Below are 57,671 nucleotides of genomic sequence, written 5' to 3'. Positions count from 1 at the left end.
CGTTGGCCGATGTCCAAGATGACATTCGCACGATCTTACGTGATAAAAAAATCGAGATTGCACAAATCGAAGCACTCGAGGCGGTTCAAAAACGGGTGCCCGTTTGGTCGATCTTCCCGGAAGACGTTCCAGGAGCGAAACCACTGCCGCAAGTCGCCGCGCGGTTTCCCAATCGCCAATGAGTTCGAGCGTCGAGAATCATCGAGAGCACCCCGACTCGGTTGACCGATCGCAAAATCGCACGCGTGCATGCGTTGCCGCGAGCGGTTTCGCCGTTTTGTTGTCGTTAATCACTCTCGGTGGTTGTGGGCAACTCGCGTATCGGTTGACCAGCGATGTACCGCAGCAATACGTTCCAAACCCGCTGGAATTACCGCGGACGCCTGATGATTTCCTTTGGTTGCAGGTTGTCGACACGCTCGACGATTACTTCCGGATCGCTCGCCAGCAACCCGTTGTTAATCGCCAAGGCCTCGTGCTCGAAGGAAAGATTGAAACGAGCTACAAGGTTGCCGGTTCGATCTTCCAACCATGGCGAAAAGACAGCACGACCGGATTCGAGCGGTTGCAAAGCACGTTGCAGTCGATCCGCCGCCGCGCCATCGTGACCGTACGACCGAACATGACGGGTTACTCGGTTGAAGTTATCGTTCAAAAAGACCTTGAAGACACTGACCGCACGCAATACGCAACCGAGTCGACTGCGGGAGTCAGACACGACGGATCTCGGGTCAGCCGTGGTGACGAATTTGATGACAGTCCACAAACGCTCGGCTGGATCCCACTCGGACGCGACACCGTGCTCGAACAGGCGATCCTGAAGGATCTATTCGGACGGGTCACCAAACCGGACGGACGCTGAGCCAGGCGTCTGGCGATGGGTCTGTTCGATCGAGACACTCTTGTTTTCATCTCGCGGGGTTTGATAGCGTCGCGGGCGAACCCGATCGATTCGAAGATGGCGTTGTGTGTGAAGCAATCGTCCGCGTATCGCCGGCCTTTTTCGCCTCATCGTAAATTCCCCTGAACGCTGACCATGTTGCATTCCCGCCGTCAAGACGATCGACGTCGCCGCGTGCTGATGACGTCTGCGTCCGTATCGGCAGCGAGTCCAACGAGCGGATCCCGCAGTCGGATGGAACAACTGCGTGAAGCCCGTCGCCCGACGCTCGCGTATGGTTCCCGTGTTCGGAAATGCTTGCGTGGTCGATGGTTTTCGTTAGTACCGATTCAACGAACAACGGTCGCGAAAGTATTCTCGGTGCTGTCGTTGATTGTGTTGGTGCTCATCCTGCTCAATGATGCGACGGCGAGGTTCGTGACGTTTGCCGATCGTCCATCGTTTGTGCGTGTGTTCCGGATCTCGGAATATGGAAGCATCGGACGCTACTTCATCGGCGTGATGTATCTCGCACTCGCCGGTGCGGGATGGATGGTGTATCAGCTCCGTCGGTTTCGCAACGATGACTTTGGTGGCAACTACCGTGTTTGGCAATGGATTGTCGGTTTGGCGCTATTGTCGAGCGTGGCACACGTTGTTCCCATTCTCGGGATGCTCGGCGGCACAATCGAATGGATCATGGGCAAACGGATTGCCCTCTCGGGTAAAGATTGGATCGGTTTGTTCTTGATCATCGGTGGAGCAATCCTGGCGATGCGATCCGTTGCGGAAATGCGTCGGTACCGCGCCAGCGTTAGTTTGTTGGTGGTGGGATGGCTGTGGTCGGCGATTCCGATCTCCGTTGACTGGAACATCCTCGCGACGACCACCAATCTTCGGTGGACGGTCGTCACATCATCACACTTGCTGGCGGTTTCGTTCTGGTTTGCCGCGACGGTGACCTATCTGCGATCGCTGTACTTCGAAGTGCGGGGCATTGAACCATCCGCAGGTCTTGTTCAGCGGATGACCGACGCGTTCGCTCGTCGATCCACCGCCGAATCGAACGACTCCGACACGACCGACGACACGACCGATTCGCCCGCTCGTAAAACGACAGCGAAGCCGGCAGCGGCGAAAGTTGCGGCCAAACCGGCGGCGACCAAAACACGTCCGCCGAAGCCGACTCGCGATGAATCGGACGAGTCTGATGACCAAGACGAGGCGGCCGAGAAGAAACCCAATTCAGGAAAACGACGCTGGTTCGGCTTGTTAGGCCCTGCGAAACCCAAGGCCGAGAAACGGCAAACTGACGAAGAAGATTCGGAAGATACCGACAGCGGATCGGGCAAAAGCTCAGACGACGATGGTGAGTCTCGACCGCCTGAACCGAAACGACAAATCGCCGCGAAAACCACACCCAAGCCCGCCACGCCTCCCGAATCGGACGACGACGACGCGTCCGCCGAGGATGGCGAACCGAAGAAGAAACGAAGCTGGTTCCCGAGCCTGCGACGCAAACCCAAGCCCCCAGCGGACGAAGACGAATCTGCTGCGGCCGACGAAAAACAGACCGCTGCCAAAGCAACGCCTGCCCCAGCCAAAGCCGCCGAGCCGGAACCGGAGAGCGATGCCGAATCGACGGAAGCCCCGAAGAAGCGACGCTTTGGCCTCGGGTCGATGATGCGTCGTAAACCGAAGGCGGATGCGGACCTGGATAAGGATGCCGAAGAGTCGGCAAACACAGATTCGTCGGGTGCGTCCAAGTCCCCATCGAATCAACCGACGCCGAACCGAGCGGCGGCAAACGCAAACGCGGCCGCCTCGGATGATTCCAATGAAGACGATGATGATTCAGCAGCGATGCCCGAAGACGACGTCGACTGGTCGAGCATGAACAAGGCGGAACGACGCCGAATGCGGAAACAACTCAAACGCGGCGGTCGTGCCGCGTAGGACGCTTCGATTGCCGGCCAGCCCGTTCAGGGTCGCTGAGTTCGCGAGCATTCGGGCGTTGGAAGTTTGGCGGCGTTTTCTGAAGGAATTCAGGGCCTTCGTTAGACCGATGTCCACCGACGTGCGATCACCGTCATGTCTCCACCGTCGGGCAACGGTAGCTACGAGCGGGCGGAGGGTTGTTGACGTTTGACTTTCGTTGGGCCGAAACGACCGTGCGGATTATGCCGCTTGGTCTCAATCTAATCCGACGCATCCGGGCCATTTTTCCCTGCCCCGACGATTTGCGCGACCCATACCTGTGCGTTGGGTAGAAATTTTTGGGGCGGCAATCGCTCATCATCACGGGGAAAAGAACATGCCATCGGAACGACCGACCACAGAACGCAAAGCACTCGCCGTTAATCTCGACGCACGTCGATACGGATCGTTTGCAGAAATCGGGGCCGGACAAGAGGTCGTGCGTTGGTTTTTCCGCGTCGGCGGTGCCGCGGGAACGATCGCCAAGAGTATGTCGGCATACGATATGTCGGTCAGCGACGCGATCTACGGCCAATGCGACCGTTATGTTTGTCGCCAACGTTTGCAAGACATGCTCGACCGCGAGCACGCACTGAACCTCGAACGTTTGCGTGAAAGCCGAGGGGATACGACGGCGTTTTTCGCGTTTGCCGATACCGTTTCGGCTCGTAATTTCCATGGCACGAACGAATGCCACGGATGGATGGGGATCCGTTTCCAGGCTCACCCACGTGACCAGGACAGCCAGATCATTCTGCATGTGCGAATGCTCGACACCGAGAACGCACTCCAGCAGGAAGCACTCGGCATCGTCGGCGTGAACCTTCTCTACGGTGCATTCTTTCTGAACCACGAACCCGATCAATTGATCGAATCGTTGCTCGACAACTTGAGTACTCGCCGGATCGAGATCGACATGATCGAGTTCTCGGGAATCGCGTTCCGTCACGTCGACAATCGCGTGATGAGTTTGCGGTTGGTGCAACTCGGACTCAGTAGCGCGGCGATGTTTTCGGCCGACGGTGAAGTGTTGCAACCGTCCGAAGTCCTTTATAAGAAACCGATTCTCGTCGAACGTGGCAGTTTCCGTCCGCTGACGAACGTCAACGTCGACATGCTCGAAGCCGCCAAGGCCAAATTCCAAGGCGAAGAGGATGTCGAATCGAGCGACGTGGTGACACTCGCGGAAATCACGATGCGTAACCTCAAAGCCAACGGCGACATCGACCTAAGAGACTTCCTCGAGCGGGTCGACGTTTTGGCTGCCGCCGGCATGACTGTTCTGATCTCAGATTACTTCGAATACTATCGATTGGCCGCTTACCTGGCTCGTCATACGAAGAAGAAGATCGGCATCACGATGGGTGCGGCCAGTTTGATCGAACTGTTTGACGACAAGTATTACACAACGCTCGATGGAGGAATCCTGGAGTCGTTCGGACGTTTGTTCAAGAACGACCTCAAACTCTATATCTACCCGTTGCTCAATCGTGAGACGGGTGAATTGACGAAAGTCGACAACCTGGAAATCGCGAACGAACTTCGTACCCTCTATCGGTATCTCGTCGACAAGGGATGCATCGAACAACTCGAGGATTACGATCCCGATCACCTATCGACGTTCTCTCGCGAAGTGCTTCGTCAGATCGAAAAAGGTGACCCTGAGTGGGTGGAACATGTGCCTGAAGTGGTTGCCGATCTGATTCAGCAACGCGGCTACTTCGGTTGCCGTCGTGTGTCCAAGACTTCAGAACCCTCGACCGCGAAAACGCTCAATCCGATCATCGCACCACTGACGCCGTTGATTCCTGCGGCCGGCATGATGTCGCCGGTCGTCTGATCGCAGCGGTAGATAAATCTTGAATCAAAGTTAAACAAATTCGATTACGCCGAGTTTTCATCCACTCGACGCGGGCGTGTTGGAAATTTGATTGGATTACGGGAACTTTGGCGACACCGTCGCACAACAACGTGCATAGTTTGGTCGTCAATGATTCATCGGGTTTAACGACGAGCCGATGTGGGTCAAAGATACGATCCTGCGCTGGACGATAGGTCCAATACGGACTATCCGGCGTATCGCGCTAATCCCCAATACCGATTTCCAGCAATAATGTATCCATCGGCCGATCCGAACATGAACAGCTATCAAGGCGTCGAACGACGTATCGCACCACCGCGACCAATCGACTCGCTCAGCGGACCAGCTCCTTCAGGTTTCGGCCGGCGTACCAGCGACACGTATTTGGAATCGATGATCGCGACGTCGTCACCGGCAAAGCTTCGATTGATGCTGATCGAACGCAGTGTCGAGGTGGCACGCCATCTCGCCGGCCTTTGGCGTGAAACGCCCGGTAAACGAGGCACAAACGAACATTCGCTGAAGCTGTTCGAACTGCTGAGCGAACTGCTCTCCGGCGTGACGGACGACAAGGTTGAAGTGTGCCGCACCGTTGCCGACATGTACGTTTTTCTGTGCCAGCACCTGATCGCAGCCGAGGAAAACGGCGATGCGTCGATGATCGACGAAATCCGCTTGGTACTCGAAACAGAGGCCGAAACGTGGCGAATGGTTTGTGCCCAAGAGACGGGGGCCTCTTCCCATCAAACACGCGCCGCCGATGTCCTCGCGAGGACCGCGTCACCGGGTGCACCGGCAGTCGGCGGATTGAACCTGCAGGGCTAGAGCGTTTCTGTAAATGACTTGGGTTATCAAAGGCAGCTACGTTCGCGGGAACATTATTCACCGTCGGGCAAGAGTGGCTACAACAAAAATGGAAATGCTCCTGAGCGTTTACTGAACGACGTCGCCTGGCATCCTGGGAACGTCGTTCCGGCGAATCCAGCGGCAATGAACGGGCGCGATGCTGAAACGTTGGTTGCCCCCAGATTCGCGACTTCGCATATTTCGTCTTGCGAGGTACAGCAAGAGTCCATTGTAGGACGAGCCATGCTATTGAAGGGTTACTGACTAGTACGCCAGCGGTTCACTCAGTATTCTTGGGACGCTCGACCAGATTTCAGTGCGGATGAGTTGGCAATCCGTGTGTTGTGCGAGTCATCATTTGCAGAAGGCTCTCACCTCCATGACGGAAATCACCACCCAACTCGTCGCCAGCCGCCGGGACATGCGAGATTTCCTGCAGGTTCCTTGGTCGATCTACGGCGAGGATGCTCATTGGGTGCCACCGCTTTTAGCCGAAATTCGCACGCGTCTAAACCCACGGAAGAATCCGTATTTTGAACACGCGAAGGCGGCGTTGTTTTTGGCGCGACATCAGGGGCGTGTCGTCGGCCGCATCTCCGCTCAGGTCTGCGACCTCACTCAACAACATCAGGGTGCGGGAACGGGGCATTTTGGATTCTTCGAGTGCGTGAACTGTCCGCAAACGGCAAAGACCTTGTTTGACGCTGCCTCCGCATGGCTCGCCGAGCGTGGCATGAACCGGATGGTGGGACCCTTCAATTTGTCGATCAACGAGGAAGCCGGGCTGTTGATCGATGGGTTTCATCGTCCACCGTACATCTTTATGAGCCACAACCCGGACTACTACCAGCGTCTGTTTTGCGAGGCGGGGTTGCAGAAGGAGATCGACGTTTACGCATACCACCTCGATATCTCCCAACCGTATCCCGAGCGGATTGAACGGATCTTGCGATCGGCGGCTCGCAACACGAAAATCAAACTTCGCAACGTCGACAAACGAAAACTCGAGTCCGAACTAGGTTTGCTGCTCGAACTCTTCAACGAGTCCTGGTCAGAAAACTGGGGCCATGTGCCGATGACTCAGGGGGAAGTGAACGATCTCGCGATGTTGGTCCGCCGGTTATTCAGCACCGACGCCGTGGTCCTCGCGGAAGTTGACGGCAAGGTCGCGGGCTTTATCGTCGTGATTCCGAACCTGAATGAACTCACCGCGGACCTGAACGGGAAACTGTTTCCGTTGGGATGGATGCGGATGCTCTACCGGATCAAACGGATCCCCTGTCGATCGGTGCGTGTTCCTTTAATGGGAATTTCGCGAGAGTTTCAGAACACTCGCACGGGCGCTGCGATCGCGTTTTCGATGATCGACCGTTGCCGCACCGCGAGCGTTAACAACGGCGCCCAATACTGCGAGATGTCTTGGATTCTCGAGACCAACGATGCCATGCGATCGATTCTGGACGCATCCGGTTCGACGCTCGACAAAACGTATCGACTCTATTCGCGGCCGATTTAGTCTTGCAGAATGATGGCGGTGGCGTTGCCCGGCGACGTGTGAGCGATCGCCATCACGGTCCGCTTTTCCAATTGACGGACGCGGTCACTCAGGTTCAACGGTTTGGTTTTCCCGGTCGCGTCGACACAGGAATCGGCGTGCGGGACCGGCGAGATCCTGCCGCTCTGCATCGTAACGCAGGCCGCCAAAACGCCCATCATCCCACTGGCGGCGCCGGTGTGACCGAGCAGGGTTCCCGGTAAGAGAACAGGGGCGTTCGGAGCGACAGATAGGATCGCGTCACGTTCGCACGCATCGAGCACAGGGTCGCCAACGGCGTGGCCAACGATTGCACCGATTTGGTCCGCGGTCACTCCGGCGGCATCCATCGCCCCACGCATCGCCGAAACGATTGATTCAACGCTCCCACGACCGGCATCGGGCCGCAGGTCCGCGTTTTGTTGTCCGGTTGCGAATGCGTGCGAGGGCAGGAAACGTGATGCGTAACCGGTCACATGAGCGATCGGACGCACACCTCGAGCCGCCGCCATGTCGGCGCGTTCGAGCGTCAGACCACCGGCGCCTTCACCGCGCACTAATCCGTCGGCGTCACTCGCGTGCGGACGGCTACTATGCGCGGCCGGGTTCATCGCTTTTGCCAACGGTTGGTCTTCGGTGAACAGCGCGCGAGTCGCATTCAAACGTGAACCGCTGGCACTGACCACCATGAAATCTGCGATCTCACGTTTGAGGTACCCGCAGGCTTCGATTAACGCGGCATGGCCGGACGTGTCGCCGACGGTAATTGAATTGTTGGGACCGTGAGCATTGAGCACGATGCTGAAGTGGCACGCGGGCATGTTCGGCAAATACTTCAGCAACCACAACGGCGTGATCCGTTTCATCGCCGCGTTGCCGAATTGGCTCGGGTCGAATTTCCCGTTTTCAGCGAGGCAATCATAAAAGGCGTCGGACAATTCTTCGGGGGCACCGTAGAGCAGTTCGCTGCCGAAGACGGTTCCGATCCGGTCACTCTGGATCTTTCCACCTTCGGTGTAGCACGGACGCTTGCGAGACTTCAGCGTGGAGCGAGGCCGTTGCGTTGCGGCGTCCTCGGGTGGTTGCGCGGGGAGATAGGGTTGCAGTCCCGCGTCTTCGATCGCCAATTGGGAGGCCGCGTAGGCGGTTTGAATTTCGCGGCACATGACTTTGAGTGCCTTTCGCGGCTTCACAAAGAGCTTGCCGTCGAAGTTGTCCAAACTAGCGACGACTGCCGTTTCTTCGTCGAGCGCTGCTTCGCCGTTAACGGTTCGATACCGCCGCGTAACGTGCTCGTTCTCCTCGGACGCCTCGGCACTGAGACGCTTGACTCCGCTGACGCCGCCGAGCAATGAATCCGAAAACGCTTTGCGTCCCACTCCGATCGACGAAACCATTCCAACGCCGGTGATCACGAGGTCGGAAGATTTCATTGGGCAAACGTGGGCAGTTGGGCCGAAAAGGTCGATTAGCAAACCATGAGGTTTTAACGCGGCATCGTGAGCGTCGCGATTGGAACTCTCCGATGTTTGGATGCGAAAGTATGATCGGCGAAACGGACGCTAGCCAGCCTACGGGAGGGGCTTTCCGCCAGATTCCGACGATCCACCCCCTTTTTTCGTTACTTCAGGCGGATTGACCGGCGTTCACGAACTCGATCGGGGCATCAATATCGGGGTGAAGGCTCTGGTGAACGGGGCAATGCCGTGCCGCCGATTCCAGCCGAGAACGCATCTCATCATCGAGTTGGACGGATGCGGGATAGGTCACGACGGTGGCTAAGCGGCCGATCCGACGCACCGGAGACTGGATCATTTCCTTGGTCACCTTTACCGTCGTGCCGCTCAAATCGACATTGTGGCGGGCCGACACGAGTCCGAGAATCGTCAAAACACAGGTGCCCAGCGCGGTCGCAACCAGGTCCGTCGGCGAAAACGCTTCTCCGCGGCCACCGTTGTCAGTCGGCGCGTCCGTCGAGATTTGCTGTCCGCTCGGACCGTGGGTCGCGTCGCAATGAAGCTCGCCCTGATAAACCGCACTGATTTCAACTGCCATGAAGACCTCGACCGCTACGAATTGATTTCGAAAACGGGAGGATAACCGAGACTCGCTCGCTCGAACAACTACCCCAACGACACCGGTTGTTTGCGGCGAATCGATTCATCGAGCGCGTCCAGCATCGTTTGCGTATGCAATGCTTGTTCGTGAAACGCGTTCCACGGTGCAGGTTGACCGGACGGTGCTCCTTCGCGAATCCATCGTACCAGGGTGCCAATCATGACTCGTTCTTGCAGGCAACGATGGACCGGCACGCCTCCCTCCGGTGCAGAATTTGGTTCGGCCGGTACGTTCACCTCACTCGGCGGGACGAACGAATGGACCTTTCCGGACGCTTCGTGAACCCAACTGCGTGCGGGCTTTTCAGCCCAGGGTCGCGTGAAGTCATCACAGACGATCGATGCGTCTGTGCCGGCGATCTCAAACCACTTTCGCGTGGACGTGTCGAACCCGCAAGACAGCGTCGCGGTCAACTCATCATAAAAGATCATCGTGGCCGAGACTCGAGCGACGATTTCACCTCGCATCACAGCCTGCGCATAGACTTCTTTCGGCAAAACACCGCTCGCGAATCGGATCAAGCCCGCTGAGTACCAACCGAGATCCAACAATGCACCGCCACCGAGACTTGCGTGCAATCGATGGTCGCCATCGAGGAACGGATTCGGGAAAGAGACCGAGGCACTGAGATGACGTAGCGGCCCGAGTCGAAAAGGGATGGCCTCGTCATCGGATTCGGATTCATCGTCGAACAGGTCGTCCTTCTTAGCTGCCGCTTTGGCGGAATCTTCCTGAGGTCCCGTTGTCGTGAGCCATTGTCGGAATTGGTCAGTCCGCTCATGGTGCAACCAAGCGGTCGCATCAAGGAAGCGAACATCCGCACTGTTGGCTGCCGCAATCATCTCGGAGACTTGTGCCGCCGACAACGCAACCGGTTTTTCGCACAAGACATGCTTGCCCGCCTGGCACGCGGCGAGCGTCCATTCGTGATGCAGCGACGGCGGCAACGCAATGTAAACGGCGTCAACATCATCGCGTGCGAGCAATTCCGCGTACCCTTCCACTGCGGCGGCAATGCCGTGACTGTCGGCACTCCATTTCGCACGATCGCCGCTACGCGATGCAATCGCCGAGACACTCGCCCCCGGCGTCGATTGCAGGTCGGCGATCAACCGCCGAGTAATCCGTCCGGTTCCGAGCACGCCAAATCGAACGGGAGAATGCGTCATGGAGTGAGTCAGCGGGTAGTGGGGAATTTGGTGATCGGTCACGTCTCACGTCGCGCGCGTTCGGCGTAGCACGCCGAGTGACGTAAATCCATGCCGACGCGCGATCAATTTTCTCAGTGCCCTATTCAAACTCTTCGCGTGCCCGATCACAACCGGGCGAGTACACCGCATTGAGCGCACCGCCACCGCCGTTTCACGGTGACTTCGATGCAACCACTCGACTCGATCGAGAACATTACCGATCCGACGCCGCGTCATTGCCCAACCGACCTTTTAGTTTTGCCGACCAGACGGACCGTTATCATCGGCGCAACCGTTCCCCCGCGTTACCGCTTTTCGAGAGAATTTCGTTTTCCCACTTGCACCCAACGCCTCTTCGGGGATTGCGTGCTAGCTTTCCTACGGACGAATTCTTTTTTCCCCGCTCGACCGATGGACCGATGAGTTTGACAGCGATCACTGACGATCTACGCAGCCCGCGATGTGAGCAATCACTTCGTCGCGGCATCGTCACGCGATCCGATGTTCTGACTCGGACGTTCCGCCACGTGACCGCGATCATCGCACTCATGTTGTTTTTTGTCGGCAGCGGATGCAGCCAATTGCGATTGCCCGCGATTGACCCGACGGGCAGTTGCCTGTTTTCGCCGCTGCCGACGACGACAGGACTCGCGTTGCCGTGCATGAACGGCGATTGTGCCCTCAGCAGTTCTTGCCAATGTCTGGGCTGCCTCGGTGGTCTCGGCTCATGCCTCCGCTGCCCTGGTTTCAGTTTTCCTGAACCGGCGTTCCAAGATCCCGCCGATCCGCCCGCGTGTGTGAACCCCAACGCGGTCACGGGCAGTGGTGTGGCGAGCAATGAACCGTGCGTCCCCGGCCCGGGATGCGGCGGCGATTGCCTCGTCGGACCGCCAGCTGTTCTCTACGGAACCGAAATCAATGCCACCAAAGCCTGCAAACTTCCTCCTCGTGGAAAACGCGGCTGCATTCTTTTGACACCCCAAAAGATTGTTGCCCCCGTAGGCGGCGAGGTGATGTTGTTGTCGGGCATTTGCGGCACCGATGGGTATCTGCAAGTCGGCGAACCGCTCGAGTGGATGCTCAGCCGTGATAGCGTTGGTAACATTATTGCCGTCGGAGACGATGCGCCGGGTATGTTGCATCGTTTGGCGAAAATCCCAGCCGCTGAAAAACAAGACGGCGCGTACGCACGTGGCGTGACCAGCACGAAAGCGGCGTTGATCACGCGAGGAAACACGAATCCCGCCGACGACGTCAAACTCGAAAAGGGCCAAACATGGTTAACCCTGAGCAGCCCGAGTGAGGGCACCAGCCACGTCACCGTACTGGCCCCCGACAGTGAATGCTGGGACCAACGAAAAGCGAACGCGACGATCTACTGGGTCGACGCCCGATGGCAATTCCCTGGCCCACAACGGCTCAATGCTGGTGTGGCTGCGGAACTCGTCACCCGAGTGACTCGCGCCGAAGGATCATTGCCCGCACGTGGATGGAAAGTCCGTTACGAATTGATGAACCCCGAACTCGCGACGTTTGCGGGCACCGATGGTTCGTCGGTCGTCGAGGTCAACGTCGACGATTCCGGAAACGCTCCCGCGACCCTCGTTCCGATTCCCGGAACGTCGGGCAACGCCATCATCGACGTTCGCGTGATCCGTCCCGGTGGACTGAGCGACAACATGCCCGATTTGACGCTCGGACGCGGGCAAGCGTTCGTCACGTGGTCGTCACCCCAACTGACGCTGCGAACGGGCGGCCCCGAGGTCGCCTCGTATGACGTGCCATTCGACGTGTTCGCAAACATTGCCAACCCCGGCGATCAAGATGCAACAGGCGTGGAAGTCCGCGCGGCGATCCCCGAAGGCGTCAAAGTGCTCTCATCGGACGCGTTCGCGAAGGTATTCCCAAACAGCGTCGTGTGGGAAATCGGAACGATCCCTCCGCAACAACAACTCGACATCGGGTTGAAACTCAGCGCGACGTCACCGATCTCAATTTCGTTCGAAGCTCGCGGAGACGGCGGGTTGGCCGCCGATGACAGCGTTCGCGTTGACATTTATCGCCCCTCGTTGGTGCTCCGCGTTTCACCGGAAAAACAACGTTACGAAGCAGGCGATAGCGTCGTCTATTCCATCGAAGTCGAAAATACGGGCGATCGCCCACTGCGAGACGTGGGTTTGACCGCGTTGGGCGACGAGTACATGACTCACTCGCAAGAGAACACGCGAGAAGTCGCCAACGATAAAACTGACGGTCCGTTGCAGCCAGGGCAGATCTGGCGCAGCACGGTGGCGTTCACTTCACTCGATTCCGGACTGCGTTGCGTTAACTTCACCGCGACGGCCGCAGGTGGCCAACAACAATCCCAATCGTCGTGCGTGACGGTGATCAACCGGCCTCCACCGACGCCGGCGATGTCGGTCACGGTTTCGGCGGCACGCGATCGTATCGTCGTTGGTGATCGCGTCTTCATTCGTGGCCGTGTCGAGAACACCGGCGCCATTCCCCTCAAGAATGTTCGCGTCACGATGTCGTACGATCCGCAAGTCGTCCCCGAACAAGCGACCGTGGACTTCCCACGCAACCTCGACACCGCTTACCTGATCGTTTGGACGATTCCCGAGTTACCCGCCGAAGAGACGGCAGTAATCGAAGGAGAATTCTCCGCCCAGCAAGCGAGCGCAAGCAGCCAGTTCATCTTCACGGCGGAATCCGCCGAAGGTGCACGCGGACGCGATTCGACTAGCGTGCAGATTTTCCCAAACAACACGCCCGACCGGCCGCTCACCGCACCTCCGGTCTTGCCACCCGCCCGCACCCCACCGGGCATTCCGGGTGGACCGGGCACGCCACCACCATCGAACAACAATGCGACGCCACCACCGACCAGCCCATCGGACCGAAACACCAATTCGGGAACGATCCGTCTGGACGTGTTACAGCGAGACATCTCTCCACGTGTCGGCGACGCAATCGGATACAGTTTGCGGCTGACCAACGACACGAACATGATCGACAACGGGGTCCAGATCGCATTCGACCTACCACCGGGTGTTTCGATCGAGCGATTGTCACAAACGCAAAGCCCCGAACTCAGTCGGTTTAACCGCAGTGGGAACACGATCTATTTCGAAGAAATCCGGTCGATCAAACCGGGCGAATCGATCGACTATGAACTTGTCCTGCGAAGCAACCAACCGCAAACGTTCAACCTGTTGTTCGAAGCGGTAAGCCGAAACTTCCCCGCCGGAATCGCGGCTCCGCATCCGACGGAAGTGACGCCTTAAATCAAAAGGCAAACGGCGTTCGAGAGAACACCTCCACGGGCAGCGATCGCTTCCCCGCGTTTGCAAACGCCTCATCACCATCAGACACACTTTCCCGCAACGAACTCGGGAAGACGGTGAAAGAAACCTTGCGAATCGGTGAAGACAACCGTGGTGGCTGTGTTCGCGAATCGCGAATGATTCGCGAGGCGGCGATTCGAATGCGAACGCGAATGCCGAGCGTGACTTCAGGCCCCATTCCGGCGGCTATGCTAACGAGCTTCGAGCGACAGCGTGAACGAATATACCAATGCCGTTCAATGAAGCTCGACTCGCCAGATCCGCGGACAACGAGGTCCGGCGAGATCGGCTATGTCGTTTTCGGAAACGCTCTTGCCGTTTTGTTTCCTAGAATTCGGCGTTTACCAGAACTCAGCCACCGATTGGTGACGGTGGTTACCGAAGCGATGGAAACGTTGATTAGGCAAGACTCCCGCACGCGGCAACCGGTGAGTTGCCTCAACGCCGATCTATTCCGTCGGCGGTTTTGGTGAATCGACGTGATCCATAAAGTCGAGTTGTACACGCACGATCTCTTTCGTCGACGCGAAGAACGCATCGAGGACATCGGGATCGAAGTGCGTTCCGCGCCCTTCTTCGAGAATCGAGAAACACTTCTCGCGTGGCATCGCCTTCTTATAAGGACGTTCTGCTGAGAGTGCATCGAAAACGTCGGCGACCGCCGTGATCCGTCCTTCGAGAGGAATGTCTTCGGCGGCCAATCCGAGTGGGTATCCGGTGCCGTCGAACCGTTCGTGGTGCGTTTGCGCGATACTCGCGGCGAGCCGCATCAACGCACTGCCGTTGCGAAGCATGTCGCTGCCGAACTCGACGTGTCGCCGCATCAAGCGGGCATCCTGTCCGGCGTGCGGTTGGATGATTTGATGACCGAACTTGACGTGGTTCTGGATGATTTCGAACTCTTCGGGTTCGAGCTTTCCTGGCTTGAGCAGAATCGCATCAGGGATCGCGATCTTGCCGACATCGTGCAACTGAGCGGCCATCTCGATATCGCGAACGAACCAATCCGGCAGTCCCATCGCTTTGGCGATGATCCCTGCAAAACGTCCGACGCGGATCACGTGGTTGCCAGTGTCGTTGTCGCGAAGTTCCGCCGCACGGGCGAGACAGTACACGACTTCCCGCCGCGATGCTTCGAGTTCCCGAGTGCGTTGTTCGACTTTGAGTTCGAGTTCGGTGGCGTGATTTTGCAAACGATCTTGAAACGATTTCGCTTGCAACGAGTTGCGAACACGCGGCGTCAAATCCATCGGGTCGACGGGTTTGAGCAAAAAGTCAGTCGCGCCGAGATCCAGACAGGTCAACTTGATTTGTTCGTCGGTATTCGCCGTCAGGATCAACACCGGGAGGTGACGAAACTGCGGCTCTTCACGGACTTTGCGAAGAATCTCGATTCCATCCACGCTCGGCATATTGACGTCGAGCAACAGCACGTCGGGACGTGTCGCGTTGAGAATCCGCAGTGCGGCGGTGGAGTCCGTCGTGGTTTCAAAATCTCGATACCCCGCACGTTCCAAATACTTCTTGACGATCAATACGTTGGCGATCTCATCGTCGACGATCATGATCTTTCCCGGCAGCGCACGCGACGTCGGTGCGGCAGTAGCCGGAGGCTGCTTGGCTGCGGTGCTAGCAACTACCGGAAACCCGGGTTGTGTTGCGGACGGTATCGCAGACGCGGAATCGGAGGCGGAAAGCATATCGGTCATGATGCTATCGAGGTGGAGCGTTGAATGGTTTTCTCATTTGAAGCGTACGTCAGGCTTTGTGCGCCGTATGCCGGTCGGAGAATCCCGACGGGAAAGCATTGCAGACGAGGTGCGATTATGCGGGATATCAGGCAGCAAAAACGCCCGCCGTCATCAGCAGGTTTGGTTACGACGTTTCTCACGATTGAATGACTTGGGGAACGATCATGCGTTGCCGGATTGATTCGATATTGGAGATCCAACGATCGCACTCCGAGGTATTGCCGGCACCTGCGGCGGCGAGCAGGTTGCGTGACGGTTGCGTCAAGGCCGCGTAGCCAACCGTGCCGCCTGCTCCCTTGAGCCAGTGAGCACTTTGGGCGAGTTCGTGCAGCCGCCCTTGGGCCAATTCTTCTCTCATCTGAGGCAAACGGACATCCATCCGTTCGACAAAACCACGAACGATTTCGAACAAGTCAGGATCCTCGAGCGGCAGACTGCATTCGATCGGTTCGCCGACGATTTTGTTCTCGCGTTGGGTCAGCGGTTCTCGGGATGTCTCCGGTGCAGGAATGGGCAGCGATGACGCCGGTGCAGGTGAATTCGACGCCCCGGAATTCGGGATCACCACCCGTGAGTTTAATTCGCGAATCTGTGCAAGCGCCGCCAACGCGATGTCGACTTGATGTTCCTTCGCGGCCTCTTCGAGTTGTTTCGCAGGGGAGGTAAACACACCGAGTCCAACCGTTCCGCCGGCGCCTTTGAGCCAGTGAGCCTCGCCGTGCACCGACTCAAAGTTCGCTTCGGCGATCGCGGCTTCGATCGCATCCAAGCGTGCAGGTAATCGGTCGAGAAAGTCACTCGTGATCGCGCGGAAGTCGTCATCGTCCATCGGCAACGTGGGAATAATTGCATTGGATGGATCCGTATCCGATAGTCCACGGCGATTGGATTCGTCATGCGGAAGCAAGATGCATGGCAAATCAATAGATGTCTCTTCGGTTGCCGGCGGTGGTGCCGCACCGAGATGGCTCGACACGAGTTCGAGGAGTTGATCGATATTGATCGGTTTAGTCATGAAGTCGTCACAACCGGCATCCACACATTTCTCGCGGTCGCCCCGCATCGCGTTTCCGGTCAATGCGACGATCGGTTTGTCAAAGCCCGCATCTCGCAATCGCCTCGTAGCGGTGTATCCGTCGAGCACCGGCATTTGCATGTCCATCAGGATCAACGCCGGCTTCTGGTTCGCGACGCATTCGATCGCTTCGAGACCGTTGTTCGCGGTCACCACGGTTGCCCCCGCTCGCGTCAACACGAGATCGATCAACCGCCGGTTCGCTTCCCCATCATCGACCACGAGGACGAGTTCCGGCGGCAACGATGTGAGATCGGTATTGGCGGCGTCGGAGTTACGGTTTTCCGTGCACTCTTTTAATTCCGTCGGCGACACCAGATCCTGCAGGTCAGACCGCATTAGCGGAATCTCCAACCGGAACGTACTGCCCATTCCTGGTTTGCTGAGCACGTTGAGCGTTCCGCCCATGGCTTCGGCGAGCCGACGACTAATCGACAGACCGAGCCCCGTACCGCCGAACTTACGCGTCGTCGTGGAGTCGGCCTGCACGAACGATTGGAAAATCTTGGCCTGCTGTTCGGGCGTCATTCCGATCCCGGTATCGACCACATCGACTCGCAGCACCTGGTCACTGGTCGCATCAACGAGAGCGGGATCGTTGTGTTCGGCGAACAAGTTTTCAGGATCCGCGTCACGCATTGCTGCAATGATCGACACGCTGCCTTCCTCGGTAAACTTAATCGCATTACCGACAAGGTTGGTGATCACCTGCCGCAGTCGTGTCGGGTCGCACTGAATGGTGCGAGGAATCGCGGTTTGAAACCGAACATTCAGGTCGAGCGAATTTTCGTCTGCGCGAACTTGGAGTGTGTTGGCAACATCAATCAACACCCGGTCGACGTGCGTGTCGATCGATTCCACTTGCAGGTGCCCCGCTTCGATCTTAGACAAGTCGAGAATGTCGTTGATCAGTTCGAGCAAGTGCGCTCCGCTGCGGTGGATCATGTTGAGGTGCCCGACCGCTTCGTCTGAATTGCTCACCAACCCTCGACGGAGGACGTCGGTGAAACCGAGCACTGCGTTGAGAGGCGTGCGAATCTCGTGACTCATGTTGGCCAGAAATTCGCTCTTCGCTTCGTTCGCGTTCTGCGCCGCATCTCGAGCCTGAGCCAACGCGACCTTGTTCTCTTCGATCAGCGTGATGTCATCGAACGTCACCAAGAACCCTTGCCCCGTGATCGGTGTGCAGTTTACCGAAAACGTCAACTGTCGACCGTCAACTTCGAGTTGCAGGATTCGGTCGTGCACGGAATCTTCCGTGCGTTTCGCGGTTGCCCATGGCATCTCTGGAATCGTCTTTGCCGATTCGCCATCATCATCACCAACATGGTCCGGATCCATCCAGTCGAGCGAACCGACCGGTTTGCCCACCAACACCGACGCTTCCCTGCCGATCAACTGAGTGAGCCGTTTGTTGGCGAACAAGACACGTTGATCAGCGTTGAGTAGCACGAGCCCAACCGTAAACGTATCAAGCGCCTTCTCGACATGAGTAGGAACGGCGCCCGACGGGTCGAGACTTTGCAACGTCTTACGTAGGAAGAACGAAAACTGAATGAAACAGGCGGGGATCAGGACAATCAGCAGCCAAGCCGGTGCCCAATAGTTCAGACCGAAAAGCCCACCGGTCGACTCGAACGCGATTTGCATTTCACCCCATTGTTTGCCGTAGCGAAAGACGGGAACGCGCATCTGCGTCATGGCATCGTCGCGACTTTCGTCCCACGCATCGACATGGGGACCGGCCGAGACGACCAAACCGCCTTCGGAACTGATCAACCCAATACTCAGGATCGAATCATCGCGATGCACCACCGATTCGAGCGTCACCTGCAGACTCTCGATCTGTCCGCTCGACGCCATCGCCGTCCCACTGATCGCGAGCGTTTCGCATAATTTTGCGCGACCGCGAAGAATTTCTTCTTGTTCGTTCGGAAAAAATCCGCCCGCGCTAGCGACCAGCAACGTGCCGGTCATCAAGCCGACTAACCCGAAGGAAAGTCGGAGTCGAATAGGGATGAGAGAAAGCATGAGATACGAGACGACAGAGAATAATTAATGGGGATAAAGGTATTTGTGCGTTGTGGGTATCGATGGCGGAACGAAGCGAAGCTAACTTGGCGGGGTCGCATGGTCGGATTGCTCGACCTCTTTGTTTTGGCGATCCATCAACTGTTCGAGCGTTTCACTGCCAGCGGCACCTGCAGCCGAACCGCCTGAGAGTCCGTTCATAATCAACAACGGGTCGACGCCACTCCACGCCGGCATGTGGGCAATCAGTCCGGATACCAGGAAACCGCTTCGCAACGCCCAGGCAACAACACCGACGGTGAAACTTGACGCAGCAGCACCTGCCGAGCCGACCACGATGAGGTCGCCTTGGATTCTGGAATCGACGTCTTTCTGGTAGTTGTCGAGCTGGTCCCACATCGCCCCTGGCCGGGTCATTAATGCAAAGTCCGCCATCACGAGATTGCGCGTCTGGTAATCGCTCAATGGCCCTGATGAGTCGGGCCCTTGGCCGCCCGAGACTCGAGACTTGCGGGTTGTCTGAGTCGTGAAAGACTCAGATAACTGTTTGATTAAGGCGTCCGTCGGACTGACCTGCTTGTTTTGAGTGGTTGCCTGCGACTCGATCGCGACTTCAACCACGTTTGCCGATTCGGAACCCTGTTCGGAGCGTGACTCTGCCTTCGTCTCTCCGCGAACGCCTGACTGCACGGCGTCGTTTGATTCACTGTCGCTGGATTCCGTTGACGAATCGTCTTCGGATGTCGACTCCGATTCGCTCTCGCTCGTATCAGATTCGGCAGGTTCCTCATTCGCCTTCTCACTACTGTCAGATCCCGCATCGCCTTCGGCAGCCGCGGTCGATTTGGGCGTCGGTGGCGGGATCACGGGCGTAAACTCGAGCGTCACTGTCGCGACGTTACTGTTCACCAATCCGTCGTTCGCCATCCATTCGAAGGTCACTTGGCCGACGAAGCCTGGCGCAGGCGTGAACGTGAACAGCCCCGATGGCATCACGGTGACCGTGCCGGAGGAAGGTGGCGTAACCAGAATCGCGGTGAGAGAATCTCCATCGAGGTCGTCCGCTAACGACTCAAAGACGGAGGCGGGGACGACTTTGGGTTGGCCCGTTGTCCCTGCCGTTCGATAGTCCGAGAGCGTTGGCGCCACGTTCGCAGCGACAATCGTCGCCGTCGGCGCACTGACGATGGTTTCGCCGTTGACGCCCCCGTCGGTGAAGCTGACTTCGACTCGAATTACACTGCCGATATCATCGGCATCGATCACGTAGGTCGCCGCATTTGCACCGCCGATCGCGACGCCGTCGCGTGTCCATTGAAATGTGAACGGGCCGAGCCCGTCTTCATCCGCGATACTGCTGACGTCCACACTGAGCGTTTCGCCCTCAACGTTCGTTCCGCTAATGACCGCATCACCGGTCGCGGGATCATTCCTGTCCTGAACCGTGATGGTGTGTGATTGCGAATCATCAGGCGTCCCCGGAATGCTCGCGTCGTCCACCGAAACGGTCACATCCAGACTCGCATTCGATTCGAAGTCGAGGGTCACGCCGGCCTTCAATCGCAGATTGTTGCCGTCAATTTCAAACATGCCTTCATCGGCCCCCGACAGGGTCAGCGTTTCGGCCCCCAACCCGTCATCGTTGACCGTGATCGTAGCGACCGTGATCGCGGACGAGGTATCGGCATTTTCGTCAATGGTGGCAACCACCGGCGTGAGCGTAATCGTTGGCGATTCGTTGATATCGTTGACAGAGACGGTAACCGTCTGCGTAGAGGAGGTGTTCGTTCCGTCTTGAACTTCGATACTTAACGTGTAGCTGCCAGTGGACTCAAAGTCCAAATTCGTGTTGTCGGTAACCGTCAGTTCTCCCGTCGACGCATCGATCGCGAAGATTCCGTCATCGTTGCCCGACGTGATCGCCCAATTCGTCAGTCCGCCCACCGTGTCCGCGTCGGATGCCACCACCGTGCCTAGCGAAGTCGCGTCGGCCGCGTTCTCGTCGACGCTAAACGTCTGAGATCCCGCGATCACCGGTGCGTTGTCATTGAGGTCATTGACCGAGATAGATATCGTCTCGGTCGTGGAGGTATTTAGGCCGTCCTCGACCTGAATCGTAAGCGTATAGTTCTCGACGGACTCGAAATCGAGATTGCTGTTGTCGACAACGGTCAGCTCACCGCTGGAAGCGTCGATTGCAAAAACGCCGTCGTCGTTGCCTGCAGTGATTGCCCAATTCCGGAGCGAACCGGAAGTGTCCGGGTCGGATCCGACAACCGTCCCGAGCGAAGTGGTATTGGCGGCGTCTTCGTCAACGCTAAACGATTGAGACGAAGTGATGATGGGCGTGTTGTCATTCACATCATCAATCGTGATGCTGATCGTCTCGGTAGCCGACGTGTTCGTTCCGTCATCGACTCGGATACTAAGCGTGTAGCTCGCGGCGGATTCACGATCGAGGTTCGTGTTGTCCGAGACCGTCAATTCGCCCGTAGTCGTGTTGATGGAGAACACACCGTCATCGTTGCCTGCCGTGATCGTCCAGTTGCCGAGTGCCCCAACGCTGTCGGAATCGGTCGCAACGACGGTACCGAGCGATGCATTGTTCGCTGCATCTTCATCGACATTGAAAGTTTGTGATGCGGCAATGACCGGCGCGACGTCGTTGACGTCGTTAACCGTGACACTGATCGTTTCGGTCGTTGACGTATTGACTCCGTCTTCCACTCGCACCGTCAACGTATAGCTACTGCTGGACTCTCGATCCAAATTGGCATTATCAAGGATGGTCAGTTCACCAGTGCCCGAATTAATCGCGAAGATTCCATCATTGTTGCCTGCAGTGATTGCCCAATTGGTGAGGGCTCCCACAGTGTCGGGATCGGTTGCAGCCACATATCCGAGAGAGGTAGTGTTAGACGCATTTTCATTGACGTTAAAGGCTTGCGCCGCATCAACCGTCGGAGCAACGTCATTAACGTCCGTAACATTGATCGTGAAGCCAGCAGTACTGAAAGTGGTGTCAGCACTCGTTGCGCGAACGACAATGTCGTGGCTGGTGTTGGCCTCGTAGTTCAGCGTCGATTTCACCGTCACGACACCCGAACTGGCGTTTATCTGGAACAACCCGCCTGCATCGTCATCGAGGCTGTAGCTGACGGTTTCTCCATCAACGTCGTCTGCGAATGCTGTAATCCCGACCGACGCACCAACAATGGCATCCTCTGCCACTTCGTTGGCACTAACGTTGGTGTCGCTGACGGCGCCGACCGCTGTGTTCGCAACAACGGTGACCTGATGTTTGGGAAGGAAATCCATGAACGCCGGCGTGTCGAACGAACCGGCCCCTGCGGCAACATATTCATCGATGAACGCGCCAGAACTGCCGTCGTATCGCAAGACCGCGCCATCTTCGTAGTCAGCGACGTACAGATTTCCATCCGGTCCAAACGTCAGGCCAGTGGGCCTGTCGAGCCCGCCCAGTTGCGCTGTAACAAATGCGTCAATGAACGCACCAGTGGTGCCGTCATATCGCAGAACCTCGTCCGTGTTCGAACTGGCGATGTAGAGATTTCCATCCGGGCCAAAGACCATTTGCTCAGGCGTGTCCAATCCGCCGCTTTCGGCACTGACAAACGTGTCAATGAAAGCTCCTGTCACCCCATCAAAGCGAAGGACATTGTCCTCCGTATAGCTGTTAACGTAGAGGTTTCCGTCCGGTCCGAACAACAAGCCATACGGATTATTAAGTCCTCCGCTGGATGCCGCTACGAAGTCATCGATGTACGCGCCCGTATTGCCGTCGAACCGCATGACTCTTTTGCCACCGTAGTCGGCGACATAAAGATTTCCGTCGGGACCAAATGCAATTCCCTCGGCGTCCGACAAACCGGAAGCTCCCGATGAAACGAACGTGTCTATGAACGCGCCCGTCTCAGCATTGTATCGCAGCACATCTTTCGATGAATCGCCGCTCAAATAAAGTGCTCCGTCAGGACCGATTACCAAACCCACCGGGGCGTCGATTCCATCCCCGTCGGCAAACTCTTCGATTAAGTTTCCAGACGTCGCGGAGAATCGGTAGATGCTGTCGCCAGCATAATTTGTCACTAAGAGTTCGTTCTGCAGGTAGGTACCATCTGCATCAGTCGCTGAAACAAGAATATTATGAGTGAACCCGACTGCAGTGTAGACGTGGGTGACCGATGCCACCGCACCAACGTCTTCGATCGTTCCGTCACCCCAGTTAATTGTCCAGGATGAAATCGTGTCGTTCCCCGGGTCGACCGTGGCGAGGTTCAGTGTGTAAGTAGCACCAGATTCGGTCGTCGCATCCCCAGAAACGACCAGGGTCGGTGCAACGTCGTTGACCGTGATCGTTGTTGTCACATCAGTGACGTCCCCATCGTCGTCGGTAATTCGCAAACCCACCGTGTAGTCGGTTCCGCCACCGGCTTCCGCCCCACCCTCATTGATCCCAGCGGCAACGAGTTCTGACCAAGTAACGGTGAGAGACGAAGAAGCTGTCGTTAAATCATTCGCTCCCTCAAAGTCACCATCGTTATCGAGATCCCACATGTACGTCGTAATCGTGCCATCACTATCAGAGGATCCACTGGCGTCAAGATTTACAGACCCGCCTTCGTAGATGGTGTACGCCCCGCCTGCGTCTGCCGTCGGGGCGACATTCGGCGGCACCGTGACGGTGAGATGAGTTGTCGCAATACCACTGAGTGACGCACCAGCCCGGGCGAAGTAGGTGATAGTGCGAGATCCTGCGGTTGGGGAACTGGCGCTGTTGTTGTACGTGATTGTTCGCAGCACCTGTTGGTAGTGCGCAACCGTGTCGGTGCCTGATAGCGTGAGAATTCCGTCGGCGTAGCTCGCCGTGATACTCGTTCCCGTCGTAACGGCAGCGAGCACTTCATCAGTACCGTCTTGCAGGTCTTCAATGGTGACAATCAGCGAGTCGATATTGGCATCGTCGCCCTGCGTGATCGTCGCATCGGAATCGACAATGGCAACGGCACCACCCTCTGCGACGAATGTCGTGTCATAATCCCGCCCCGTCGCTCCCGAACTGTCATCGGCATCGAGGTCGACGTCGGCAGGCTCGAAATGGAACTGTCTCGCGAAGACGCCGCTGGTGTCTTCCTGTCCCGATTGGTCTCCCTCGCCGCTCCAGACAACGACAAAGTTGTTCGCATCCAGCATCGCGACCGAGGCGAGTTGTTGGTCACCGTCCGTGGAAACGTTGACCTGCGTTTCCGCACTGACCTCGTTGGCGTCAGCGTCGTAGATTTGATATTTGACCGAATCGCCATCTCCATCGCTGTTTGTCGAACCGTGATAAACAATGATGAAATTGCCATAATCATCCGCGTCCACCGACGGTGAAGTGCTGTTGATGCCGACACCGGTGCTCGGACTGAAATAGCTATGACGCACGACTCCCGATAAATCGAATGCTTTGACCCAGATTCCGGCCCCAACGGTTGCGATTCCCGGAGTCCGATACGCGACGACCGTTCGCCCCGACGCATCCATCGCGATCGATGGCCCGTACGCGTTCGAACTGGTTTCATCGACCATCAAATCGTGGTGAGTCGCTGTAGCCACCATCAAACCATCCACGTCGTAGTGGCGAACATAGATTTCACCGGCGGCCTCCCAGGCAATCGCAAATTGCCCAACGTCGTTCATCGCAACATCGGGTGTGTTTTCCGCGCCCAAGTCATCCACATTGGCGCGAACCTCAACCGCATCAATGCTGGTCCCGTCCGCATTGAATCGGCGATAGTAAATGCCATCGGTATCACCAATACCGGGACCTTCCCAAGTAATGATGAATTGCCCGCTAGCGTTGACGGCAATCGATGAATTACTTTGCTTGCCTGCGACGGTAGAATTGACAATGAATTCGTCGTCGATTGCGCTGCCGTCGGCGGCGAATCGCCTCGCCATGACCGCTTGCGGGTCGCCTGCCGCATCCCAGGACCACGTCACCACAAAACTACCGTCGTCTGCGGCACCTACTCGAGCCCCCATTTGATCATTGGTGGTCGTTTGGCTGACTAGGATCTCACCTGACAATGCGGTTCCTGATGAGTTGAACTTCTGTGCGTAGACTCCCCACCCCGATCCATCTTGGCTGTCGCTTGACCAAACGACCACATAATCCCCATTTGCTGAAATCGCCACCGCCTTCTGACTGCCGCGTGTTTCACCGGACGTTTCTTGCGTGTTGGTCGTGGTGTCGTTGACGCGAATCTCGCCGGTATTAATGAACTCCGCGGCGGTTGTGAACGCGGTGCTGAATTCGGAGGTGTTACCAAAGTATCCACCACCTCGATCCTCCGTGGCCGTCGCGGTAACGCCAACAATGGATGTCGCCGTCACCCCACTCAGCGTCGCAGTGAATGACTCGATCCCTGCCGCGCCCGTTGAGACGATCGTCGCTGTTCCGAGGTAGATCTGTCCTTCGCCATGCCCTGACGCATCAATGCCCGACGGATTCTCAAAGAACTCAATCCGAAAGGTTCCCGATGCGAGATCCGCACCAAACGTAATATCGAGGTCGGCGCCGTTCTGCACGACGCACGAAATCACGGGAAAGTTCAACAATCCGTTCGTTCCACTATCAACATCGTCGATATCATTGGGCGTTACCGAATCGTCATTAATATCGATTCCGATCTCACCGCTGCCATAAATCGCATTGCCCATGACGGCATTGCCGCTCGCTCCACCGACGATACTCACACCGTGCGTCGTGTTGAACGCGATCACATTTCCGTCACCCACGCCGGTACCGCCGATCACATTGTCCATGGCGTTGTCTTGAATCCGGATGCCATGGATTCCGTTTCCGAGATCGAGAATTCCTCCTGAATTAGTTCCGATGTAGTTTCCTCGCACCTCGTTGCTGCTGGTACCGGAACCTGTGATTTCCACTGCGGAGGTTCCATTGCCGCTAATGACATTGGCGTCCGTTGAGAGATCGCCGCCAATGACGTTATTGGCCGCACCGCCACCGATCTGAACGCCCTGGGATGTATTCCCCACCGTGATCGTTGCCGTGGAGTCAACACCGATGTAGTTGCCCAGGACCACGTTGTTCATGGTCCCACCATCAAAGATCTGAACTCCATTGACGTTGCCGGAGATGACGTTGCCGAATCCTGCGCTGCCGATCTGATTGAGTGTCGCATTCGCATTGATCAGGACGCCCGTGTTACCGTTGCCGAGCGCGACATTTCCCGCGGCGGTCACTCCGATATAGTTGCCCAGCGCATCATTGCCGGTCGCCGACGAGCCACTGATTTGGATGCCGTTGGTAGCGTTACCTGAGATCACGTTTCGGTCTTCGAGCGTCGCACCACCGATGTGATTACTGGCACCGTAAATGAGAATACCGTTACCGTCGTTACCAGTTCCGGCACCTGAATCCGTTCCGCTCGTGTTAAGTCGTCCGATGTAGTTTCCGACGATCCGGTTGTGATCCGACCCCAACTGGATCTCGATCCCGTCTCCGCCCCAATCCTGGATTACCAAACCTCGGATGACACTGCCGTCGGCCGTCGATGACAACACGAACGCATCCGTTCCGGCACCTGCACTGGTTCCCGCGAGAACGATCGCGGGACGGTTACCGTTCGCCGCGAAGCTGTCATCGGTCGTCGCATCAATGGTGACCGCGTCGGTAATCGCCGGGAGCGCAGAGAGCGGCGTGATGACATGAACGCCAGTGCCGCTGATATTGAATTCAATCACATCGGCGCCGGCGAGTGAATTCGCATCGATAATCGCCTGTCGCAATGACCCGGCACCGCTGTCGGCCGTCGTGGTGACGACAAACGTGGTGCTGGCGGCTTCATAGGCGCCGATATCTGTAGCTCCATCGCGCGTGACTCCACGTGCATCGACCGTAGGTGTGCCGGATATCGCCCCCGCGTTGATCGCGAGGCTACCCGTCATCAGAGCATGCGTTTGGACGTACCCGCCGTTGTCTGACAGGGGATCGAGCAACGCCGACACTCCCGTGATGTCGCTACCGATCAACCCCACGGCGCCCGTCGTATCACCAATCAGGTTGTTTCCGGAACTAGAAATCGTCCCTGAGATGTCGGCGTTCGCGGTGACAATGCTGTTCCCCGACACAATCGTGTTCAACAGTGTGGGCAGTGGTGAACCATTGGTATAGATGCCGCCGGCCGTGTCTGCTGAATTCAACGTGATGGTTGAATTAACGATCGTGAGGGACGAGTTTTTGTTGTAGATACCACCTCCGTTCGATGCCGCTTGGTTGCCACTGATCGTCACGTTGGTGAGCGACATGGAGATCGACGAATTCTCGTTGTAGATTGCTCCCCCGGCGTCGGCTGCGTTCCCACTCAGAGTGACCCGATTCAGAACCGCGGTCCCGTCGTTATAGATACCACCGCCCTTGATCGTTGAAACCGATCCGCCGTTGTTCGATATCTCGACATCAGTCAGGTTGATTGTCCCGACGCTTGCGATGGCCGCCCCCTCGCTCGCTCCGTTGTCAGTCAGGATCACACGATTGAGAGTCAAATTCGCTGCCGAATCATCGACGTTGACGGCACCGCCGCCACCACTGGCGACACCCGCTGTGATGGTCAAATCGGATATGGTTAGGTGACCATCGTGGACATCGAAGACCCGGTCGTTGTACCCGGCATCGATGATGGTGAGTCCCGCTCCCGCACCCACGATCGTGACGTCCTCGCGGATATCCAAATCACCACTAGCTGCGTTCTCCTCGCCCGCCGCGTTCAACGAACGGGTGTACGTTCCGGCGAGAAGGTTGATCGTGGTGTCGCCACCGGCATTGGCGTTAGCCTGAATGATCGCTTCTCGCAGCGACGTGAACGCGTCGCCACCGTCCACCACATCGCTGAACGTGTCGACGTTGATTGTCAAGGACGCGAGTTTGTGCAACCAAGCGTCCTGGAACTGTTCGGAAAACGCAACCTGTGTGTCGACCTGGCCGGTGTGGTATTCGAATTGCCAATCGGCGTCGAACTCCGCGTTGCCGGTATCGTTTGTACTGGCGGCAACATCCGCTCCAGTCAGAGCGCCGATCGATTCAACCAACGTCCGTCCGTCTTCGCTCGATGCGAGATCGCATCCATACAGCAAGACGTCCGCGTCGCTCGCCAATGCCGATTGCCATGACGCGATCGAACCTGCATACCCATCCAGATTGGATTGACCGAGCCAAGTCTGTCCTAGTTTGACGGCGCCATCTTCGGCGTGCGAAACAAGATGCAGCGACTGCACACCGCTGCGCCCGTCAAGAATTTCGGTGATCTGATCGATCCCATCTCGATCACCCTGGAGCACATAGACTTCGGCGTTGGGTCGCGACTCATCGAGGTCGTCGAGTAACGCCTGCAACTCCGGCACCGAAGAATCGATCAGGATGATTTCGTGACCGCTTTGTTGTGCGGGCTCGGCGATCGTTTGAACTGAGGCGTCCTCATCGGACTGAGCGGCGGTGTTTTGATCGCTGCTGGCTTCCACCTGCATGACCACGGCCGCATCGTCGCCGGACATCACTGCGGGATCGATCGGCGTCGCGCTGAACAACAACCTCGGCTCGAGATTGGTCAGTCGCAACGAACGTGATGCGGAGGCAGCAATGGAACGGGGGCGATGCTGGCTGCGAATCCGCGTGGCCACTTCGTCTGCGGTCATGCGCAGGCGTAGCCACCAATCGTTCGTCTTCGTTCCAGGCATTTCTTTACGATCCCTTCTGAAAATCACCGCTCGCCGATCGCACATCTCTCCATGTCTTGCTCAGTGCGCATACAGACCCAAGCCTGCATCGAAACCTACCTGACACTTCGCAACGTGGCTGTCCATTCCTTTTCGGCAATCTGGGAATTCTGGACAAACCTATTGGCTCATCGGCTTTGGGATGACTTTGCCGTCGCGTTTTCGAAGTAGACAGGTGTTTCCGGCCTTGTGGCTGGTCCGGTTGACCGGACTGTGCCGAATGAAATCGATGAAGCCGTCATGACGATTTACGGACATCTGATCAATGCGCTGCCGCGTGAAACAAAAGCCTCACATGCTGACGAACCCGGTCGAGCGGTATTTCCGCTCGTTCGGGCTGCTTGCTGCGCTGGCTTTGACCACGGCAGCCACACCTGGATGGGGGAAAAACGAGCCGGTTCTGACTGGCACGCCAGATGACGTTACTCATCTATTCTTGGGGTATTTGCCAAACCGGCCGGAATCGCCGGCGGTGCTGTCGCCCACCATCCCCGCCCGCCTCGCATCCGATCCGCAGCGCCGCGTTCCAGCGGCTCCGATCGACTCTCCACCTGTTCGGGACGACGCTCTCGATAACGATTATCAGGTGAATCGGGGAAACCACCACGAAACGAGCGAGTCCGCAGACCACGACGCGCCGCTGGTTGATCCGGATTACACCGATGCCGAACGCGAGGCAATTCCGATGCCCGTCGCGACCGACATACCTCACTACGTCGAAGGCGCGTCAGGAGATTGGGGACACACAGGATCCTATTTGCCGGGATCAACTCCCGACATTCCGGCGCCCATCGCTCAGGGGCCGTACCGTGGTCAACTGGACGCGTACCGTGGCCGGGCTGCGGATTTGCCGACTCAGATCACGGCCTTACCGGGTGAATTCACCGGTAATCAAGATGCACCTCTGTCGGGCCCTCTATGGTGGGAACCGTTGATTGGCCAGCCTCTCGGTTTGGCGGATCACACGTTTCCCGTCGATGTCGACGACTTGGCCGAAACGAGTTTGATCGCGTCGCCGTATGTTCGCGGTTTGCTGACGGAGCCAAAGATTCGGTTTAACGACATGGTGATCGCGGACGCCGAATTCGACACAACTGCGTTCGTCGAATCCAAATTCGCTCGATCCAACGAACCCATTGGCAGCGTGCTGACCACCGGCAACAGTTCGGATCGCTACCTCGACAATCTCTTTTCATCGGCGGCGGGTGTTCGCAAACGCTACCGCAGCGGCGGGAACCTCGAACTCGTTCAACGCGGTGGATTCCAGAACAACAACTCGTCGTATCTGACACCGAACCCGCAAGGCACGTCGCGGTTGGAAATCAACTTCTCACAACCGTTGTTGCGAGACCACGGACGAGCGGTCAACACGACTCGTGTCCTACTCGCACAAATCAACGTGCAGTTAGCAAACAGCGAGACACGCAACGAGGTCGAACAGCACCTCGTTGACGTCACGAAAGCATACTGGGAATTGTATCAAGCGCGAGCCGAGTTCCTGCAACGCAAACGACTCCTGCACGCCGCCGAGGAACTCCACTCCAAACTGCTCGCACGCGGCGCGATCGATTCCCAACAACGTCAAATCTTGCGTGCCGAAGTCGCCATGACTCAGCGGCGGAGCGATTTGATTCGAATCGAAACTCGCATTCGCAACGTTCAAGCCCGATTGAGGATGCTGACGGCGGACCCCAATTTGATGCGTGGAGGAAACTGGGAATTGCTGCCCGGCGAATTGCCGTTGGCTTCCCTCGTCGAAGTCTCACCTCGCGATGCGACGTTGACGGCGTTGGACAATCGGCCGGACATCGCTCAGTCGTTGCGAAAGATCCAAGCCGTGTCCAGCAAAGTCGGTGCGGCGAAGAACCAAGTGCTCCCACGACTCGACCTATTACTGAGTTCCTACGTCTCGGGACTCGACACTCGGTCCGATACGTTCGGTGCGATCGGCCGTCAATTCACCGACGGCGGACCGAGTTACGCTGCGGGTTTCGTCTTCGAACTGCCCGTGGGAAACCGAGCAGCGCGAGCACGATTGCAACGCAACCAGTGGGAACTCAATCGCACCGTTTACGAATTTCAGCAGACGACCGAATCGGCGATCACGACCGTCGAAATCGCAGTCCGCGAGACGCAAACCGCCTTTGCGGAGATGACCGCCAATCGGCAATCGCTGCTCGCGGCGATGCGTGAGGTCTCTTACTTGCAACAACGATGGCAATGGTTGCCTGACCCGAACGAGTCAGCCGTGTTGTTGATCGAAGATTTACTCGACGCCCAAGAACGTGTCGCCGAGGAGGAGCAGGCTGTCACGCGTGCTCAAGTCGCCTATGCGTTGTCGTGGATCACGCTTCGCAAAGCAATGGGTGTGTTGCTGCAGGTGCACACCGAAGATCAACTGTGCGCCGATGTCGACGCGATTGACGCCTGGAACGCCGGCGTACCGATGCCGAGCGTGATCGAACCATCGCAACCGTTCGACGGTATTTCGCCGAATGACGCTCTGCGAAGCGGAGACTTGCTCGACAGCGACCTACTCGAGAGCGACTCGCTCGACGGGAGTCGGCCATGAACCACGACACCACCGAGACGTTAAACCGAACGCCCTCGGCTCGCCGCATCGCTCGTGAGATCTCCGACTATCGCATGATCGCGTCGCACATCCGAAACGGACGTGCGGTCAGCGAGCGTTTGCGGGATGAACCCGTGGAATCACTGCATGCCCTGACGAGCCAACTGAAACAACGCATTCGCATACAGGAAAACGACGACGCGGGTGTCTCCGCAACACGAGACGTCTTGTCGAACGCAATCGGCGTTGTAGACGAAGCGATTCATCGTGCGTTGAGCATCGAACTGTTTGACGTCCAGTGGCACGCGGGCATCGTCATGAGTCTCGGTGGCATTGCGGAAATGCAAACGGGTGAGGGCAAAACGCTCGCCGGTGTGCTGCCGACGTACGTGAACGCGCTGCGCGGCAAGGGCGTGCACGTGGCGACGCCGAATGCGTATTTGGCTCGCCGCGACTATGAACAACTGAAACCTGTATTCGATTTCTGCGGAATCACGACTGCTGTTGTCGAAGACGAGTTCGACGAAGCCGATGCGAACACGGCCTACGCGTGTGATGTCACATACGGGTCCGCTCACACGTTCGGGTTTGACTTCCTCAAAGATCAACTCGTGATGCGTCAATCCGCATCACAGCCCATGGGCGAACGCTTTCTGAACAACGTACGGGGCACCCGGATTCAGCAAACTCGACAACGTGGACTCGCGTCCGCGATCGTCGATGAGGCCGACGACCTCTTGCTCGATGATGCCGTTTCTCCATTGATCCTCAGCGGTTCCCCGAGCGGAGAAGCCGCCGACGCCGCCTTACACCGCATGGCGTTTGCCTTTATCGACGAGCTATCCGAGAGCGTGCATTTTGTCCTCTCGTCAGGCAATCGCATTGAATTGACCGATGACGGTTTCAAAACCGTCTACGAACACACCGACGCGTCAACGCATCCCAGACTGCTGCGTCCGTGGCACGAATACGTCTGCGCGGCACTCCGTGCGGCCTACCGCTATCGCCGTGACGTGCACTACGTTCTCCGTGATGACGAAATCCAATTAATCGACGGCTCGACGGGTCGCGTGTTCGCCGACCGCACGTGGTCCGGCGGACTGCACCAAGCCGTTCAGGCTCGCGAAGGGCTCGAAATCACCAATGAATCGGTGGCACTCGGCCGTATCACCAAACAGCGTTTCTTTCGATCGTATCGCTACCTCACCGGCATGACCGGGACGGCTGACCAGTGTCAACGCGAACTCGAACAGGTCTACGGCACTCCTGTCGCAAAGATCGCGTTGCGGAACCCGAGCAAACGAGAGGTTTTCCCGCCGCGTTTCGCGATGAATCAAGACGACAAATACGAAGCCGTCGTCAACGAGGCATTCTGCATTGCCGAAACCGGTCGTCCCGTTCTGATCGGGACGCTGAGTGTTAGCGAAAGTCACGCGATCGCCGATCTCCTACGCGAATACGGACGACCATTTGATTTGCTCAACGGTGTCCAAGACGCCGACGAAGCCGCCGTCGTATCGGCCGCTGGACGCGGTGGTGCGATTACGGTCGCGACGAACTTAGCCGGCCGTGGAACGGACATCAAACTCGATGAACTGGCACGCGCCAGTGGCGGATTGCATGTGATCGTGACGCAGATGCATTCGCTCGCTCGCGTGGACCGGCAATTGATCGGCCGCGCCGCACGATGCGGCGACCCCGGTTCGTGCCGTTTTTTCGTTGCCGCTGACGATCCCCTGTTGCTACAGCACGCACCATGGATTTCGCGGCATCTTTTGCGTCGCGATCTCGATGGCGATCTGGGGCGGCGTGATGACACGAACAACCCCGGCGATCACCGCCTGATCACACAAATCGAAACGGTACAGCGTCGCATCCAGCGTGAGGCGACATCGCGTCGATTGCAAACGCTGCAAAACGACTCCCGTGAACAACAACTTCTCTCGCGTTCGGCGATTCGACCGAATGCGTGTTGGGCGATGTGAGATGAAACCTATGACAAAACGACACACCTATCGGTTCCTCGCGATCGTGTTAACGATCGGACTGAACTGTTCGCACGCAGACGCTGTCGAAATCGAAACCTTCACGCAGCCCTACCGCAGCGTTGACGTGCCGGCCGCTGAGATGGGCGTCCTCAAGAGCGTCCTCGTCGAGGAAGGCACGCGTGTTAGCGAGGGCCAACTGCTCGCTCAAATTGACGACCGAGTTCTGCGGTCGTCACTCGAAATCGCCGACGCCGCCGTGCGAGCGGTTAGCACGCGACGCGCCGCTGAAGCGGAATTGGCGTTGTGCGAGGAACAACTGCGGAGCTATCGCGAACTATTGAGTGAGGGCAACGCGACCCAGCGAGAAGTCGATCGCGCGGAAACGAATTTCTGGCAGGCGACCACGCGGATGCAAACCGTCCGCGAGGAAGCCGAAATGCGTGAACTCGAACAAAAACGCATCACCGTTCAACTCGCACATCGTCGCATCGAGTCACCTCTCGATGGCGTCGTCGTACGAATCGTAAAAGAAGCCGGGGAATTCGTTTCGCCGACTGACCCCGTCGTCCTTCGGGTCGTTCAATTGGATCGACTACGTGCAATCTTTTCGGTCCCGCTGTCGAGAATCGATGGCTTCGAAAAGAGCCAACGAATCCAGGTTCGGATATCTGGAAACAACTCACCGGTGGACGCGGTGATCGAAACGATCTCGCCGGTCGCCGACGCCGAAAGTGCCTCGGTCCGCGTGACGGTGCGAATCGACAACCGAGACCGCAAGATCCTCAGCGGCGTGATTTGTCGATGGGACCTGGGAGGGAACCTGCCGTGATCGAACCACACGTCTATCCGGCTATGCCACCGATCACGGTCCTGCCACCGGTCATGGATCCCAATCCCGCCGCGACAGATTGGAGAAAAGCCGACTCGGCGGCGACCGACTCGGCGGCGACAGCGGAATCAGAAAACGCGTTGCTCGCCGCAGCGATCGAATTGCAGTCGCAGCTTGATCAAGCGGACACCTTGTCGGCCGCCTCACACTCACTGGTTCATCGACTCGCCGAAATCCTCGACGCGAGTGAAGTGACGCTCTGTTGGCGAGAAACGCCTCAATCCGGCATGCGGTGCATCGCCACAACGAGGGAATCGACAGAGCCGACACAAATCGCCGCCGCCGAGGAACTCGCTCTTCACGGCGGCACGACTCATTGGCCTCCGAGTGAATCGGCCGGCCAAGCCGAACGTGGCGGGATGATGGCGATCGCGCAGTACGTTCGCGAGGCAACCGCCGACTCGTTCGTGGGCAGTTGCCTCCTCAATGAGGATGGCGAGGTCTGCGGTGTCGTGATGGTACTGGACTCTCGCGGTGCCTCCTCGCATCCTTTCCTCGAGGCGTTGTCGAGTCCGCTGGCCAGCAAACTGCTTTCGATTCGTCGGCATCAGGGCGGACGCATTCAATCGGCCCTGAGGTCTCTGATCCAAACGTCGCCATCGGGAACGCGTATCATCATCAGCGCGGCGATCGCGTTGACGTTGTTGATGTTCGCGCCGGCAACTTACACGATCGACACCAAACTAGAGTTACAGCCGGTCCAACGTCGGTTTGTCGCGGCCGCGTTCGACGGACCGCTGCAGAAATGCCTCGTCCGTCCGGGAGACGTGGTCATCGCAGGAGAACTCCTCGCCGAGCTCGATCCTCGGGAACTTCAATACGAACTCGCCGGCATTGAATCACAGCTCGAACAAGCGATGCAGACACGCAAGGGGCACGTCGCTCAGCACGAATTCGGTTCGGTCAGGTTGGCTCAGTTGGAATCGGAACGGCTGAGTGCCCGAGCCGAGTTGCTCGCTCACCGACGCGAGCACTTGGAAATCCGCAGCCCCATCGATGGCATGATCGTCAGTGGTGATTGGCGAAGCCGCGAAGGCACGCCGCTCTCACGTGGCGAGACCTTGTTCGAGATCGCACCGCTCAACGAAATGGTGGTCGAAATTTGGATCCCCGAGTCGGAAGTCACTCACGTTCGCGAGGGAATGCCGATCCGCTTTTACACCAATGCTGCACCGGAGAAAACTTTTACAGGAAGGATCTCGACGGTTCATCCCAAGGCTGAATTGCAAGATCACGATAACGTTTTCATCGCCGAAGTACGCGTTGCCAACAATGCGGGATGGCTGCAACCAGGCATGAGAGGCCGGGCGACGATCTACGGCGACACACACGCGATCGGATGGAATCTGTTTCATCGGCCTTGGTTTGCCTTTCGCAATTGGGCCGGAATCTAGCGATGCAATCCACCCGCCATCAAACGACCGAATTGAACCAACAGCGATTGCGGATGGCCCCCGACGTTCGCGTCTGGCCGGTGCGTGAGCGAGGAGAGATTGTCTATCGAATCGAAATTCGCGGGCTGCATCGTTTCTATCGAGTTGGGTATCGCGAATCGTATCTGTGCTCGCTGCTCGACGGAGAAACTACACTCGCGCAGGCATGCTCACTCGCCGCCGCCAAACTGGGACGCGATGCACCGACGGAATCGGAAACGGCCGAAATTGCCCGTTGGTTGCTCGATAACGAGATCGCCTACCTCGATGGAGACCGTCCTCCGATTCGAGATACGCGGCACGGAACAACCTCGACGAAAGCAGGCACGGAGCGAACTGTTTGGAATTTGCTGAGCCGGATCAACCCGTTTTGGATCAAGGTACCGATTCCCGGCGGATCGCTCGTCATCAAGACGATGTCTCGATGGTTGTCCCCCTTGCTATCCGCACCGATGGTTTTCGGCGGCGTGCTATTGATCCTCTCCGCGTTGATCGGAGCGGGCATCCATCGCGACAGTCTTCTCCGTGAGAGCGAAAACATCTTCCACCCGAGCCGTTGGATGTGGTTGATCGGCACTTGGCTCGTTCTGAAAATCATTCACGAACTCGGACACGCGGTCGCATGCTACCGCTTCGGTGGCGAGGTAAACCGTTGTGGCATCGTGTTTGTGTTGTTGGCTCCACTCGCCTACGTGGACGTCTCGAGTTGTTGGCGGATGCCTTCGCGACTGACGCGGATCGGTGTCTCGGCCGCCGGCATGTTTGTCGAATGTTGTATCGCTGCGGCGGCAGTGTGGGTGTTCCTTATTGTCGACGACCCGTTGGTTCGAAACCTTTCGCACAGCATCATCGTCACTGCGGGTCTCTCGACGTTGTTGTTTAACGCCAACGTGTTGATGCGTTCTGACGGCTACTTCATTTTGGCCGACGCCGTCGACATCCCTAACCTCGCCGCCGAATCCTCGGCGACGCTGAAGCGATTCTCGCAGCGGTGGATTGTCGGCGAATCAACGCGCCACGGACAAATCACCGGTTGGCGTGGTGTGCTCGTCGCGGTCTACGGCGTCGCGGCACTGATTTGGCGTTTCAGCGTCTGCATCTGTTTGGCCATCGCCGCATCGACATTATTCGAGGGCGGTGGAGTCCTGATCACTGCCATTGGGATCGCAATTTGGGTCGGTCATCCCGTTCTGTCGGCAATCCGATACATGGGCGGGTTAGCTCGGCATAACGTGCCGGGATTCTACCGTGCCGTTTTCGTCGGCGGTGGGCTGGTCGCACTCGGATTGGCCTCGGTGTTCGCCGTTCCCATCCCATCTCGTGTTCGGGCCCCCGTGATTTCACGTTTCGCCGCGTCCACCAGCGTACGGGCCCCCGCCGACGGGTTCATCGAGTCCGTTCACGTCCGCGACGGGGAAACGGTCTCACCGGGCGCCCCCCTGGTGACGCTCCGCAACGAAGAACTCCGATGTCAGGCTCGTGAATTGGCGGTCGAGTCGCAACAGATCGAACTGGAACAGCGTCGCGCTGCGGGCGAACAAGAAGAAGGCAAACGCTACGTGCTTCGTCGGCGTGCCGAATCGCTGCAAAAACGCATCGACCAGGTTCAGGGCCGAATCGATTCGCTGACCATCCGCGCCGCCAGCCCCGGCCGCGTGATCTCACGAAACCTACCGTCAACGCTTGGAACCTACGTGAACGAGGGAGACCAAATACTGATCGTCGCCGGCGATGCTGATCGTGAATGGATCGCTCTCATCCCGCCCCGGCAAATCGAACGCGTTCGGTCCTGTGTCGGCCAAAACGTTCGCGTTGTTTCAGGCAGCCAACAACAATTCGACTCGACGTTGCAGCGGATTGATCCGCGGGCGACGGACCGGTTGATTGAACCCGCACTCGCTTCGATCCATGGCGGACCGCTGGCGATCCGGTCCGACGTCGATGAATCCGATTCCGGCGAAATGCGGATGCTGAGCCCGCACTTTTACGCGTGGCTCGACGTGACGTCTGCGGGCGAGCAGTTTCCCGTCGGAATGCGACTGTTCGTCGACTGCGGCTACCGCTCCCAAACGTTCGCCAGCCGATTGCGAGAGTGGGTTCGATCGCTCTACGAAGCGCACGCGAACTCAGCCGAGTCCGCGTGAACGTGCGACGAACGCATTAGGCGGCGTTCTTGAGGCTCTTATCTTGACGAGCGAGCAATCGCTTCTGATAACGCCCTTGGACGATGTCAACGACGATCAGGATCGCGAGCACAAAGTAGAACGTGCTCTTGGCCATCGCGTGCACCTCATGTCCAAACAACACGACATGTGCGAGGTGACCGCCTTCACTGACCAACATCACGCCGACGATAAAGAGGATAAACAATCCCAACACTTCATACATTCGGTTTTGCTTCAAGAACAACGCAACTCGATCGGCCAGCACCATCATCAGAATGCCGGAAATGATGATCGCGATCGACATGATCCAGAGGTTCTTCGTCAACGCCATCGCACTGAGGATCGAATCAAAAGAGAAGACGAGGTTCATGATCACAATCAACGTGATCGCCTTGCCAACACTCGACGTCGCCGTGTTCTCACCGTGTTCCAAATCCGGCTCGGCGAGCAAGTGATAGATTTCTTTCACCGCCGTCCACAAGATGAACGCTCCCCCGAACAGAACGATCAGACTGTGTCCGGAGACCGCCATGTCGATGTAACCGTTGTGAAGCTCGACGAACGGATCTTCGAGCATCTTGATGACGTTGACAACGACGAACAACAAAACAATCCGCAACACGATCGCCAAACCGATTCCGAACTTGCGGACCATCGACTGCTTATCTTCCTCGACACGTTTGCTTTCGATCGAGATGTACAGCAGGTTGTCGAAGCCGAGCACCGCTTGCAACAGCACCAACATTCCGAGAGTGAAAAAACCGGAAATCGAAAAAAGTTCGGCCATGGCAGCGTGGGCTGATGTGAGAAGAGCGAAAAGTGAAGAGGACGGTCGAGTCTTTGCGAAAATTCTATCCCGGAGCGACACCACACAAAGGGGGCTTCCGGTGAATCGGCAAACACTGTCTACGCGGTCTGTTGTCCGGCATAACGGAGGCCGCGGATGATCGCGTCACGGACGTCCGCGGTGGACGCTCGGCGGGCGACTTCCATGTTCGGTTTCCACTCCGGTCGGAGCCTTCGGTCGAACAACGTCATTCCACGTGTTAACGATCCCTTCACCTCCACGTCGCCCGCCATTTCTTCCCACTGGAAGAGTTCTGGTTCGAGCAACGAGACCAACGTCACCGCATCCTGCAACGGCATCACTTCGCGGCCGAGTTTTTGATGCGACACGCGGAATTTGTATTGCAAAATTTTGTGCAACAATTCACCCGCACGAGACGTCTCGCTAGGCAACTTTTCCATCAGGTCCAATCCGAACGTGATCGAATCCGTCACGTCCAACGGCACCAAACTCTTCGTCGTCGGCGACGCGCAAACTTCCTGCGCACTCAACGGATCGAAGAAAAAGTTCATCTCCGCGACCGCAGTCGCATTGCCGCTGTGCGCGACCGTTCCGCCGCTGATCACGACTTTGTCGATCATCGGGATCAACATCGGATCACGGCGGAGCATGCGAGCCAGATTGGATTGAGGCCCCAGGCAAACGATCGTCACGTCGCCAGGGTACCGCCGAATCAAATCGGCCATCACCTTGTCGCTGGGGTGATCGTTTTGCCGCGTCGCCGTCGGAAACTGGCAATCCGCCATTCCGTCGGGACCGTTCAAATGAATGTCATCGAGCACCGGAGCGTCCAGCGGTGGAACCGCCGATCCGATCCGCGGGTAGCGGGCCGGGTCCAGTTTGCTAATGATAGCGGACGTATTCGTGTTCGCCTGAGCCGCATCCACCGTGCCCGCCGTGGCCGTCACCGCGAGGACATCAAGGCGTGGATCGAACAATGCCATCGTGATGGCCACTGCGTCGTCGATCCCAGGATCACAGTCGAGTATGATTTTTCGTGACATGCACCTAGTCTAAGATCTCCCCTCTCAGCAAAGAAGAGGGGGACGTCGAGCCGGGACGGTCTCCACGGGGCTCTCTTCGCACGCATCAAGTCCGCCACGAGACCCGGCAAACGATCTCTGGCAAATGAGCAATATCAAGCCCGCCGGGCACGTCTTTCCGATCTTCTTACCGACCTGAATCGGAAGACGAAACGTCACCGGCTTCGACCAGTCTTCCCATCCCCCCTAACTTTCAACGTTCCCAACATGAGCAACGACTTCTCCGCCGCAATCGCGACCGTTCAATCCGGCATCGATCTGACCGCCGAGCAAACCGGCGATTTGATCGACGCGATGCTGCGGGGCGATGCACCGGAGTCCAGCGTCGGTGAACTCTTGTTGGCACTGCGGGAAAAAGGCGAAGCCGTCAGCGAGCTCGTCGGCGCTGCGTCGGCAATGCGGAAACACATGACGCGAATTGACCACGACCGCGACGTCTTGCTGGACACCTGCGGCACCGGCGGCAGCGGATCGGGGACATTCAACATTTCAACCGCCGTCGCGATCCTAGCGGCATCCTGCGGTGTCGCCGTCGCCAAACACGGCAATCGCAAAGCGACCAGCCGTACCGGATCGGCCGACGTGCTCGAACACCTCGGTGTGAAAATCGAATCGGAACCGGGTGAAGTCGCACGGTGCCTGAATGAAATCGGCGTCTGCTTTTGCTTCGCCGCCAAACTGCACCCCGCCATGCGACATGTCGTTGCGATCCGACGCAGCCTCGGTGTGCCGACGCTGTTCAATCTGCTCGGTCCACTCTGCAACCCGGCCGGTGCCACCCACCAACTCCTCGGGACCGCCTCGCCGGAGACTCAGTCCAAAATTGCCGCCGCACTGAGCCAACTGCAAACCCAGCGAAGTTTCGTGCTGCACGCTGAAGATGGACAAGACGAAGTCTCACTCGACGGTGCCACCCATTGCATTGAGGTGACCGGTACCGAACAAACGTCGCACGTCTGGACTCCCGCCGATTTCGGGCTGCTCCCCGCTCACGTCGACGCGCTCGTCGTCGCCGACCCGGCCGAAAGCGCCGAAGTGATCCGGGACATTTTCGCCGGTAAGCTCGGGCCCCAACGCGATACCGTCGTCGCGGGGTGCGCCGCTGCCCTCATGCTGGTCGGGCGTGCCTCCAACCTGAAGCAGGCCGCCGGAATCGCGACAGACGCGATCGACAGCGGAGCCGCCAAGGAAAAACTGCAGCAACTGTGCAGTTAAAAACGCGGTTTGGTCTATCCGAGTGATTCACCTATCGGTCGCATCTAGGTGACTCTGAATAATCGCGTGAATCAGATGTCTTCGATTCGGTCGCGAAACGCGCGAAAGTCTTCGAGCGTGTCGATCCCTCGTGCCGCCGGAGCAACCGAAGCGACGACAATTTGCTTTCCGGCCTCGATCGCTCGGAGTTGTTCGAGCTTTTCGATCTGTTCCAACTGGCCGGGCGGTTGTGTTGCGAACCAAAGCAAAAAATCCCGACGATAGGCATACAAACCGAGATGATGCCAATAAACCGTCTTGCCCGAACTCAGCAACGTTTCGCTGCCCCCGTCGCGGGCGTGTGGGACGACCGAGCGGCTGAAATAGATCGCACGGTCGTTCGCCCCCATCACGATCTTCACGCAGGCGGGATCTTCTAATTTGGCCAACGTGTCGATCGCACACGCGGCCGTCGCGATGTCGGCATCGGGACGCGACATCAACAACTCGGCGACCGCGTCAATGGCCCCGGGATCGATTTCCGGTTCGTCACCCTGAACGTTAACGAACACGTCAACGTCGTCATGCATCAACGCGATCTCGGCGATCCGATCGGTCCCACTCTGACAATTCACATCCGTTAGACGGGCCTCACCACCAAAACCGTCGACTTCTTTCACGATGCGAGGATCATCGGCGGCAACGATGATTTGGTCCGTGACGCTCGCCCGCTTGGCAGCCTCATAGGTGTGCTGCAGAACCGATTTTCCTCCCGCTCGCAACAACAGCTTTTCGCTCAGGCGACTGGAGGCCAAACGGGCGGGGATCACGATCATCGTTTTCATGAAGGATTCTCGAAGGTGGCAGGCGGAGCACTCGACAGGAGACGGGCGTCACGAGACGTGTGCAGTAGCCAGGGGTCATCAATCAGACGTTTTAACAGATGCCCCCGCCGATCACGCAACCCACAGACGCCTCGAACCGGGTAATTCCCGTTTCGATTACGCCCACCGTTGGCCACTCTCTCGCGAAGTTGTCGCCCAATCTCGGTTATCGCCCGATCTCGCGAAGTCGCAGCCAACCGCCACTCGAATCGTGAAACCGAATGGGCACTGCGTCCCGGGCACCCCAACCCTGGCATGCAATTTGAGCATTCTTGCTCGGTTCCTGTGCAGAACCACTATGTGGCGTCTCGTTTCGCCGCGTTTGAGCTGATTCAACGCCGCTTCGATACACCGCCACGCGCGTCATCTCGGATACACCGAACAGTCGGAGAAGGGTCCCGAAGCGTGAAACCGGTTCGCACGGGCGAACAAATGGCGGTCCGGTCGCCCCCCGCAGAGATCTCACATTGGCCTGCCCAACCTGCTTGCGACCCATGCTGCGCAAACAAGCTCAGATGCACAAACCGGTGGCACGAATAACGAGGGCGCATAAACCGATTCGAGTTTCACATTTTTTTAATATTCTTAAGAGCTTTACTGGAGGCGACTTACAACACCTTTTGTATTTTCCGATCGCGAATTGGCACCTGTCGTGCATAACCCGACCCGCGAAGCAACTTGCTAGCGTTTTAATCAACCCAACACTCACGAGCGATTAAGGATGGCCCGGGCAGGAGTTGGACGGTCGGTTGAGGCGTGCTGGATAGGAGTTGCCCCAGTTTGGATCGGCGGGAGTGTTGATAGGTCGTCGCACTGAATGCGAGACCGCACTCAAGCCAACTGAAAACCGTCTTTGAGAAGGAAAGACTACATGTTTCGAAGTTTGAAAAGCCCGATCGGGCAGACCCCAGGTTTTCGCTGGACGAACTTTCGTTCGTCTTGGCTAATGATGGTCATCATTGTGGGGATGATAGGAATCGGCACATCACTCGCGTCTGTCGCTTCGGCTCAGGAAGAAGCCGCCGAAGTCATGGAAGTCGTGGAAGTTGCAGACGCGGGTGATGATGCTGATTTAGGTGTTGGTTACGCTCTCGACAACGCCATTCTGTTCCTCTGTGCCGTCCTGGTGTTGTTCATGCAAGCGGGCTTCGCGATGGTCGAAGTCGGGCTGAACTCAGCCAAAAACACCGTCAATATTCTCGCGAAGAACGTGATGGACCTCTCGGTCGGTGCATTGCTGTTCTTCTTCGTCGGTTTCGGCATCATGTACCCAACGTCGTACATGAGCGAAGCGGACGCCGAGACGGTCAGCAAGGTATTCGCCTTCGGCGGATCTGGTATCTACACCAGCGATGACCCGGGCCGTACTTTCTCGCCACAAGCGGACTGGTTCTTCCAAGCCGTCTTCGCCGCAACCGCCGCCACGATCGTTTCGGGTGCTGTTGCAGGTCGAATGAAATTCACTGCCTACCTCATCTACAGTGCAATCTTGACGGGCCTTATCTACCCGATCAGCGGCTACTGGAAATGGGGCGGAGGCTTCCTCGCCGACATGGGCTTCCAAGACTTTGCCGGTTCGGCAGTGGTTCACGCGGTCGGCGGTTTCGCTGGCCTCGCCGGTGCAATTTTCCTCGGCCCTAGGCTCGGTCGCTTCACGGCGGACGGAAAATCTGTGCCACTTCCTGGTCACAACGTTGCTTTCGCTGCACTGGGTGTGTTCATCCTGTGGGTGGGTTGGTACGGATTCAACCCTGGTAGCCAACTCGCCTTCCAAGGCACTGGCGACATCGACGCAACTGTTTTGATCGCCGTTAACACCACCCTCGCTGCTGCTGCCGGTGCATTCATTGCTACCTTCGTCGGCTGGGGTCTGTTCGGCAAACCTGACTTGACCATGAGCCTTAACGGTGCCCTCGGCGGCCTCGTCGGTATCACCGCCTGCTGTGACGCGTTCAGCAACACCATGTCGATCGTCGTCGGTGGCATCGCCGGTGTCCTCGTCGTCCTCAGCATCGTGGCTCTCGACAAACTCAAGATCGACGATCCCGTCGGTGCCTTCCCTGTCCACGGCGTCTGCGGCGTGTGGGGTTGTATGACAATGGGTATCTTCCCAAATACGCACTTCCCAACGGCCTTCGAAGGCTTCGTGACTCAGGGAATCGGCACCGTCGCCATCTGTGCTTGGGCGTTCGTGACCATGTCGGTTGTCTTCGGTGTGCTCAAAGCCGTCGGACACCTCCGAGTGACGCCTGAAGAAGAACAAGCCGGTTTGGATATCAGCGAGCACGGCATGCACGCTTATCCATCCGACGCGATCACGGGTGGTGCTATTACCTAATCTTGATGATCTACCCACCGCAGCTTCGTCGCCGGGTGTCCGTTACACGCCCGGCGGCGTAGCAGCCTGCGGTCCAATGATCTTCTCGGCTCTTGCCTGGGCCAGAAGAAGGCCCCAATGGCCCGTGACGAGTGTCCGCCTCACTCGTTGCGGGTCGGGGTTTTTTTGCGTTCAGGGCGATTGTCCCTCATCTACGCCAGAGCCGCCCAATCGGCTATCCTCGGCATCGGTCTCTTCGAGATAACTTTTCCTCCCGGCGCACCTTGTGTCATATAGACCCTCTTGGTCACAGGAATACGTTGATGAGATCCCACAGGCGGAAGATTTTGAACGGGAATTTTGACCAACGATGAAACTGATCATTGCCATTATCCAACCCTCGCGGCTCGACGCCGTGAAGGAAGCCCTCACCCGCGTGGAAGTCCACCGGCTGACTGTCGTCGATTGCCAAGGCTTCGGCCGGCAGAAAGGCCAAACCGGAGGAATGCGAGGCCGTGACTACGGCGTTAACCTCCTGCGAAAGGTCCAACTGCAAATTGGCGTCAACGAAGAGTTCGTTCAACCAACGATCGACGCGATCCTCGAAGGCGGTCGAAGCAGCGAGCAAGGTGAGTTCGGCGACGGAAAAATCTTCGTCCTCCCAATGGACGACTGCGTCCGGATCCGAACCGGCGAACGAGGCAGCGACGCGATCTGATCCTCGCGATCGACTCCCGTTGGATAAATGCTCCGCCGACTGATCCAGAAACAGCTAATTCGCGGACTGCGACAATCAGGCACGCCGAAGAGCCGTCACCGCGAACGTCCCTCAGTCGCGATAATAGAGGCCGCGTCACTTCGCGCCCCCGCGTGTTGCCCGCAAACCGATGTGGAGACGCCCGCCTCGCCCGATAACGCCACCACTTTGGCAACAAATGGCGTAAATACGGGATGAACCCCCGCACCATGCGTTTGCACCAGTCCGCCACCGCGGGCGTCCCGAGCGCGTGCTTGCGTTCCGGCTGGGCAGCTCCCAAGTGCCTTTTCTCGCACCAATCGCGCCACCTGCCGCGACACTCGCCTTCCGCAGATGTCGCAAATTTCTATTGCGGTGTCGCGTTTCGTTCTCGACCTCAAGATCAGTTCGAACACACTGCTGATATCCAGGTTTCAGACATTAACCGGCCAACAGTGATGCTGAGCGTTCCCCAACGACACGTCGCGTGAGGCGCATCCTCGAGGGGCGGAGCTAGAACGCCGGCGATCGAGCGGTTGTCCATCGGATGCCCGCAACCAAACGCCAGCGATCAACTAACCGCGTTCACGTTTCGCGACGTCACGACTTTCGATGCTGTTGGCCCTAACGGTTTGGTGACCACGGCGTCGTTCCTGCTCAATCGTTGATACAGACGCTAGACACCAATCGACTCGGTATCGTGCAGCATTCCGATTCGGTCACGGCTTTGGTGCCTTCAATTTTAAGCTTAAACGGTGGCAACGAAATTCGACGGTGAAGAACAAATAATCGCTCCTCCTAATTCAGCTCACCCTTCGTCCGCAAACAGAAACGTTAGCACTATGAAAAAATTGCTTCTCTTGTTGCTTTGCGGCGTCGTCGCGACTCAGACCAGCGCCGACAACACACCGGCCAAGGACGCCATCGGCAAAGTAACCGTGGATCACTCCGATCTGACCGGCATCGGGGCCGAAACCGGCGTGATGCGGCGTGACCCCAGCGATGTGATTAAGGTCGGCGACCTGTATTACGTCTGGTACTCCAAAGGCAAAATTTCTCCCGGCTACGACGCGACGGTCTGGTACGCGACATCAACCGACGGACACCACTGGACCGAGAAAGGCCAATCGCTCGCCAAAGGCCCCGCCGGTCGCTGGGATGCCGGCAGCGTCTTCACGCCCAACATCCTCGTCGCTGAAGGACGCTACTGGCTCTTCTATACAGGCACATCCCAGCCCTACACCAAGCCGTTTAACCCCGACTCGAAAATCGGCTTGGCGGCTTCCGATTCACCCGACGGTCCATGGGAACGGGTCTCCCCCGATCCGATCCTGACGAACAGCGATAACCCGGCTGAATTTGACAGTCACCTTATCGACGACGCCTGCCTGATCGTTCGTGATGACAAATACTGGATGTACTACAAAGGCCGCCAACTGGGAAAGAGTCCCGCCCAAACACAGATGGGACTCGCAATCGCAGACCAACCCCAAGGCCCCTACATTCGACATGAAGCCAACCCGGTCATCCCAGGCAACCACGAAGTCTTAGTCTGGCCGCAAGGCGAAGGCGTCGCGGCCATGATCGGAACGACAGGCCCGAAGGAGATTACCAACACGATCCAGTACGCAACCGACGGAATTCATTTTTCCAAAACGCACGATCTCGTACGTGGACCATGGGCAGGCGGCGCCTATCGCCCCGAAGCGTTCACACAATCTGGCAAGGGAACGCTACCTGAATGGGGCGTTGAGATCGGAAGGGCAAAAAATCACTTGCCGTTCATCAAACGCTTCGACTGCAACGTCGCACCGTAAATACGCCCACACCTCGGTCCCCATACCTCCGGCAGCGAACGTCAACGTCGAACAATTCCCGCAATTGTTCACATCACCTTCGCTCACCCTTTCACCCCGCTGATTCCCTCCCGCCCCGCTGCCCGCGCGCCGCGGGGCCCCGCCGAAAACCCAACCGCTCGCAACCCACATGCATTTCAATCCAGTCTTTGCTTTGATCGTGAGCCTTTGCTTTGGAGCAACTGGGGTCGGCGCGGTATCCCCAGATCGTCCCAACATCGTCCTCATCTTCACCGACGATCAAGGTTATGCGGATCTGAGTTGCTTCGGCGGAACTCACGTTCACACGCCTCGCATCGACCAGATGGCGGCCGAAGGTACTCGCCTGACTAGCTTCTACATGGGTGCACCGCTTTGCACGCCCTCTCGGGCCGCGTTGATGACCGGATGTTATCCGCGTCGCATCGACATGGCTTACGGTTCGGACTTTGCCGTTTTGCTCGCCGGCGATACCAAAGGTTTAAACCCGGCAGAGATCACGATCGCAGAAGTGCTCAAAGACGCCGGGTATGCGACCGGCATGTTCGGCAAATGGCACCTCGGTGACCAACCTGAGTTCCTGCCCACACGTCAAGGTTTCGATGAGTTCTTCGGACTCCCGTACAGCCATGACATCCATCCGCAACATCCAAGACAAAGCCATTTTGGGTTCCCTCCGTTGCCTTTGTTAGAAGGCGAATCGGTTGTTGAATTGGACCCCAACGCGGATTTGTTCACCAAACGTTTCACCGATCGAGCGGTACGTTTCATTGAGAATCATAAAGACGAACCGTTCTTTCTCTACGTGCCTCACCCTCTACCGCACGGTCCACTGCACGTGTCCCCCTCGACAATGGATGAGGTGCCCGACGCCGTCAAAGCGAAGCTAGCCAAGGAGGGAGATAGAGTGAACTATTCTCTTCGCCGGAGTCTGTTTCGAAACGTGATCAACGAGATCGATTGGTCCGTCGGGCAAATTCTCGACACGCTGAAATCAAACGGCCTCGATGAAAGAACGCTGGTCGTTTTCACCACCGACAACGGTCCCGCGACGGGAAAAGCAGATCCGCTCCGAGGCAAGAAAGGCAGCACGTTCGAGGGCGGCCCCCGAGTGCCCGCGGTCGTGCGTTGGCCAGGACAGATTCCTGCGGGTGTTGATAACGACGAGATAATGACAGCCATGGATCTGCTACCAACGTTCGCCAAACTCGCCGGAACGAATGCTCCATCGGACCGCATCATCGACGGCAAAGACATTTGGCCCGTGCTGACCCAAAACGCCCAAAGCCCGCACGAAGCGATCTTTATCTATCGAGACAACGAACTGAGAGCGGTTCGATCTGGCAAATGGAAACTGCACTTGGCACCACCAGCCAACAACGCAAACAAAGCGGCCAAGCCCGCGTTGTACGACTTGGATTCTGACATCGGCGAGAAAACAAATGTGTTCGCCGAGCATCCAGAAATCGTCGCACGCCTGCAAACCTATGCGCAAGCGTTTCAGCGAGACGTGTCTCTCCACAACCGGCCTGCCGCGTTCGTCGACTCCCCCGAACCGCTGAGACTCGCCGAGTGATCACATCAAAACGAAACACGCCTCCTAATCAGACACTCGATCGGACCGCTGCAGTAACGACACTGAACAACGGCCCATCGATGACAATCGAATGAATCTCAAGAATCAATGCGGTATGGCGAACCCGAACGCGATCAACGCTCGCCATTCCCGGCGGAAACACCTCGGAAAAGCAACATGAAACGACACGCAACTTTGGTCGCACTCCTGATCGCGTTAACAACGAGCGTCTTGGCCGACGAACGCTATGTGCTGCAATACGATGCTCCGGCCACAGACAACTTGCTCGTCAAATCAAAAGGCAGATCCAAAGGCCTCGGCTACATCCAAACCGCTCTGCCACTGGGCAACGGAAGACTCGGCGCGATGTTCTCAGGAGGTATCGACACCGAGCACTTGCTGATCAATGACATCACGCTGTGGATGAACGCCAAACGCGGCATGGATGAGGTGTCACAGTCAGGAACTCGCCAGGTTACCCAAGAAGACTTTGAAACCGTTCGGAAGACCTACCGCGAAGGTAAGTACGGCACCAAACCTGACAGCATGGAAAGCATGTCGACGAAATATCTCAGCAGCACAGAACCGCTGGGCAACTATGCACCGTTCTCGGACGTGTTGATCTCAACCGGCCACGATCCCGCATCGATTCGCGATTACCGACGCTCGCTCGATTCACGAACCGGCTTGGGAAGCGTCAGCTATTCAATCGGCAAGGGAACATTCTCACGAGAGTTCTTCTGCAGCCATCCGCACGATGTGGTCGTCGCACGGTTCACGGCCGAGAACGCGACGTTGGATCTGACGGTAACGGCCTCGACCAAACACAAGATGGCACAAGTCGCCGCATCGGGGAACCGCATCACGCTGAGCGGAAAAGCCGAGATGGTTCAGAACGATGTTGAATTCATGCAGATCGTGCATATCGATGCCGAGGACGCAAACGTTGCTCACCATCCAGACGGAACAATAACGATCTCCGGCGCACACGACGTTTGCATTTACTTGGCGGGCTACTCCGACTACCTGGCGGAATACCCGAATTTCAATGGACGCGACTACCGAGGAGATTGCGAGACGGCGATCTCGCAGGCGACCCGACTGGGATACGATTCTCTCAAGAAATCACACGTCGACGACGTTTCGGCGTTGGTGAATCGGTGTAGCCTGGAACTCGATTTCGACACCTCCGGCCTCACCACGGACAAACTCGTTGCTGCGGGCGGCAGTTTGGAGCTCGAGAATCTGTACTTCCATTATGCACGTTATCTTCAACTGAGCTGCTCACGAAACGCACCCGTCCCCTCCAATTTGCAAGGACTCTGGAACGCGGATCTGAAACCGGCGTGGAATTGCGATTACCACACCGACATCAATGTGCAAATGAACTATTGGATGGTCGATCCTGCGAACCTGTCCGAATCATTTCGCCCGTTTGTCGAGTGGACGAAAGTGCTCGCTCAATCGGGCCAACATACCGCACGGGAAACATTCGGAATCAACCAAGGCTGGAGCGCCGGACTCAATGGCAACGTCTTTGGCTTCACCGCACAAAACGTACACGGACGTCGCAACCAGCAGGCAGGACACTGGCTCGCACAAAACCTATTCGACCACTACGCCTTCACCCAAGATCGCGGGTACCTCGAGGAAATCTATCCCGTTCTAAAAGGCGCAGCAGAGTTCTTCGTTGAGTACCTGGCCCCCTGGAAAGACGGCACCCTTGTCGTCTATCCGACTTGGTCACCGGAAAACAGTTACCTTGTCAAACAGCACGGCAAACTGAACAAGCAAGCGTACGGTGCCTCTTGGGATCAACAACTCGTACTGAACCTCTTTACCGATTGCATCGAAGCATCCACGCTTCTCCAGCGTGACGAAACCTTTCGCAAAACGTTGCAAGAGATCATCCCACGACTCTGCCCTCAAAAGATTGGACAGCACGGCCAATTACAGGAATGGCCGGAGGACCGGGACAACCCCAAAGACACCCACCGTCATATCTCACACCTGATCGCCCTTCACCCGGGTCGCGACATCTCGCCACTGACAACGAAAGAATTGCACGACGCCGCTTTGGTGACGATGCGTCACCGGGGCGATGAATCCACCGGCTGGAGCACGGGTTGGAAAACCTGTTTCTGGTCACGTCTTCACAACGGTGACCGTGCTCACAACATCTACAAGTTCCTGACCTCCAAACGGGCGTACCCTAACCTGTTTGATTTCCACCCACCCTTCCAAATTGACGGTAACTTCGGCGGCGCAGCGGGCGTCTGCGAAATGCTGATGCAGAGTCATCTGCGGAGCGTGAATGCGGATGCCGAAACGATCGAACAGGCCGCATTCGTGGCATACAAGAACTCTCCTAACGACCCAAAAACTTTCGCCCCCGTCGTCCCAAACGAATCGCTTGCAAATGCCCCCTACATCGTGCACCTGCTGCCCGCACTCCCGACGGCTTGGCCGAACGGGCGTGTCCGGGGACTTCGAGCTCGAGGAGGTTTCGAAGTCGACATGCAATGGAAAGACGGAAAACTTAACTCCGCCAAAATACGAACGAACAAAGGCGGCGTGTTTCGCTTGTATGCGGAAAATAGACTCAGCGGCAATATTACGTTGGAAAAGGGCCAGACGTATTCTTGGCCTGAGCAAGTCCAACGCTAGATCATTTACGCGATCGACATAAGTTCTCGATCGGCAGATACGTCCGTCAGAACGTGGCCCATCGTCTCGCGACGGTGAATACCAAAAAATCGAAACGCTCTCCCCCCCAACGCCAACGGACAACACCGTGAGTAATCAACGCGTCAACTCAATTCCCGTGATGAATGTTTCGGACAGCCGCGTCAACGAATCGGAAGATTGCCAGTCAGCACACTGCGATTGCGCCCCACCGACGCTCAGTGTGGACGTCTCCCGCCGACGATTCTTAGTGGTGGCGAGTTCGGTAGCCGCGGGTATCACTGCCGGGCCACTGCGTGCCAACGCTCAGTACGACTCTTACGCCAAAGCGGTTGAACGACACCCATCTCTGCGTGGTTACTGGCGATTCGACGGCAACCTCGACGACACGATGCGAAAGGCGCCCGCGAAATCGGTCTCTACGACGACGTTTTTGGAAGGGGCCGTCGACGGAAAGGCGTTGAGCCTGACACCCGAGCAAACGGTCTCAACGAGCAACGCTGAACACTTACGCGGACGAGCGGCGACGTTGGAACTGTTCTTCAAGTTGAACTCGTTACCGAGCGGTGACGAAGATCCGGTGCTGATCGCTCAAACCGCCGGGCAACAGGTTCGTTATATCGTCGGCGTAAAGAACAACTTATCGGCATTGATTTATCGAAACGTCAACGGCGATGTCTTGACGACAATCAATCTGCCGACGGACCAACCGATCGAAGTCGGGCGATGGTACCATTTGGCAATCACGAGTTTTGACCTCGACCTGCGAGCCTACGTCGATGGCTATGAGTGCAGTTTGGTGGGCGGTGCGTTTGAGTTTTCCCGACGTGGTCCCAAACGGTCAACCATGTTCTTCGGATCAACCGCGGTCGAAGGATGGGGATCCGCAGAGATCAGCCTCGATGAAGTCGCCTGCTACGCCGAAGGACTAACGGAAACCGATTTCCAAACACACCTCGAGTCGGCCGGATGGGGACAACGCTTAGCGGAAACGGGCGAGTTGGTCGCTCGCGTGAAGGCTCGACGAGATGCCGAGCGTGCTCGCAAAGAAACTGAGATCTTAAATGATCCGCAACTGACCGCCCCCGGCACGACTCGTGTTTTTGAGGGCGAAAGGCTCGATGCGATTAAGTTCACCGTTGGCGGGATCGGCGCCGGTGGCATTCAGTTCAACGGCAATGCCGAACCCGAGGTTTGGCAAATCGCGTGCAATTTTTCCGAACAACGCGTCACCGACAGTTTCCTCGCCATACGGGCACAGACCGCGGGCGGCGAACCTGTCGTGAGAGCATTGCAGACCGAGCCCGTCGGAGACTTCACGGCGATGAAGTCGTTGAAGTTTGAAGGTGAGTACCCGATCGCGAAATATCGATTTGAGGATGCCGGGCTCCCCGTGGAAGTTCAACTCGAAGTATTCAATCCCTTCATCCCGATGGATCTGAAAAACTCCGCGATCCCTTGTGCGATCTACAACGTCACAGTGACCAACCCGTCTCAATCCCGAGTCGAAGTCGACATCTTGGCATCGCAGAAGAACGCGTTGGGTTACTCGGAGGGAGCGAACGGAAACTTTGGCAAAAATCAAAACCGGCTCACCAAACAAGGTGATACGACGCGACTCCACATGACTCGTCAAGACGTCGCCGGATCCGACATGGTTTTAATGACTCAAGCAGAAAACGCATCCGGATGCGTGGCGTGGGAATCGATCGAATCGTTGCACGCCGCTTTCACCGACCAGGGCGAATGCACGGGGCCACAAATTTCAGCTGCCTCCACGCCAGGTGAAACCGTCAACGGCGCACTGTCGGCACCACTCGAACTCGCGCCGGGTGAAACCAAAACGGTTACTTTCGTTCTGACATGGTATTTCACCGACGGTCGTCACGGAGACGGCGGAAAGAAATGGACCCGCAAAGGGCACAACTATACCAATTGGTGGCCTAACGCGATGGGCGTGGCGACCTATCTGCAGCGAAACTTGGGCGATCTAACGACTCGCACCCGCCGCTTTCACGACACGCTCTATGCGTCCAACCTTCCGGTTTGGTTGTTGGATCGGATGAGTTCACAATTGGCAGTGCTGCGCAGCCAAACGTGCTGGTGGGCCGCCGACGGGTACTTCGGCGTTTGGGAAGGCTGCAACCCGACCGCCGGATGCTGTGCCGGTAACTGCACCCACGTCTGGCACTACGCTCAATCACACGCTCGCCTCCTGCCTGAGCTCGGACGCAAGATGCGTGAGCAAGACTACTCGATGCAATTGCCCGACGGCCTCGTGCCCTACAGGCATTCCGCTCAACGGCCCGCAGCCGACGGTCACTTCGGAACGATTCTCAATACCTATCGCGAACACTTATGTTGCGAAGACAACGCTTGGCTAGAAACCCACTGGCCTAAAATCAAAAAGGCGATCGATTGGGGAATCGACCATTGGAACCCCAACCGCGACGGCTTTCTGCAGACCACTCAGCACAACACGCTCGATGGCGACATGACGGGGTGCTCGTCGTGGATCGGCAGCCTGTATCTGTCATCACTCGAGGCGGGCGCACGCATGGCCGAAATCGTCGGCGAAACGGACACGGCGTCGGAATATCGCCGCATCCGCGAATCCGGAAAGAAGCTGCAAAACGAACAATTATGGAACGGCGAATACTACATCCAAAAACTAGGTGAGGCACGCAAGCAAGACTATTTGGATGGATGTCACATCGACCAGGTTCTCGGGGAGTGGTGGGCTGAACAAGTCGGCATCGACCGAAACTTCCCGCCCGAACGAACTCAGCAGGCACTGAAGTCACTCTTGAAACACAACTTCCGAGCGAACTTCCATGGCCAATCACTCAAGCCGCGTCAGTACTGCGAAGTCGACGATGGCGGAATGAAAATGATCACTTGGCCCAACAACCCGCAGCCTATCCCCGGGATGAAATACGGCGACGAAGTGATGACGGGCTTCGAGTACGGCGCCGCGGTGTCTTTGATCCAAAATGGCATGCTGAAAGAAGGGCTCATGGTCATCAAAGTCATCTCGGATCGCTACAACGGACGTCTGCGAACCGAAGGCGTTACCGACATGAAGAACGGCCCCTGGGGTTATTCAGGCAACCCCTTCGGTGACGACGAATGCGGCAAGTTCTACGGCCGTTCACTGAGCGTGTGGTCCGCTTTGCTCGCTCTGCAAGGCTTTGTCTATGACGGCCCAGCAGGACGAATCGGATTCCGGCCTACAATCAATCCGGAAAACCACGCCAGCTTCTTCACCGTTGCCAAAGGCTACGGGCTGTTCACCCAAAACGAAGATTCAAACCGAATGAAGGCGTCGCTGGAATTAAGCGAAGGTGAATTGAAACTCAATGAATTTCTGTTGACTTCACGCAACTCAAAGCGTCCAACGTCAGTCAGCGTCACGCTTGGCGGAACCGCGATCGACAGTCGCTTCGAGATGAAGGACGGTGAGCTACAACTGTCGTTTAACAAACCGCTCAACATCAGCGGAGGCCAGCGGCTCGAAATTGAGATCAGCTAGATGCGATGCATTTCAATGAATGCGAGCACGACGGGGCTTAACCTTGGCCGCGTTCTAACGTTGGTCAATTTATCAATATCCACCGACAGTATCATTCCACACCACACCATCAACCGTCCGAATATCGAACGGTTGCACGCGTTAACATCACCAACACCCGACGCGTCACGAAAACGAACGCTTTTGATCCCTTTTCAACATAGCCGACACGTCTCCTTTAGACAGTTCCATCCTCGGACACTCCCCATGCTTTCCCGCTTGACAACGGTTTCCATACTCGCCTGCGCATTGGCCGCTTTACTGGGTCTGTCCGCCGATGCGAAACAGCCTAACATCGTCTTCCTGATGACGGACGACCAACGTTGGGACACCTTTGGCTGCTACGGCCGTCCAGAGTTTCAAACCGAAAACATTGATAAGCTCGCACAAGAAGGCGTCATTTTCGATAACGCATTCCACGCCGTTGCGATCTGTGCCCCCAGTCGCGCCACGATGATGACGGGCCGATATTTCGCCAGCCATCAATCGGGATTCACTTACCCCTTTAACGTGCGACTGACCCCAAACGATTTCGGCAACACCTATCCCGCTCAACTGAAAAATGCGGGATACCGCACGGGGTTCATCGGAAAGTTTGGAATCTTCACGACGGCAGACGTCGAACTCGAGAAGTACTTTGACTATTTCGCGGTTCGAGAAAAGCGTTGGCCCAATAACGACACCGTACTGCAGGACATCTACAGTCCCGATCGAGACCCGAAGGAACGCACGCTCAAAAAAGGCGACGCGTTAATTCACTTCCTCGACACGCAACCCATCGACCAACCGTTCTGCATCTCGGTCAGTTTTGATGCCGTGAAGAACGACAGGGACCGAGACATGTATGGCCCGCATTTCGAAATTTTCAAAGACAAAGTCTTCTCGGTTCCGGGAAACTGGGTGGAGGGCGATAACGAACAGTTACCCAAAGTCGTCAAGGACAATGCACGCGGCGTTCCGCTCCACCGCGGTCGCACGTCAACACCTGAACTCTATCAACGACTGACCCGACGATTCGCAACGCAGGGCTACACCGTCGACCAGCAAGTCGGACGATTGATCAAGAAGTTGACCGCGATGGGAGTCCTGGACAACACCGTTGTGATCTACACGAGCGATAACGGACGATTTCACGGTTCACATGGACTCTACGACAAAGCACTGCTCTACGACGAATCCGTCAAAGCTCCTCTGATTGTCTTCGACGGTCGAGCACCCAAAAAACTCCGAGGACGTCGAGAATCCGCTCTCATTTCTTCGGTCGATATCGCACCAACGATTCTTTCACTCGCAAACGTCCCGGTACCTGACCGCATGCAAGGCAGTGAACTGACTCGTGTTCTCAATCAAACTCAAGACATGTCGCAATGGCGTGACACCGTGTTCATGGAAAACTTATTCTTGCAAGCAATGTTCACGGCCCGCAACAAACCCACTGATCAACAGGACCAAGCGAATACCCGCTTGATCGCGGAAAACAAATCGTATCGCAGTCGAGGAATCCGCACCGAACGGTTCAAGTACTTCGTTTACAACGAACATCAACCACCGATCGAAGAACTCTACGACCTCGAAAACGACCCACTGGAACAACACAATCTCGTCAGCAACCCCGAATTCGCGAGCATACTTACCGATTTAAGAACGCGAACCGAAGAGTTCTACTCCGACGTCAAAAACAACTAGACGCGGCCAACCATCAACGAAACGTCAACACGTGGGCCAACGTTTTGCAAATCAGAACCGCTTAGTAAATCAGAACGGCCGAGATCGTCATACCAGTAATCTTTCAGCTCAACAGATCCAACTCAAACCAAATCCCCTCCAAACGCAACACCCCGTATGAAGACGCAATCGAGCATGTATATCAACCTCAGAAACGTAATGAAGACGGCCTCCATTGCACTGGCATTGACTGTCACCCTGTCTCCGGCAATCTCGTCGGCTGAGCTAACAGTAGCTTCACCCTTTACCGATCACGCAGTGCTGCAACGCGACATGGCGGTGCCAGTCTGGGGAACCGCAGATGCGGGAAACACCATTACTGTCGAGTTCGCCGGACAGAAAAAATCGTCCATTGCCACCGACGACGGAACGTGGCAAATCGAACTGGACGCCATGCCGGGTAGCGCTACCCCAAAAACACTTCAAATTTCTGACACAAAATCTCAGCTGACCTTCGACGACGTGGTCATTGGCGAGGTTTGGATCTGCTCGGGCCAGTCAAACATGCAAATGGGCGGCGACTCTATTCCCGAGATCAAAGCACTGGTGCCTAAAGCAATGAACATTCGACGATTCACGGTCAAGCAATCCGTGGCCTTTGAGGAACAGGACTCGTGTTCGGGGGAATGGATGGAACAGCATCCCGCCAGTGCTGTCGCGTTTGCGTTTGCGTACTTTTTGCAAGATGCTGCCGATGTTCCCGTCGGTATCATCCAAACGAGTTGGGGAAGTTCATCGCTCGAAGGATGGACGCCGCGAGACATGACCGAACGGCTACCTCACTTCAAAGAGATCATGACGACGTTCGATCGCGATGAAGAAAATCGTAAACGGATCACGAACCTTCTCAACGGCCCGAAGCCCTGGAGCCGAAAGGACGACATCTTTCTACGCCGACAACCCAACCTTCTCTACAACGCGATGATGCACCCCCTCGCCCCCTACGCCTGCCGCGGAATCGCATGGTACCAAGGGGAATCGAACTCCGGTTCGTTGGAGGGAATGCTGCAGTACGAAGCAACACTCAAAGGATGGATCGAACGCTATCGTGAAGAGTGGGGACGCGATGACCTGCACTTCCTCATCGTGATGCTGCCTGGATTCGGAAAAACAGCAAAGGGAGGTCCGGAAGGCGGCCCCGAGAGCCCGATCGCTCACTCGTGGGCCTGGATGCGTGAATCGCAATTGAAAACACTCGAACTCCCGCACACCTCCGTCGCAAACACCATCGACTTAGGACACTTAACGAACATCCACCCCAAAGACAAACTGCCCGTCGGCGAGCGTTTAGCGTTGTTGGCCGCTCGGGACACCTTAGGACACGAAATCGAGGCGCAGGGCCCCGAGTTAAATCGCGTCCTACGCAGCGGTGATCATCTAATCGTCCATTTCGATCACGCTCAAGGACTGAAAACGATCGACGGAAAGTCCCCAACCGCTTTCTGGATTGCAGATCAATCCGCCCGATGGGTGAAGGCCGACGCCACGTTAAAAGGCCAATCAGTTGTATTGCGTTCGTCTGAAGTGCCCGCCCCCCTCTACGTCCGCTATGCCTTCGCCGGAAAACCGAAGGTCAACTTAGTCAACGGGGCCAATTTGCCAGCCCTTCCATTCCGAACAGATCGTTTCGAGCCATGAGAAAGTCCCCTGTGATCAAGGAGATCAAAGCTCATCGCTCGTCTCATCAACACGTTTCGCGTTTTCGTTGCCGTCGATTGGCAACCGTTTGTGCCATGCATCTGTGCCGTTTGCTCATTGCGTATTTGATCGCGTTCTGTTCGTGGAATTCTACGAGCACGC

General features: G+C 57.0%; 32 protein-coding genes (2 of these 32 cut by a window edge). 22 read left to right on the top strand and 10 right to left on the bottom strand.

Going from position 1 to position 57,671, the window contains the following annotated elements:
* The 6 genes from FHS27_RS21360 to FHS27_RS21335 all read left to right on the top strand — a co-directional run.
* On the top strand, window positions 1–182 hold the final stretch of the coding sequence (locus FHS27_RS21360; RefSeq protein WP_246420479.1) for a peptidylprolyl isomerase. The gene continues 1,045 nt to the left of window position 1, outside the view; the window shows 182 of its 1,227 coding nt (coding positions 1,046–1,227); its start codon lies off the left edge, out of view; it ends in the stop codon at window positions 180–182.
* Window positions 179–862 (top strand): hypothetical protein, encoded by a 684-nt coding sequence (locus FHS27_RS21355; protein WP_246420477.1) that lies wholly within the window; start codon window positions 179–181, stop codon window positions 860–862. Before FHS27_RS21360 ends, FHS27_RS21355 begins: the two co-directional genes overlap by 4 nt.
* A gap of 174 nt (window positions 863–1,036) precedes the next feature.
* Entirely contained in the window at window positions 1,037–2,836 is a 1,800-nt protein-coding gene (locus FHS27_RS21350) for an MARVEL domain-containing protein (protein ID WP_184306855.1), read from the top strand.
* Between the two features lie 358 nt (window positions 2,837–3,194).
* The gene (locus tag FHS27_RS21345) at window positions 3,195–4,697 is read left to right on the top strand and encodes a TonB-dependent receptor (RefSeq protein WP_184306854.1); all 1,503 of its coding nucleotides are present in this window, start codon (window positions 3,195–3,197) and stop codon (window positions 4,695–4,697) included.
* A 297-nt stretch (window positions 4,698–4,994) separates the two neighbouring features.
* The gene (locus FHS27_RS21340; protein WP_044251456.1) at window positions 4,995–5,543 is read left to right on the top strand and encodes a flagellar protein FliS; all 549 of its coding nucleotides are present in this window, start codon (window positions 4,995–4,997) and stop codon (window positions 5,541–5,543) included.
* Between the two features lie 400 nt (window positions 5,544–5,943).
* Window positions 5,944–7,080, top strand: a complete 1,137-nt coding sequence (locus FHS27_RS21335; RefSeq protein WP_184306853.1) for an N-acetyltransferase — start codon at window positions 5,944–5,946, stop codon at window positions 7,078–7,080.
* Here FHS27_RS21335 and FHS27_RS21330 read toward each other — a convergent pair.
* From FHS27_RS21330 to FHS27_RS21320, 3 genes are all read right to left on the bottom strand, one after another.
* Window positions 7,077–8,531: a beta-ketoacyl synthase N-terminal-like domain-containing protein gene (locus FHS27_RS21330; RefSeq protein WP_184306852.1), complete on the bottom strand. Its 1,455-nt coding sequence runs from the start codon at window positions 8,529–8,531 to the stop codon at window positions 7,077–7,079. The genes FHS27_RS21335 and FHS27_RS21330 overlap by 4 nt on opposite strands.
* 193 nt (window positions 8,532–8,724) lie before the next feature.
* A complete protein-coding gene (locus FHS27_RS21325) occupies window positions 8,725–9,153 on the bottom strand; it encodes an OsmC family protein (protein ID WP_184306851.1) in 429 nt (142 codons plus the stop codon).
* A gap of 68 nt (window positions 9,154–9,221) precedes the next feature.
* Window positions 9,222–10,385 carry a Gfo/Idh/MocA family protein gene (locus FHS27_RS21320; protein WP_221225277.1) on the bottom strand — a complete coding sequence of 388 codons (1,164 nt, stop codon included), beginning with the start codon at window positions 10,383–10,385 and terminating at the stop codon, window positions 9,222–9,224.
* A gap of 440 nt (window positions 10,386–10,825) precedes the next feature.
* On the opposite strand from FHS27_RS21320, the gene FHS27_RS21315 reads away from it, so the two are divergent.
* A complete protein-coding gene (locus FHS27_RS21315; protein WP_184306849.1) occupies window positions 10,826–13,693 on the top strand; it encodes a hypothetical protein in 2,868 nt (955 codons plus the stop codon).
* A gap of 1 nt (window position 13,694) precedes the next feature.
* On the opposite strand, the gene FHS27_RS21310 is transcribed toward FHS27_RS21315, so the two are convergent.
* The 4 genes from FHS27_RS21310 to FHS27_RS21295 form a co-directional block, all read right to left on the bottom strand.
* Entirely contained in the window at window positions 13,695–13,931 is a 237-nt protein-coding gene (locus tag FHS27_RS21310; RefSeq protein ID WP_144058723.1) for a hypothetical protein, read from the bottom strand.
* A gap of 271 nt (window positions 13,932–14,202) precedes the next feature.
* Complete coding sequence (locus FHS27_RS21305; RefSeq protein ID WP_184306848.1) at window positions 14,203–15,462, bottom strand: HD domain-containing phosphohydrolase; 1,260 nt, start codon at window positions 15,460–15,462, stop codon at window positions 14,203–14,205.
* Window positions 15,463–15,640: 178 nt separating this feature from the next.
* On the bottom strand, window positions 15,641–18,610 hold the full coding sequence (locus FHS27_RS21300) for an ATP-binding protein (RefSeq protein ID WP_184306847.1): 2,970 nt from the start codon (window positions 18,608–18,610) through the stop codon (window positions 15,641–15,643).
* A gap of 81 nt (window positions 18,611–18,691) precedes the next feature.
* A complete protein-coding gene (locus FHS27_RS21295) occupies window positions 18,692–28,372 on the bottom strand; it encodes a cadherin domain-containing protein (protein ID WP_184306846.1) in 9,681 nt (3,226 codons plus the stop codon).
* A 334-nt stretch (window positions 28,373–28,706) separates the two neighbouring features.
* On the opposite strand from FHS27_RS21295, the gene FHS27_RS21290 reads away from it, so the two are divergent.
* From FHS27_RS21290 to FHS27_RS21270, 5 genes are read left to right on the top strand one after another with little or no spacing between them, the layout of a single operon-like run.
* Window positions 28,707–30,983: a TolC family protein gene (locus FHS27_RS21290; RefSeq protein WP_246420475.1), complete on the top strand. Its 2,277-nt coding sequence runs from the start codon at window positions 28,707–28,709 to the stop codon at window positions 30,981–30,983.
* The gene (locus tag FHS27_RS21285; protein ID WP_184306844.1) at window positions 30,980–32,968 is read left to right on the top strand and encodes a preprotein translocase subunit SecA; all 1,989 of its coding nucleotides are present in this window, start codon (window positions 30,980–30,982) and stop codon (window positions 32,966–32,968) included. Before FHS27_RS21290 ends, FHS27_RS21285 begins: the two co-directional genes overlap by 4 nt.
* 10 nt (window positions 32,969–32,978) lie before the next feature.
* Entirely contained in the window at window positions 32,979–33,800 is an 822-nt protein-coding gene (locus FHS27_RS21280; protein ID WP_184306843.1) for an efflux RND transporter periplasmic adaptor subunit, read from the top strand.
* Window positions 33,797–35,254 (top strand): efflux RND transporter periplasmic adaptor subunit, encoded by a 1,458-nt coding sequence (locus tag FHS27_RS21275; RefSeq protein ID WP_184306842.1) that lies wholly within the window; start codon window positions 33,797–33,799, stop codon window positions 35,252–35,254. Before FHS27_RS21280 ends, FHS27_RS21275 begins: the two co-directional genes overlap by 4 nt.
* A gap of 2 nt (window positions 35,255–35,256) precedes the next feature.
* The gene (locus tag FHS27_RS21270) at window positions 35,257–37,437 is read left to right on the top strand and encodes an HlyD family efflux transporter periplasmic adaptor subunit (protein ID WP_184306841.1); all 2,181 of its coding nucleotides are present in this window, start codon (window positions 35,257–35,259) and stop codon (window positions 37,435–37,437) included.
* Between the two features lie 16 nt (window positions 37,438–37,453).
* On the opposite strand, the gene FHS27_RS21265 is transcribed toward FHS27_RS21270, so the two are convergent.
* Together FHS27_RS21265 and FHS27_RS21260 are read right to left on the bottom strand one after the other, a co-directional pair.
* On the bottom strand, window positions 37,454–38,245 hold the full coding sequence (locus FHS27_RS21265) for a TerC family protein (protein WP_009102269.1): 792 nt from the start codon (window positions 38,243–38,245) through the stop codon (window positions 37,454–37,456).
* A gap of 119 nt (window positions 38,246–38,364) precedes the next feature.
* A complete protein-coding gene (locus tag FHS27_RS21260; RefSeq protein WP_009102268.1) occupies window positions 38,365–39,309 on the bottom strand; it encodes a nucleoside hydrolase in 945 nt (314 codons plus the stop codon).
* A gap of 246 nt (window positions 39,310–39,555) precedes the next feature.
* Here FHS27_RS21260 and trpD point away from each other — a divergent pair, with 246 nt between their 5' ends.
* Window positions 39,556–40,563 carry an anthranilate phosphoribosyltransferase gene (gene trpD, locus FHS27_RS21255; RefSeq protein ID WP_184306840.1) on the top strand — a complete coding sequence of 336 codons (1,008 nt, stop codon included), beginning with the start codon at window positions 39,556–39,558 and terminating at the stop codon, window positions 40,561–40,563.
* 71 nt (window positions 40,564–40,634) lie between these two features.
* On the opposite strand, the gene kdsB is transcribed toward trpD, so the two are convergent.
* A complete protein-coding gene (gene kdsB, locus FHS27_RS21250; RefSeq protein WP_184306839.1) occupies window positions 40,635–41,387 on the bottom strand; it encodes a 3-deoxy-manno-octulosonate cytidylyltransferase in 753 nt (250 codons plus the stop codon).
* 1,006 nt (window positions 41,388–42,393) lie between these two features.
* Between kdsB and FHS27_RS21245 the strand changes: the two genes are divergently transcribed.
* From FHS27_RS21245 to FHS27_RS21205, 9 genes are all read left to right on the top strand, one after another.
* Window positions 42,394–43,764 carry an ammonium transporter gene (locus FHS27_RS21245; protein ID WP_184306886.1) on the top strand — a complete coding sequence of 457 codons (1,371 nt, stop codon included), beginning with the start codon at window positions 42,394–42,396 and terminating at the stop codon, window positions 43,762–43,764.
* 349 nt (window positions 43,765–44,113) lie between these two features.
* On the top strand, window positions 44,114–44,461 hold the full coding sequence (locus FHS27_RS21240) for a P-II family nitrogen regulator (protein ID WP_184306838.1): 348 nt from the start codon (window positions 44,114–44,116) through the stop codon (window positions 44,459–44,461).
* Between the two features lie 860 nt (window positions 44,462–45,321).
* A complete protein-coding gene (locus tag FHS27_RS21235) occupies window positions 45,322–46,296 on the top strand; it encodes a family 43 glycosylhydrolase (protein WP_184306837.1) in 975 nt (324 codons plus the stop codon).
* A gap of 169 nt (window positions 46,297–46,465) precedes the next feature.
* Window positions 46,466–47,890, top strand: coding sequence for a sulfatase family protein (locus tag FHS27_RS21230; RefSeq protein WP_184306836.1), 1,425 nt, complete (start codon window positions 46,466–46,468; stop codon window positions 47,888–47,890).
* Between the two features lie 177 nt (window positions 47,891–48,067).
* Window positions 48,068–50,557 (top strand): glycoside hydrolase family 95 protein, encoded by a 2,490-nt coding sequence (locus tag FHS27_RS21225; RefSeq protein WP_246420473.1) that lies wholly within the window; start codon window positions 48,068–48,070, stop codon window positions 50,555–50,557.
* Between the two features lie 127 nt (window positions 50,558–50,684).
* On the top strand, window positions 50,685–54,107 hold the full coding sequence (locus FHS27_RS21220) for a GH116 family glycosyl-hydrolase (protein ID WP_184306834.1): 3,423 nt from the start codon (window positions 50,685–50,687) through the stop codon (window positions 54,105–54,107).
* 246 nt (window positions 54,108–54,353) lie between these two features.
* The gene (locus tag FHS27_RS21215) at window positions 54,354–55,832 is read left to right on the top strand and encodes a sulfatase-like hydrolase/transferase (RefSeq protein ID WP_246420471.1); all 1,479 of its coding nucleotides are present in this window, start codon (window positions 54,354–54,356) and stop codon (window positions 55,830–55,832) included.
* 198 nt (window positions 55,833–56,030) lie between these two features.
* On the top strand, window positions 56,031–57,509 hold the full coding sequence (locus tag FHS27_RS21210; RefSeq protein WP_221225275.1) for a sialate O-acetylesterase: 1,479 nt from the start codon (window positions 56,031–56,033) through the stop codon (window positions 57,507–57,509).
* On the top strand, window positions 57,506–57,671 hold the beginning of the coding sequence (locus FHS27_RS21205; RefSeq protein ID WP_221225274.1) for a sulfatase family protein. Its footprint extends 1,394 nt past the window's final position; 166 of the gene's 1,560 nt are visible here — the first part of the coding sequence; it begins with the start codon at window positions 57,506–57,508; its stop codon lies beyond the right edge, outside the window. Before FHS27_RS21210 ends, FHS27_RS21205 begins: the two co-directional genes overlap by 4 nt.

Origin of the sequence: Aporhodopirellula rubra, assembly GCF_014192335.1 — a bacterium.
Classification (GTDB): domain Bacteria; phylum Planctomycetota; class Planctomycetia; order Pirellulales; family Pirellulaceae; genus Rhodopirellula; species Rhodopirellula rubra.
The sequence above is the reverse complement of the archived record's forward strand: the minus strand, read 5'-3'. Positions and strand labels throughout refer to the sequence as shown.

What these genes read in the sequence shown, in the direction of transcription:
- FHS27_RS21355 (WP_246420477.1), top strand. Translation starts at nt 179, where the DNA reads ATGAGTTCGAGCGTCGAGAATCATCGAGAGCACCCCGACTCGGTTGAC.
- FHS27_RS21350 (WP_184306855.1), top strand. Translation starts at nt 1,037, where the DNA reads ATGTTGCATTCCCGCCGTCAAGACGATCGACGTCGCCGCGTGCTGATG.
- FHS27_RS21345 (WP_184306854.1), top strand. Translation starts at nt 3,195, where the DNA reads ATGCCATCGGAACGACCGACCACAGAACGCAAAGCACTCGCCGTTAAT.
- FHS27_RS21340 (WP_044251456.1), top strand. Translation starts at nt 4,995, where the DNA reads ATGAACAGCTATCAAGGCGTCGAACGACGTATCGCACCACCGCGACCA.
- FHS27_RS21335 (WP_184306853.1), top strand. Translation starts at nt 5,944, where the DNA reads ATGACGGAAATCACCACCCAACTCGTCGCCAGCCGCCGGGACATGCGA.
- FHS27_RS21330 (WP_184306852.1), bottom strand. Translation starts at nt 8,531, where the DNA reads ATGAAATCTTCCGACCTCGTGATCACCGGCGTTGGAATGGTTTCGTCG.
- FHS27_RS21325 (WP_184306851.1), bottom strand. Translation starts at nt 9,153, where the DNA reads ATGGCAGTTGAAATCAGTGCGGTTTATCAGGGCGAGCTTCATTGCGAC.
- FHS27_RS21320 (WP_221225277.1), bottom strand. Translation starts at nt 10,385, where the DNA reads ATGACGCATTCTCCCGTTCGATTTGGCGTGCTCGGAACCGGACGGATT.
- FHS27_RS21315 (WP_184306849.1), top strand. Translation starts at nt 10,826, where the DNA reads ATGAGTTTGACAGCGATCACTGACGATCTACGCAGCCCGCGATGTGAG.
- FHS27_RS21310 (WP_144058723.1), bottom strand. Translation starts at nt 13,931, where the DNA reads ATGGGGCCTGAAGTCACGCTCGGCATTCGCGTTCGCATTCGAATCGCC.
- FHS27_RS21305 (WP_184306848.1), bottom strand. Translation starts at nt 15,462, where the DNA reads ATGACCGATATGCTTTCCGCCTCCGATTCCGCGTCTGCGATACCGTCC.
- FHS27_RS21300 (WP_184306847.1), bottom strand. Translation starts at nt 18,610, where the DNA reads ATGCTTTCTCTCATCCCTATTCGACTCCGACTTTCCTTCGGGTTAGTC.
- FHS27_RS21295 (WP_184306846.1), bottom strand. Translation starts at nt 28,372, where the DNA reads ATGCCTGGAACGAAGACGAACGATTGGTGGCTACGCCTGCGCATGACC.
- FHS27_RS21290 (WP_246420475.1), top strand. Translation starts at nt 28,707, where the DNA reads ATGCTGACGAACCCGGTCGAGCGGTATTTCCGCTCGTTCGGGCTGCTT.
- FHS27_RS21285 (WP_184306844.1), top strand. Translation starts at nt 30,980, where the DNA reads ATGAACCACGACACCACCGAGACGTTAAACCGAACGCCCTCGGCTCGC.
- FHS27_RS21280 (WP_184306843.1), top strand. Translation starts at nt 32,979, where the DNA reads ATGACAAAACGACACACCTATCGGTTCCTCGCGATCGTGTTAACGATC.
- FHS27_RS21270 (WP_184306841.1), top strand. Translation starts at nt 35,257, where the DNA reads ATGCAATCCACCCGCCATCAAACGACCGAATTGAACCAACAGCGATTG.
- FHS27_RS21265 (WP_009102269.1), bottom strand. Translation starts at nt 38,245, where the DNA reads ATGGCCGAACTTTTTTCGATTTCCGGTTTTTTCACTCTCGGAATGTTG.
- FHS27_RS21260 (WP_009102268.1), bottom strand. Translation starts at nt 39,309, where the DNA reads ATGTCACGAAAAATCATACTCGACTGTGATCCTGGGATCGACGACGCA.
- trpD (WP_184306840.1), top strand. Translation starts at nt 39,556, where the DNA reads ATGAGCAACGACTTCTCCGCCGCAATCGCGACCGTTCAATCCGGCATC.
- kdsB (WP_184306839.1), bottom strand. Translation starts at nt 41,387, where the DNA reads ATGAAAACGATGATCGTGATCCCCGCCCGTTTGGCCTCCAGTCGCCTG.
- FHS27_RS21245 (WP_184306886.1), top strand. Translation starts at nt 42,394, where the DNA reads ATGATAGGAATCGGCACATCACTCGCGTCTGTCGCTTCGGCTCAGGAA.
- FHS27_RS21240 (WP_184306838.1), top strand. Translation starts at nt 44,114, where the DNA reads ATGAAACTGATCATTGCCATTATCCAACCCTCGCGGCTCGACGCCGTG.
- FHS27_RS21235 (WP_184306837.1), top strand. Translation starts at nt 45,322, where the DNA reads ATGAAAAAATTGCTTCTCTTGTTGCTTTGCGGCGTCGTCGCGACTCAG.
- FHS27_RS21230 (WP_184306836.1), top strand. Translation starts at nt 46,466, where the DNA reads ATGCATTTCAATCCAGTCTTTGCTTTGATCGTGAGCCTTTGCTTTGGA.
- FHS27_RS21225 (WP_246420473.1), top strand. Translation starts at nt 48,068, where the DNA reads ATGAAACGACACGCAACTTTGGTCGCACTCCTGATCGCGTTAACAACG.
- FHS27_RS21215 (WP_246420471.1), top strand. Translation starts at nt 54,354, where the DNA reads ATGCTTTCCCGCTTGACAACGGTTTCCATACTCGCCTGCGCATTGGCC.
- FHS27_RS21210 (WP_221225275.1), top strand. Translation starts at nt 56,031, where the DNA reads ATGAAGACGGCCTCCATTGCACTGGCATTGACTGTCACCCTGTCTCCG.